A 52,227-nucleotide genomic window follows, 5' to 3' on the forward strand; every position below is an offset into this window, starting at 1 on the left:
ATCGGGGACCTGCTGCTCGCCTACCTGATGCTGGCCCTTATCGCGCTGATGACGTCGGCGCTGTCGTACGGGATCGCACTGGTGGTGAAGAGCGAGGACGCGCTGGCGCCGCTGATGAACACGATCGCCCAGCCGGTCCTGCTGCTCTCCGGCATCCTGCTGCCGCTGAGCTTCGCACCCGGCTGGTTGCAGGGGATCGCCGACTGGAACCCGTTCTCCTGGGCGGTCGACGGCGCCCGGGCACTCTTCGCCGGCGATCTCGGCAACGACGCCGTCTGGCAGGGACTGTCGGTGATGGCGGTGATCACGGCGCTCGCCGTGGTCTGGGCCGCGCGGGAGTTCGCCCGAAGCGTCCGCTAGCTCCTCATCGGGTACGGGTGGAGCCGGCGCCTCGACGCCGGTCCCACCCGTTGTGCGGAGTTGTTCTGGTGGGTCAGCGGCGGCGGGCCAGGGTGAGGCCGTCGGCGATCGGCAGCATCACCAGATCGACCCGCTCGTCCTCCAGCACCGCATCGTTGAACTCGGCGACCGCCCGGTCGGCCGCTGTCTCCGGGGCCAGGATCCGACCGCCTCGGAGCACGTTGTCCACCACGATCAGCCCACCGGTACGCATCCTCGGCACCAACTCGGCCCAGTAGCGGGGATAGCCCGGCTTGTCGGCGTCGACGAAGACGAAGTCGAGGTGCGGCTCCACCGGTAGGGACCGCAGAGTCTCGGCGGCTGGGCCGAGCCGCAACTCGGTCCGGTCGTCGACTCCGGCCCGCGCCCAGTAACGGCGGGCGACCGCCGTGTACTCCTCGGAGATGTCGAAGCAGATCAACCGGCCGTCGGCGGGCAGACCACGGGCGATCGCCAGCGAGGAGAGGCCGGTGAAGGTGCCGACCTCGACCGCCTGCCGGGCGTTCACCAGCCGGGTCAGGAAGGTGAGCAACCCGGCCTGCTCCGGAGCGATCTGCATCCCGGCGTCGGCGGGGAGCAGGGACACGGTCTCGTCGATCAGCTCCCGAGCCAGGGCGTCCGGCGGGGAGCCGTGCGCCAGGACGTACGCGTGCAGGTCATCGGTGAGCGGGATCGACTTGGGCGGCACTGCTCGACGCTATGTCAGGTTGCCGGCGGACGGTAGCGGTTCGTCAGTGTGTGTCGGCAACCGTCTTCGCTGCCCTCGTCACTGCCGTCTCGGAGCCGGCCCCGGGCGGGGACGTCCGGTCGGCCCAGAGGTCGGTGATCCGCAGGTCAAACTCGCCGAGCAGGTTGCGAAACAGTGGCAGGGAGAGCCCGATCACCGCTCCGGGATCGCCGTCCACCCCGTCGACGAACGGTCCACCCAGTCCGTCGATGGTGAACGCGCCCGCCACCTGCAACGGCTCACCCGTCGCGACGTACGCGGCGATCTCGTCGTCGCTGACCTCGGCGAAGTAGACGGTAGTGGCGCCCACCCGGGCAACCTCGCGCCCATTCGACAGGTCGATCAGGCAGTGCCCGGTGTGCAGTACGCCACTCTTGCCCCGCATTGCCTGCCAGCGGCGGGTCGCCTCTTCCGCATCGGCCGGCTTGCCGAGAATCTCCCCACCGAAGGCGAGCACCGAATCACACCCGAGGACGAGGGTACGGAGACCATTCGCGTCCTCGCCGCCGGTACCGGCGGGACGGCGTGGCTCGCCCGTGTTGGTGCCGGTCTTGGTGGCGGTGCCGGCGCCGGTGTTGGTGTTGGTGGCGCGGTCGCTGTTCGAGTGGGCGCTGAGACTGCCGGCTACCGCCCGCGCCTTCAACTGGGCGAGCGTGAGGCTCAGCGCCTCCGGAGTCGAGGGGTCCACCCGCGATTCGTCGACCCCGCTGACCAGTACCTCCGGCTCGATGCCGGCGGCCTGTAGAAGCTTGCGTCGGGCCGGGCTCGCCGAGGCGAGCACCAGGCGAAGCCGGTTTGTCGTGTGCACGACGGCCAACGCTACCCGGCCCGACGAGAGCTGGCCGCGATCGGGCCGGGGGTTCGGTGGGTTCGGTTTAGAAGCGGCGGGGTTGCTGCCGCCGCCGGACCAGGAACACCACCAGGAGGGTCACCACCAGGCCGAGTACGACGAGAGCCACCAGAACACCGATCAGAATCGTCGACCCGATGCCCGACTTGTCCTCCGGCTCGGGAGCCGCGTTGGCGGCAGGCTGGGTCTGACTGGAGCTGGGCGCGGCGCTAGCGCTCGGGTTGGCGTCCCCCTCCAGCGGAGGTACGTCGGCCGTCAACGCCTTGACCAGGTTGACTACGCCGTACCCGTACTCCTCGTCCCTACCCGGCGCACCCTTGTCGTCAGCAGTAGCAGTCAGTCGATGTACGACTTCCTCCGCCGACAGATCCGGAAACTTGCTCCGTACGAGCGCAGCCGCCCCAGCCACGATCGCGGCAGAGTCTGATGTGCCGGAGGTTTCGCTATACCTCCCACGTTTGGCGGTACTGTGGATGTCAATACCCGGGGCGGCAATAACGACTCTCTTCCCAGTAACCGAAGTGTCGGAGTAGTTGCCTTTGTGGTCAGTAGCGCCGACAGCAACGACTCCATCGATGGCAGCAGGGAATCCAACGAGGATATGTCCAGGGCGATTTCCGGCAGACGCTACAACGACGATGTCTGCCTTGAAGGCGGCCTCAATTGCTTGGCGGAGTCGAGACGATGAGGACATAACAGAGGAGATGTTGATTATGTCTACCCTCTTGGATATTGCCCACTCTACTGCCTTGGCTGTCTCGTCCGGGTCGCCACCGCTCTTGTTTTCTGAGTCTCGAATCGGAATAATCTTGGCCTTTGGGGCGATGCCCAGCGCCCCGTTGGCGCCTCTGCCATGTGCCGCGATCAAACCGGCCATAGCTGTTCCGTGCCCACCAGGATCGCCGTCTTGGCGCCCGTTGCCCGATCCTCCTGTGTAAGTGGCGGTGCCTGACAAGAGATTGTTGCGGAGATCGGGGTGCGGGTCAACGCCGGTGTCGATTACGGCGACGGTGATTCCCTCTCCTTGGCTGATTCTGTGGGCATCAGCAACCTGGAGGAACTCAAGATGCCATTGATTGTCGCGCACCTGGTCGGCGTGCGCTGCGGCCGATGGCAAGACGGCGACGGCCGTGGCGCACGAGAGCGTCACGGCCGTGCGGACAACGCGAGAGATCACCGCTCGTTCCCGATTATTGGGCCAGGGTCAATCCGGACCTTTTCGCGATTCGGCATCATGATCGGGGCTACGCCTTCGTCGGTTTCCCAGGGGTTATCGGGATCCCAATACCGGACCTCTTCTTCCTTGCTTTGGCCGGGTCGGGCGCCCGACCCCATTCCGAATGCCTTGGCTGCTCCTGTCGGGCCATTCGTAAAGCCCGGCGATCCAGTCCTGCTGGGCGAGGTCGCTCCGCCTCCACTGCCAATTACACCCCCGACAGGGTTGATGCGCCGAGCTCCCCCAGTTCCTGAAACTGGCTGGGACAGACCTGCCCCGGATGTGCCACCAATCATTCCTCCCGGAGGCATGACCCGAGGACCCGATCCACCGTTGGGTCCGAAGCCAAGCTTGTTCATGCCGGCGGGGGGTACCGATGATGGCATGGGATGGTTCAGCCCAGGAGGCCTGGCCCCAAGCGGAAGACCCGGGGGCTTCGCGCCCGGAGGTAGGGCGGGGGCTATTGGAGGAGGCGGCGGCAGACCCGGGCCAGTAGTAGGCGGTGGCGGAATGACGCTCGGAGGTGTCGGTGGGACGGCCGGAGGCGCAACCGGACCAGCACCCCCGAGGATCGGACCTATACCGGGCGCAGGTGGCGTCGGTACGGTGTGGACGGCCGATGTTGGGGGTGGAGTATAGCTTGCACCGCCTCCCGCCGGGATCGGTACAACAGGAGGGAGCACTGGAGGGCCGGAACTTCCCATGGCGCCGTTGGTGCCAGCGCCTGGGTAGTCTGCTGGATCACCCGTCTGCTTGTCACGAGCCTTGTAAACCGGCGGCTTTCGGAGCTGTACCTGGGCGGTGGCAAGTTCGCTGCTGAGCCCGTACATGATGTGGCGGGCGCGCCAGTTCAGGTCTTCCAGATCGGCTTGAGTCGTCGCCTGCTGGCCGGCGGGCGGCCGCCCGTTGTTCGCCGTAACTGCCGCGTCGTACTGCTGCTTGGCCTGCTCCTTCTTGAGGTACTCCTTGTGAATCTCCTCAAGATTTCTGCGCGACTCCCAGATCGCCTGGGTCACACCCGTGAGGGTCTGCTGGTTCGCGGCGGCCGTGTCGTAGACGCCCTGCACCGTCTCGATGAGGAAGTCGAGTCGCGCGACGTACGCCTTTGAAGCCTCGTTCTTCTCCGGCGGCCAAGCCTCGGCCAGGTTCTCGCGGTACTGCTTCAGCCGCGAGAGGTGTAGCAAGCTGAGCTCGGAGGTCTTCCGCCAGCCGCTGACGTGCTGCCAGTGCGTGTCGGTCTGCTGGTTCTCCACCAGACTCCACATCTGCCGCACATTATGTGACACCCAGTTGGTCGTACCGGCGAGCTGGCCGGTGCCCCCGCCATCAAGCATCTGGACTCCCCGTGTTCGCCGCGCCACCCTGCGGCGCTGGCGTGTTCTGTGACCCGGGTGGCGGCGGTGCCGCTGCACCGGTTTGGTTCAGTGCGTTCTCGACGTCGCGGACCCGAGCCTGCGAGAACGCATCGGAGTTGTTGTAGTTCTTACTGACGGTCTCGGCGGCGATGGCGAGGCCGCCGGTGCCGTCGCCGACGTCCCAAACCCGTGTCGAGGTGTCCTGCTGGACGTTCCGGTGCGCCTCGAAGAACGACACCAGCTCCGCGAAGCCCGCATTTGGTGCGGGCAGGTTGGGCAGCATGTCCGTCTGGACTTCCTCCATGTGCGGGACGTAGTTCTTCTGAACCTCCGCCAGGAGCTGCTTTGCGAACTCTTCCATTCGCTGGATGTCAGCTTCTATGGACCCGCCGTAGTCGCGCAGCCACGCAGGGCCGCGGTCTTCATCAGGTATCACGTCTTCTCCCCAGGTACTGCGTACTGCCCCACATCAAGGTTAGTGGGTACGGGCCCGCGTGGGCAGCCCCGTCGGGCGCCCGGAGCAGGTCAGTGAGGAAGGCCTGAGACCCGCCAGGCGTCACGGCCGATGCGGGCCGGTATGCCGGACGGGGACACCGTACCGGGACGACCTCTTCGTGCCCAGGTCGACAGCGTGCCGGGTCGGGCCGATGTGGTCGGTCGGGGCCGGAGGAAGATCGCCCCGACCAGGGCGGCCAACTCCTCCGGCGTGGGGGTGCCGCGGACCACCCGGAGCAGCGACTCTTCGTCAGCCATGGCATTCAGGGTACGTCCCCCGTCGGTTGGTGGGCGTCCCAGATAGGCGTGCCGAAGGTGTGACGCTGGTTGCCGTTGGGTACCGTCCACGGGTGTCCAGTGCGCCTCCGCAACTCATCGCTGACCGGTACCGACTTGTCGAGCCGCTCGGCCAGGGTGGGATGGGTCGGGTCTGGAAGGCGCGTGATGAGGTGCTGCACCGCGACGTCGCGATCAAGGAACTGGTCCCGCCGCCGGGGCTCACCGAGGACGAGCGCCGGGAGATGCGCGAGCGCTCGCTCCGCGAGGCGCGCGCGATCGCTCGGCTCAACCACGCGAACGTGGTTCGGGTCTTCGACGTACTCCGTACCGATGGTGATCCCTGGATCGTCATGGAGTACGTCCCGTCGCGGTCCTTGCAGGACACGCTGGCCAGCGACGGGCCGGTGTCACCGACCCGGGCCGCCGAGATCGGCCTGGGGGTGCTCGGCGCGCTGAAGTCCGCGCACCGGGCCGGGGTGATGCACCGGGACGTGAAGCCCGGCAACGTGTTGCTCGGCGACGACGGTCGGGTGGTGCTGACCGACTTCGGGCTGGCCACCGTGCCGGGGGACCCGAACGTGACCCGTACCGGACTGGTGCTGGGGTCGCCCGCGTACATCGCACCGGAGCGGGCGCGGGACGGCACGGCGGGGCCGGAGGGTGACCTCTGGTCGCTGGGCGCGACCCTCTACGCCGCCGTCGAGGGACAGTCGCCGTTCGCCCGGCCGTCCGCGATCGCGACGCTGGCGGCACTGGCCACCGAACCGCCGCCGGTGTCGCGCCGCGCCGGCCCGCTCAAGGCCGTGCTCGCCGGCCTGTTGCGCAAGGACCCGACGACGCGGATCAACGCCGAGGTGGCGGAGCGGTTGCTCCGGCGCGCGGCAGGCCGGCGCCGGAACCCCGGGATGTCACTGCTCGACGGGGTACGCCGACCAGGGCCGCACGGCCCCCGCGAACCGGGCGAGCCGCGTACCCGGATCGTGCCGTTGCCCTCGCCCCGACCGGCCCCCGCCGCGCCGCCGACCGCCGCGCCCTCTGCCGAGGCGGTGCCGCCGGCTCCCGAGACGACCAAGCTGCCGGCCGCTCCTCCGCCGGTCGCGGAGACCACGAAGCTGCCGGCTGCCGAGACGACGAAGCTGCCTGCCCCGCCAGCGGAGGAGGAGCCGGCGGCGGAGTCATCTCCGGCGGAGACACCGGAGAAACCGGCCAGCTCGGCAGGTGCCCGGCCGCCCACCGAACCGGCCGTCGTCGTCGTGCCCGGGGAGTCGGTCGACGCGCCCAAGGTGAAGTCGGATCCGGCGCCCACGGCGGTGCAGCCGAAGCCCGACGACGCGCCTACCGAGCTGGTAGCCCCGGAGGCACAACCGGTAGGCCAGGCACCCGTCCCCGCCGGCCGCGATATCGAGTACGACGAGGGCGGCCGCAACGGTGGCGGTTTGTTGGCTGCCCTACCGGCCGGCAACCGACGGATGTGGCTTTTCGGTGGGCTCGTCGTCCTGCTCCTGCTCGCCTTAGCCGTGATCGTGCCACTGGCCAACGGTGGTTCGGGGGAGGACGACAACGGCGGCACCACGGGCTCGACTTCGGCCGTTGAGCCGACCGCCGCCGGTACCAAGGCACCAACAACGCCGACTCCGGCTGCGACCGCGCCGTCGGCTCAGCCTTCGGCGACCCCGACCGGTCAACCCAATCAGCCGCAGCTACCGCCTGGCTGGCGCATGCACAGGGACCCGACGAACTTCTCCGTGCCGGTTCCGGAGGGATGGAAGATGACTCGGGAGAAGACCGGGCCAGCGGCGGATGCTGTCCGGGTGTGGTTCCGTGACCCGGATGGTCCGAGACAGCTACTCATCGACCAGACCAACCGGCCTGAGCCTGATCCGGTAGCCGACTGGAAGAGCAAGGAGAGCTACCGGCGGAACAATACGGTCAACTATCAGCGGGTCGGGCAGATTCGTGCGGTGGACTACTGGGACAAATGCGCCGACTGGGACTGGTTGGAGACTGTGGATGGAGTCCGGGTCCATGTCCGTAACCGTGGCTTCGTGACGGCCCCTGACAAGGCGTATGCGATCCGTTGGGACACCGCGGCAGACGAGTGGGACGAGAACCTCCCCAACTTCCAGATCATCGTCGACGGGTTCCAACCCGCGAAGAGCTGACAGGTATGACCTCACTTCCGGCGGGGTAGTGGTGATCTCGACGGAAGGAGGTACGACTGATGCGCTCCCGATATCACGCGACGAAGCCGAGTGTCGCACTGTGGATGCTCGTGGCGATCGGCGACCTCGCCCTGCTGGTGGCGGGCGTCGGAATGGTCGCGCTCGTCGGCGTCGTCACCGTGGCCGTCGCTACGGTCGGTGCTTGGCTGCTGCTGCGGCGAGGCATGCCGAACCGGACTGCGGTGCCAGCCCGGGTCGCCGTATCGACGACGGGCCGAGCGCGGGGCGGCTCCGCCGGTCAGCTTCGTTGAGATCGGGCTACGAGGATGGCGGCAGCCGGATCGGTCATCGACCGGACAGGGATGACAGGTCCCGCTGCCGCCAACTCGTCTCAGGGGTGCGGCCAGCGGCTGTTCAACCGTCGTGCCACCTGCGCGATGTCGTGCCGGTCATGGGCGAGCAGGTTGCTGCGGGCGTCGCGATAGCGCGGGCAGGGCCAGCGGCGCCGGCAGGCAACGCACCGCCACATGCCGAGTAGTCGCCAGAGTGGTGCCGGCCGATGTCGTTCGACGACTGCCATGGAGCGGTCGCGTTCCATTGCGGACCTCCGGCGGTTGCGGGACGCGCGGCGGCTCGCCGGCTGTCGGGGAGAGAGACGAGCCGCCGCGCGGGGAGACCGACCCCCACCAGGTTGCGGACCAGGAGAAATCGGCTCCCAAAACCTGATGCATAAGGTAGGGCAAGGCAAGGCCATATGCACCTTGATGCCTCGTGATGCTTGTGGTCCCTCGGTTCAACGTGATCAAATGTGGCTGCGGACCAGGGAGTGCATTGTGCCTACCTCGAAGACACAAAAGATCATTAACGACATCACCGTGCAGATCGAATCGGGAAAGCTGGCGCCGGGTGACCGGTTGCCGAGCACAGCAGAGCTGCGAGCCCAATACGGTGTTTCCATCACCGTGGTGCGCGGTGCGGTCAACTGGCTCAAGGCGAAGGGTCTGGTGGAGGGTCATCCCGGGCTGGGCGTCTTCGTCGTCGGGGGCGATGAGTAAGCCGGGCCCCCGCTGGCGTTGGCGACGTGAGCTAGGCTCGCTCGGATGTCAGTGGACGGCGTGACAGACCTCTGGGACAAGCTCTTCGGAGCGCAACCGGACCCACCCCCGCTACTGGTCCTGATCACCGGGCTGGTCGCGCTCACCGTCGTACTCACCCGGGTGCCCTGGCGGGTCGGGCGCAATGCCATCACCATCGCGCACGAGGGCGGGCACGCGCTCGCGGCGGTACTCACCGGACGCCGTCTCCAGGGCATCCGGCTGCATTCGGACACCTCCGGGTTGACCCTGTCGGCGGGTCGGCCGACCGGCCCCGGAATGATTTTCACCCTGCTGGCCGGCTATCTCGCACCCTCGCTGATCGGACTGGCCGGTGCCTGGGTGCTCGGCGGGAACCGGATCACCCTGCTGCTCTGGGTCGCGGTCGCGCTGCTGCTCGCCATGCTGGTGATGATCCGCAACGTCTTCGGCATCATCTCGATTGTGGTCACCACCGGGGTCGTACTCGGAGTCTCCTGGAAGGCCTCGCCGGACGTCCAGGCCGCGTTCGCGTACACCGGGGTCTGGTTCCTGCTGCTCGGCGGCGTACGGCCGGTTGGTGAACTCCAGACGCTGCGTCGGCGGGGCCAACTGCCGCAGTCGGACGCGGACCAGCTCGCCTGGCTCACCCGGGTGCCCGGCGTGGCCTGGGTCGGGGTCTTCGGCGCGGTCAACCTGGTCGCCCTGCTCGCCGGAGCCGCCCTGCTCACCGGCCCGATACTGACTTCCGCCAGCCTGCCCGGTTGACGTGCCGGAGCCGGGACGCTCCACCAGCCCGTTGCGAACATCTGGGGCAGCCCGGGATGCTCGGCACTATCGGCGCCGGAGAAAGGCGTACACGACCCGACTGCTGCCGAACTCGGCGACGTTCAGCAGCTCCCAACCGTACGGGGCGAGCGTCTCCGCGGCCATCATGGCGTACGTCACGGGCTCCTGGCCGACCCCACGCCGCGCCGCGATCGCGAGATGCCGATACGGGTACGCTCGCAGCTCGGCGAGGTTGGTAAGCACCAGCTCCGCGCTGACCGTGCGGCTCCGCGCGATCGTTTCCAGCGTCTCCCGGTTAGGCATGCCCGACACCCTAGCCAGGACGGGCGGTGCTCGGGTGGAAGGTGAAACCCGGCGCTGACCGGGGGACGGGTACCTTGTGGACATGGGTCAGGCATCTCGTACGTGCCGAAACGCGTCTCCCGGCCGAGGTCGGGGTGGGGCGCAGCTGGCTGGGCTGGCGGTGCTCGCCGGGCTCCTCACCGCTACCGCCTGCACCACCGGTCCGGCGGAGCCGACGGCGGCACCCAGCCCGCCGGCCGGCACGGAGTCCGTACCGAACACCAGCGCCACGCCCGATGGGCCCGGCCGGACGTACGACGCGGTGGGGTTGGACCTCTGTGCCCGGACCAGCCTGGCGCCGCTGGCGGATCTTTCGCTGACGGTACAGCAGAAGATCCCCAAGCAGCCCACCTCGGCCCCGGGTGCGGCCTGTCTCTTCGAGTTCCGTGCCCGTGGCGGCCATGAGGCGAGTCTGCTGGTCGAGGCGTCGACGTTGGGCTCGCCCGACGAGGCGGGGCGGCTCTATCGGGCCACCCAACGAGTGTCGGGGATGAGCCGGGACGGCGTGGTGGCCGGGATCGGTGAGGAGGCCGAGGGCTTCACCGAGCAGTCGGAGTCCGGTGCGAAGCGGTCCGAATACATGATCCACTCGCGGGCCGGCAACCTGGTGCTCAAGGTGTGGCTCGCGGTGGGGGGTACGGAGTTCACTCCGAAGGACGTCCTGGCGGCGAAGGTGAAGCAGCTGCTGACCGCGACGCTCGCCGAGGTACCCTGACCCGTCCTCGGCCGAGCGTCGCCGTCGCCGTCAGTCCTCGACGAGCGTCGCCTGCGTCAGCCGCGTACCGCCTCGGGCCACTTTCCGCCGGGGAGCTTCGAGTGGTCACCGACCTGGGTGGCCAGATCCCGGATGTTGCCGAGCGCGTCGACGAACCGCTGACCGACCGTGAGTAGGGTGTTCAGACCCGACTCGACCAGGCTGCCCACCGCGTCGCCGAGGGTCTCCACCACCAGGGGAATCGTGATGACCCCACCGGCCTCGGCAGCCGCCTCGACGATCCGCTTGGCCAGACCTGTCACGATTTTGGCCAGCTCGACCGCGAAGTCGACGTTCGCCTTGGCGATCTTGAACAGCCACTGGCTGATGAACTCGGCCTTTCCGACGGCCTCGTCGACCGCGGCCTTCTGCTGCCCGGCCTTCCGGGTGTATGCCGACGCGGCGTCGCCGCTCCACCGGACCAGGTCCTCGTCCCGTGGTTCCGTGGTGCTGAACGAGAGCTCGGAGACCGGCGTCTTCACCTGCTTGACCCACTGGAAGCTGATATTGATCAGCGAGAGCACCGGTGTCTGGTGCTCGAGCGCGTACTTGACCTTTTCGAGCACCTTGCCCAGGGCATCGCGGACGGCGTCGAGCTTGCTCTTGATCCACCACAGGGCCGCCGCGCCGAGCGCCCAGGCCCACTTGTTGACCTTGCTTACCAGGTCGTTGAAGCCGTCGACGGCTTTCTTGATTCCGTCGCGGATCTGGTTGAACGCGGTGTTGAACGGGCCGGTGTACTCGGCCGGATCACCAATCCCCGGTGGCGCCACTTCGGTTCCTCTCCCCTTACGCTGTGTAGATCTCGTTCAGATTGAGTGCGACGACCTCGTCTGCCCGGTCATACGCGTCGGCGATACGGTCGAGTGCCAAGCCGAGCTGCTCGAACTCGGTCACCGCGCCAGCGAGCACGGTCTCCATGAACGACTGGAAGCCGTTGTACGCGGCGGAGTGCCCCCCGGCGTTTGCGTCGCCGATGAAGAACGCCGACATGCTCAGGTCGAGCCCGCCTACCGCAGCCTTGATCGGCTCCATCTGGTCGGAGAGCTGCTTCCACTTCTTGCCTTCGTTGTAGACCGCCCGGGTGATGACGCTCACCTCTGACATGGCGATTCTGCCTCTCGGTCGAGCCGGATCAGTTCTCGGTGGCCTCGGCGGCGGCCCGGAACAGGGCCAAAGCCGCCAGACGCAACTGCTCGGTACTGGCGTTCCGGATGCTCTGTGGATCGCCGGTGATCGTGGTGACCCCACCGCCGTTGATCCGTGCGGTGAGGTGCCCCTCCGGGCTGGTCAGAATCTTCTCCCGGCTCTCCCGGAACTCGATGTCCGTGCTGATCTGGTCCAGACGCCGGAGCTGCTCGTCGATGTCCTCGATCGCCTGCCAGGTCTGGCTGAGCCAGTCCCGCTCGTCCACCGGACCGGGTGCCGGTGGCTCGGGCGTGGGTGTCGGCCGGCCGGCCGGCGGGTTCGGTGGTGCGAACGGATGCCGACCGATCTCCTCCTGAGCCGCGAGGGTGGCCAGCACGCTGGCGTTGACCAGCTTTCGCACCGCACTGGTGTACGCGGCGTGGAGCGCGGATGGAAAGCCCTCCGCGTCCAGCCGGTCCAGCCAGTGCCGGCTGATGTCGACGCTCTCCACCCGACCGTCGGAGTCGACGGTGACCCAGACCGAGTCCGACGGGTCGGCGCCCTCGTGGTGGGCCGGCGGTACGAAACGTTCGCCGGCCTCCGTCAGCTCTCGCCGTGCATCCGCACGCAGCCGGTCGGAATCGCCGAGTGAGTCCAGCCTCGAAAGTTCCAGGTTGTCGTCGCGGCCGTATTGTTCTCGCACAGCGCGTCCCCGTTGTTCGGTTGTCCACAGGTGACCTGGTACTCGACGTCGAGTCGGCGGACATGGACGTCGGTCAGCTGACCGGTGGCAGGTCGACGCACAGGTTAGCGTATCGGCCATCGATCTCGCGTCCGGCAAGGTCCAGCCGACCGAGGTACCGCCGCCCTGCCAGGACACGGTGCAGGTGGCTGAAGACCGTCCCTTCCGGCGGGGCCGGATCAGAGCGGGATGTTGCCGTGCTTCTTGGCCGGCAGCGTCTCCCGCTTGCTGCGGAGGGTCCGGAGCGCCCGGACGATCTGGCTCCTGGTCTCCGCCGGCCGGATCACCGCGTCGACGTACCCGCGTTCGGCCGCCACGTAGGGGTTGGCCAGGGTGTCCTCGTACTCCCGGATCTTCTCGGCCCGGACGGCGGCCGGGTCGTCGGCGGCGGCCAACTCACCCCGGTAGAGGATGTTCACCGCGCCCTGCGCCCCCATCACCGCGATCTGCGCGGTCGGCCAGGCGAAGTTGAGATCCGCGCCGAGGTGCTTGGAACCCATCACGTCGTACGCCCCGCCGTACGCCTTCCGGGTGATCACGGTGACCTTCGGGACGGTCGCCTCGGCGTACGCGTAGATCAGCTTGGCGCCCCGCCGGATGATGCCGTCCCACTCCTGGCCGGTGCCGGGCAGGAACCCGGGAACGTCCACGAAGGTGAGTACCGGGATGTTGAACGCGTCGCAGGTGCGGACGAACCGGGCGGCCTTCTCCGAGGCGGCGATGTCCAGGCAGCCGGCGAAGTGCATCGGCTGGTTCGCCACCACCCCGACCGGCCGCCCCTCGACCCGGCCGAAGCCGACCACGATGTTCTGCGCGTAGAGCGGCTGGACCTCCAGGAAATCCCCGTCGTCGACGACGTGCTCGATCACCTGGCGGATGTCGTACGGCTGGTTCGCCGAGTCCGGGATCAGGGTGTCCAGGTCCCGGTCGACCTCGGTGACCTCCAGCTCGGCCGGTGCGTCGAGGACCGGAGCCTCGTCGAGGTTGTTGCTCGGCAGGTACGACAGCAGCGCCCTGACGTAGTCGATCGCGTCGTCCTCGTCGGCGGCCAGGTAGTGCGCGTTGCCGCTGCGGGTGTTGTGGGTACGCGCCCCGCCCAGCTCCTCCATCGCGACGTCCTCGCCGGTCACCGTCTTGATCACGTCTGGACCGGTGATGAACATGTGCGAGGTCTGGTCGACCATCACGGTGAAGTCGGTGACCGCGGGGGAGTAGACGGCGCCACCCGCGCACGGCCCCATCACCAGGGAGATCTGCGGGATCACCCCGGAGGCGCGGACATTGCGGAAGAAGATCTCGCCGTAGAGGCCGAGGCTGACCACGCCCTCCTGGATCCGGGCGCCACCGGAGTCGTTGATGCCGACCACCGGGCAGCCGATCTTCATCGCCAGGTCCATCACCTTGACGATCTTCTCTCCGAAGACCTCGCCGAGCGAACCGCCGAAGACCGTGAAGTCCTGGGCGAAGACGCAGATCTGCCGGCCGTCGACGGTGCCGTACCCGGTCACCACGCCGTCCCCGTATGGTCGGGTGCGGTCCAGCCCGAAGTTGGTCGAGCGGTGCCGGGCCAGCCCGTCCAGTTCGACGAAGGAACCCGGGTCGAGGAGCAGTTCGATCCGCTCCCGGGCGGTCTTCTTGCCCCGGGCGTGCTGTTTCTCCACCGCCCGGGCCGAGCCGGCGTGCACCGCCTCGTCCACCCGTCGGTCCAGGTCCGCGAGGCGGCCGGCGGTGCTGTGGGGGTCGATGTCGGCGGTACTCGGCTGCCCAGTCACGTCCGCGATCGTAACGACGGTCGGTGCCCAGGCCACACCGCCAGGGGCGGGGGCGTGTGCCGTACCACCCCGACGGCGGTCGACGGTGGCTCCGGCACCCGCCCCGGGTGGGCGTCGGCTCCGGCTCCGGGCGGGGCGTCCGCCGCGGCTCCGGGCGGGGCGTCCGCCGCGGCTCCGGATGGGCGTCGGCTCCGGCTTTGCGGGGTCGGGCCCGTACGCTGGCCTGATGCCGGGATCGCCGTACACCGACCTGGATCGTCCGCCGCTCGACGCGCGGCGGCTCCAGCGGGCCCTGATCACGCCGGAGAGCCTCTGGACCCGGCTGGTGCTGCACCGCGAGACCGGTTCGACGAACGCCGACGCGGCCGAGGCGGCCCGGGCCGGCGAGCCGGAAGGGCTGGTCGTGGTCGCCGAGCGGCAGACCGCAGGGCGGGGGCGACGCGGACGTACCTGGGAGTCGCCGGCCCGGGCCGGGCTCGCGGTCAGCGTGCTGCTCCGGCCGGGCGTGGCCGGACCCGACCGGAACTGGCCCGCCGTGCCGCCACCCCGGTATGGCTGGCTACCGCTGCTGGCCGGCGTGGCGCTGGTGGAGGCGGTGGACCTGCTGGCCGAGCTGGACTCCGCGCTGAAGTGGCCGAACGACCTGCTGGTCTGGCCCGAGCCGGGCGACAGAGCCCCCGTGGCAGAGCCGCCCCCGGCCGGAGCGGACCGCATCGGTCAGGCGGCCGCAAACGATCGGGCGGCCAGCGATGATCACGCGGCGACCGGCGGTCGGGCGGGCAGCGACGGCCGGGTGAACGGGCGGGCGGCGGGTGGGGCGAAAGCTGCCGGGATCCTGGCCGAAGGGGTCTCCGCGGCCGGCGGGACGGACCCGGCGGTGGTGCTCGGCCTGGGCGTGAACGTCACGGTGCGCGCGGACGAGCTGCCGGTCAACCCGACCGGACTGCCCGCGACCTCGCTGCAACTGGCCGGCGCGGCGGCCACCGACCGTGACCCGCTGCTGCGGGCGCTGCTGCGCGGCATCGACCGCTGGTACGGCCGCTGGCGCGCCGCCGGCGGCGACGCGCTCACCTGCGGCCTGCACGAGGCGTACGTGCGGAACTGCGCGACCCTCGGCCGCGAGGTACGGGTGCTGCTGCCGGCCGGCGAGGAACTGGTCGGCACCGCCAGGACGGTCGACCCGGACGGACAACTGGTGCTCGGCACCGTCGACGGTGAACGGCGGGTCGCCGCCGGTGACGTCCTGCACCTGCGCTGACTGAACCTTTTTCAACCTCCCCTTGCGGTCCGTCGGAGCGCAAGGTCGGACGCGGTGCGTGAGCGCCGCGCGGTTCAGGTTGAAAAAGGTTCACTGTGATGCTGGCCTGATCGGTCCCCTCGGTAAAGAGTCGATACCGGATACCACGGTCGTGGCGCGGAACCGTTACGGTCACCGCGGACATACGGTTGTGGACGAGGAGGATGGGGTGGCTTTTCCCGAGGACGTGCTCACCAAGGACGAGCATGTCGTAGCGCACCTGCACCCGCACTGGAAGGCGTTGATCCGACCGGTCGTGGTGCTGGTCCTGGCCGTCGCCGCGGTGGTCGCCGGCTTCGTTCTGCTGCCGTCGACCGGTGCGGGCACGATTCTGGGCTACGTGATCGCGGCGGCTGCGCTGGTGCTGGCGGTCTGGCTGAGCATCTGGCCGTACCTGGTCTGGCGGACCACGCACTATCTGTTCACCAACGAGCGGGTACTGCTGCAGAAGGGGGTCCTCTCCCGTGACCGCCGGGACATCCCGTTGGGCCGGATCAACGACCACTCGATGAATCAGAAGTTCATCGAGCGCCTGCTCGGCTGCGGCACGCTGACCATCGAGTCGGCCGGTGAGCGGGGCCAGTCGGTGCTGGAGGACATCCCGGGCGTGGAGAGGGTGCAGACCATGCTCTACGAGATCGTGGAGGCCAACCACGACAAGCACTCGCTCGGTGACGACGAGATGCGCGAGATCATGGCGGACATGACCGAGGGCAAGCCGCTGCGCGAGGAGTCGAAGTAGCGCCATCCCCGAGGAGGGGGACGGGCCAGAAGGACAGCCGAAGTGACCCGCCGAAGGGTCTCTGCGTCCACCGCTCGCGGGACGGGGCGGCCGGCAGGGACCCTTTTCCGGCTGGCGGTCGGGGCCGCTTCCGGGCAGGTCAGCCCGGCGGTACCGGTTGCCGCATCAGGAACCAGCCCCGGAAGCGGGTACGCAGCACCTCGCGTTCCGGCTGGCCCTGGTCGTCCAGCCGGTCCATGCTGGCGGTCAGGGTGACGGTGCCGAAGCCGGGCCGTGCCACCGACGGCTTGCTGCCGAGTACGGTCAGCCGGATCGCCAGCCGGTCACCAGCGCGTACCGGGGCCAGCCAGCGCAGTTCCTCCAGCCCGGGTGAGGCGTCCCCGGCGGCCCGGGCCAGCACGTGGTCGACGTACGCCCGCATGAAGAGGCTGACCGTGAAGAAGCCGCTGGCGATCAGCCCACCGTGATGACTGCGTCGGGCCAGTTCCTCGTCGACGTGGTACCACTGCGGGTCGAAACGCCGGGCGAAGTCGACCATTTCCCGCCCGTCGACCACGGTGACCCCGAGGTCGAAGGAGCGGCCGGGCGTCAGATCCTCGAAGAACAGTTCGGCGGGCGCGCCGGTACCCGATCGGCTCACCGTGTCGCTCAGCGGGCTGACGAACGCCGGGGGGCGGCGTTCAACTCGGCGGCGAGTTCGGTTTCCAGCGCGGCGTCGATGGTCTCGGCGAACTGGACCTCGATCGGCTGGGCGGAGCCGACCGGTACCCCGGCAGGTCGGTCCCCGGTGGGTCGGCTCCGGGTGGGCTGGTCCCCGGCTGTCGACTCGGGCTCGACCAGCTCACCGACCGCCTCGGCGAGTTCGGCGACCGGGTCGAGCTCGGCCAGGAAGTCGCCGTCCGGCTCGCCGGCCGATCCCGGGCCGGACGTCCTGGACACCCCGCCGATCCCGGTCGGGACGGCCAGCGTGCTCGACGCCTTCCGGAAGACGAAGGTGCGATAGGACCAGAACCGGAAGACGGTGGCCAGCCCGACGCCGACCGTCTTGGCGACGTTGAGGGCCAGCAGGCCGCTGATGCCGAACCCGTACTTGGCCAGCGCCAGTACGCCCAGCTCGATGATCAGGCCGGCACCGTTGAAGAGGAAGAAGAGGGCGTACTCCCGCCGCATTGCCGATTTCGGCCGGTCCCGATAGGTCCAGTGCCGATTCATCAGATAGGACGAGATGGTGGCGACGACCGTGGCGATGACGTTCGCCTTGAGTTGCCCGTCGGCGAACACGGTGAGCGCAAGGGCGTTGAACACCGCGTAGTTGATGGCGGCGTTGACGCCCCCGACGGTGCCGAATTTCAGCACCTCGCGCAGGAACCTCTGCCAGCGCTCGGGTAACAGACGGGCGAAACGCATTCGACCACCTTAAGGGCAGATGTGGGTGCCGGGCGCGTCGACCGGACAGGGCGGGTCGCCGGTCACTGTCGGTTGTGCCCCTGGGTGATCACGTCCGGTGCGTCCGCGGCGGCCGGGCCCACGAAGACGAACCGGCGGTACGACCAGAACCGGAAGAAGGTGCCCAGCGCGGCGCCGATGAAGTTGGCCGCGATGTTGTCGGCGACCAGAGACTTGAACACGCCCGGCCAGATGCTGCCCAACCCGTAGTGGCTGATGGCCAGGCAGGCGAGGCCGATGCCCAGGCCGACGGCGTTGAAGAAGAAGTAGAGCGAGTATTCCCGGGCCATGCCGGAGCGTTCCCGGTGCCGCCAGGTCCAGAACCGGTTGCCGACGAAGGCGACGGTCGCGGCGATGACCGTGGAGAACGTCTTCGCCGTGAGGGTCTCCCAGCCGAGGCTCGCGTTGGCGTAGTTGAACAGCACGAAGTCGACCGCGAAGGCGACCCCGCCGACCGCGCCGAACTTGCCCAACTCCCGGATCAGGTGACCGAACCGGTCCAGAAGGGTGCGAAGCAAGCCACGGCGGGCGGCCGGCGGTGAGGGCTGTTCGCCGGTGGCGGTCGAGGACACGGTTTGAGCGTACCGGTTGCCGGTCGTCCTCACGGCCCGCAACCGGCGACTCGCGGCGCTGGCGCGATCGCCTCCGCGGACGGTCGGTTGCGGCCACGGCGAAAGGAGTGCCGGGAGTGACGTCAGGGTCACCTGGCGCTGTCGGCTGCTGTGAGGATGCCGTGACGCAATGCTGTTGCCCTGAAGGATTTGCGTGAAACTGCGCGTGGGAGCGAGGAAAAAATCGCCTAGCCGCAGCACGTCCGCATCTTGTGCAGTTCTTCACAACCAGTCTCGCTGCCCCGAACGCCGGCTCGGTTTACGCTGACGGAAATCCCAGGCTTTCACAAGGCGACGCGGTCGTCGGTCTGTCGGCACCGCGCACCCTGCAATCGGTCAGCGTCGACCAAAGGAGAACAGTCATGGCCGCTCCGGCGACAATCCGGGGTCTCGATCAAGCTCCGACAAGCCACCCGAAACTACTCGCCTGGGTCAAAGAGGTAGCCGAACTCACCAACCCCGACCAGGTCGTCTGGGTGGACGGCTCCGACGAGGAATGGCGGCGCCTGACCGACGAACTGGTCGACGCCGGCACCCTCGTACGCCTCGAGCCGGCCCGTAAGCCGAACTCGTTCTGGGGGCGTACCGATCCTGGCGACGTGGCTCGGGCCGAGGACCGTACCTTCATCTGCTCGGTCGACGAGGCCGACGCCGGACCCACCAACAACTGGATGGCCCCGGCGGAGATGAAGCGCATCATGACCGACCTCTATCGGGGTTCGATGCGCGGCCGCACCATGTACGTCATTCCGTTCTGTATGGGGCCGCTCGAGGCGGAACAGCCGATGTTCGGCGTCGAGATTACCGACAGCCCGTATGTCGTCGCGTCGATGCGCATCATGACCCGGATGGGCACCAAGGTGCTGGCCGGGATGGGAGACGACGCGGATTTCGTGCACGCATTGCACTCGATCGGCGCGCCGCTGGAACCGGGCCAGCCGGACGTACCGTGGCCGTGCAATGACACCAAGTACATCTCGCACTTCCCGGAAACCCGGGAGATCTGGTCCTTCGGCTCCGGCTACGGCGGTAACTCGCTGCTCGGCAAGAAGTGCTACTCGCTGCGGATCGCCAGCGTGATGGCCCGGGACGAGGGTTGGCTCGCCGAGCACATGCTCATCATGAAGCTGACCTCACCGGAGGGGTCGGTGCACTACATCGCCGGCGCCTTCCCGTCGGCCTGCGGCAAGACCAACCTGGCCATGCTGGAACCGACCATTCCCGGTTGGAAGGTCGAGACCATCGGCGACGACATCGCCTGGATGCGGTTCGGTCCGGACGGCCGGCTCTACGCGGTCAACCCCGAGTACGGCCTCTTCGGCGTCGCGCCCGGCACCGGCTGGAAGACCAACGCGAACGCGATGCGCACCATCGACCAGGGGAACTCCATCTTCACCAACGTCGGGCTGACCGACGACGGCGACGTCTGGTGGGAGGGGATGAGCGAGCCGCCGGCCCACCTGATCGACTGGAAGGGCCGGGACTGGACGCCGGAGAGCGGCGAACTCTCCTCGCACGCCAACAGCCGGTTCTGCACCCCGCTGCTGCAGTGCCCGATCGTGGCCGACGAGTTCAACGACCCGAACGGCGTACCGATCGACGCGATCCTGTTCGGCGGGCGGCGCAAGGACACCATCCCGCTGGTCACCGAGGCCCGGGACTGGGTGCACGGTGTCTACATGGGAGCCACGCTCTCCTCCGAGACCACCGCCGCCGCCTCCGGCGAGGTCGGGGTGGTCCGCCGGGACCCGATGGCCATGCTGCCGTTCATCGGCTACCACGGCGGGGACTACTTCCGGCACTGGATCGAGATGGGCAAGGGCACCGACGGTGACGAGTCGAAGCTGCCGAAGATCTACTACGTCAACTGGTTCCGCAAGAACGCCGACGGTGACTTCATCTGGCCCGGTTTCGGCGAGAACTCCCGGGTGCTCAAGTGGATCGTCGAGCGTCTGGAGGGCCGGGGCGAGGCGGTCGAGACGCCGATCGGGTTCGTACCGGCACCGGACGCGCTCGACGTCGAGGGGCTCGACATGAGTCCGGAGAACCTGCGCATCGCGACCCGGGTCGACGTCGAGGAGTGGCGTGACGAGCTGCCGATGATCACCGAGTGGTTCGAGAAGTTCGGTGACAAGCTGCCCGGTGTGCTCTGGGCCGAGCTGGACGCGCTGCGGGCCCGGCTCGACGACGAGGCGATCCGGGTAGCCGCCAACCAACGCTGAGGTGCAAGGAAGGGCCCCTGCACAAAGAAAACGATAAGCGGGGGCCCTTCCTCACAGGTGTGCGGGTGGCGCTCGGCGGGCATCATCGACGGCATGACGACGGCCGCCGCGACCGAGGTCCGGCGGCCGTCCGCCGTCCGCGTGCTGACCTGGTTGCTCGCCGCGACCGCGGCGGCCACCGTCGCGGTCGACGCGCTCAACTGGTGGTACGCCGCCGACCGCGGCTTCGGGCTGGCGATCCGCAGCGGCTGGGCGCTGCTGCGTACCCTCGGATTCCTGATCCTGATCCGGCATGTCCGGCGGGGCCGGGCCGGTGCCCGCCCACTCGGGCTGATCCTCGCGGTGACCACGGTCTTCGCGGTCGGCCGGCTGATCGTGCCCCGGGCCGGCGTACCGGCGCTGCCGGGGGTGCTCGGCTTCGCCCTGCTGGCCGTGCTCTGTGTCGCCGTCGTCTGGCTGCTCTACCGGTCACCGCCGCTGCGGGAGTACCTGGTCCGGCATCCGAGCCGGCTGGTCGTGGACCGGCGGGGCATCTCCTGGCGGGAGGTGACCCCGCGCCGGCCGCCGGTCACCGGCTGGCTGCTCACCGCCCGGGTCGCCGCGTTCACGTACGGGCCGTTGACCCTGGTGCCCTGTCTGGTGGCAGTCGGCACGATTCTCGACGGCCGGCTGCTCGCGGTGCCTACCGTGGTGCTGTGGTTCGGCATCGGCATCGGGGTCAGTTACGCGGTGCTGTTCAGCACCTTCTTCCTGCTCCGCGGCCGGACCTGGGCCGGCGGGCTGCTGGTGTTGATCAGCGTGCTGGTGGTCGTGGTCGACCTGGCGTTCTGCTGGCTGCTGCTCGGGGTCGACGGGCTGGTCCGGGACGGTGTGCCGCTGGTGGTGGCCGCGGCGCTGACCCTCTACGCGCTGGGCCGGGCGAACCGGGCCGCCGGGCAGCAGCCCTCCACCCGGGTGACCACCGCCGCCCGGTCCGGCTGAGGTGACGGCGGTGGAGACCGTCGACGTCGCGGTGGTGGGTGCCGGTCCGGCCGGAGCCAGTGCCGCGCTGGCGGCCCGCCGGGCGGGAGCCCGGGTGCTGCTGCTGGACCGGGCCGGCTTTCCCCGGGACAAGCCCTGCGGGGACGGGATCGCCGCGCACGCGCTGGACGTACTCGCCGAACTGGGGGTTCCCGACCCGGTGGCCGGTTACCGGCCGGTGCCGGAGCTGCGGCTGGTGGCGCCCGGTGGTGGGAACGTGGCGCGGCGACTGCCCCGGCCGGCGTACACGGTGCCCCGCCGGGTCTTCGACGCCCGGCTGGTGGCGGCGGCGCTGTCGGCCGGCGCGGAGCTGCGCCGGCACGCCGTGCGGCGGGTCGAGCGCTGCGGTGACCTGGTGCTGCTCGACGGTACGGTGGCCGCCCGTGCCGTGGTCGGTGCCGACGGCGCCGGTTCGGTGGTCCGGCGGGCGCTGGGCAACGGCGCCAACCCGGACGGCCACCTGGCGCTGGCCATCCGGGGGTACGCCCCGGTCCCCGCCGGCCCGGTCGAGCAGCGGATCGTCACCTCGGCCGCGCACTGGCCCGGCTACGCCTGGTCGTTTCCGATCGGCGACGGGCGGGCGAACGTCGGGTACGGGGAGGTGCTGGCCGGCCGTCCGCTGCGCCGGACCGAACTGCTGGACCGGCTGGCGGCGCTGCTTCCCGAGATCGACCCGGCCACCGTCACCGGGGTGCGGGCGCACCACCTGCCGCTCTCCACCCGCCGTCCGCCGCCGGGCCGGGGCCGGATCGTGTTGGCCGGGGACGCGTTGTCGCTGGTCAATCCGTTCACCGGCGAGGGGATCTTCTACGCGGTCCTCTCCGGGGCGCTGGCCGGGGCGGCCGCCGCCACGGTGCCGCACGCCGCCGCCGACCGGTACGCCGCCGCGCTGCGGGCCCGGCTCGGTGCCCACCTGCGGGACAGCTCGGCGGTGGCCTGGCTGGCCCGCCGGGCCCCGGTGGTGGACGGGGTGGTCCGGGCCGCCGACCGGGACGCCCGGGTCTTCCAGACCCTGGTCGAGCTGGGCCTGGGCGACGGCCGGCTGGACGTCCGGACATTGACCAGGGTCGCCGGCGCGGTCGTCGGTACGGTTGCCGGTACGGTCGCCGGCTCGGCCGGGCGGCACTTCCGTAGTCGCCTCTGATCGGTACGCTGCAGGGGATGAGTCTGCGCGACCTGATCTACTCGGTGTATGAGCGACGTCTGAGGGCGAAGCTCGCCGGTAAACCCGTGCCGAAGCACGTCGGGGTGATGTGCGACGGCAACCGCCGCTGGGCCAGGGAGATGGGCTACGTCGACCCCAACGACGGGCACCGGGTCGGCGCAGCCAAGATCAAAGATGTGCTGGGCTGGTGCGACCAGGCCGGCATCGGGCACGTCACGCTCTACCTGCTGGCCACCGACAACCTGCGGCGGCCGGCGAGCGAGCTGGATCCGCTGGTGCAGATCATCGAGGATCTGGTGGTCGAGCTGGCCGAGGAGGGCAATCCCTGGCGGCTGCGGATGGTCGGCGCGCTCGACCTACTGCCGGCGCAGACCGCCATCACGCTCAAGTCGGCGCAGGAGCGTACCCAGAACCGGGTCGGCGGGGCGCAGGTCAACATCGCGGTCGGTTACGGCGGCCGGCGGGAGATCGCCGACGCGGTCCGCTCCCTGCTCTACGAGTACGCGGCGACCGGCGGCACCATCGAGGAACTCGCCGAGGCGATCGACGTGGACCACATAGCGGAGCACCTCTACACCCGGGGGCAGCCCGATCCCGACCTGGTCATCCGGACCAGCGGCGAGCAGCGGCTCTCCGGCTTCCTGCTCTGGCAGTCCGCGCACTCCGAGTTCTACTTCTGCGAGTTGAACTGGCCGGACTTCCGGCACGTCGACTTCCTGCGCGCACTGCGTTCGTACGCCAACCGTCAACGCCGGTACGGCGCATAGCCGGCCCGAGGGTCGTGGAGCGGCCCCGGGAGTCGCGGTGCGTGCGGTGCCCGGTCAGGTCAGCCGGTGCAGGGCTTCGGTGAGGAAGTCACCGAGGGCCTCCGGAGACTCTATGTTCAGGTCGGCGGCGTGCGAGACCTCGTCGCCGGTCTCCGGGTTGGCCACCGCCACGCAGACGCCGAAGAAGTCCGGATCCGCGGCCTCCCGGGCCCGCAGCGCGGCGAATGCCTTGATATCGGAGACGTCGTCACCGAAATACCAGGCGCAGCCGGCGTCCCGGACCGCCTCGTCGATCACCATCCCCTTGTCCCGGTCGACGGGGGGCTTGAGCTCCAGCACCATCCGGCCGACCTGGACCCGCAGGCCGAGCCGGTCGGCCTGGTCCCGACCCCACTGTTCGACCTGCTCGGCCAGGTGCGGGGCGGTGCGGTAGTGCAGGGCGACGGAGAGCCGCTTGTACTCCACCAGCGTGCCCTCGGGCAGCTCGGCCCGGGCGTGGTCGGCGAGTTCGGCCATCGTGGGTACGAACGGCAGCGCCGCCCCCTCGGTGATGGTCTCGCCCGAGGCGTGCAGGTGCTCCAGCCCGTATAGGCCGTAGAGGTCCACGCCGGGGGCACCGGCGAACCGGTCGCGGAGGAACTCCACAGGTCGGGCCGAGACGATCGCCACCCGCTGCACCACCTCGGTGAGCGCGGTGATCGCGGCCAGTGCCTTCGGGGCCGGCTCGACGGTTGTCGGATCGTCCCGGACCGGGGCGAGCGTGCCGTCGAAGTCGAAGAACAGGACACAGCGCCCGGCCCGCTCGGCGGTCGCCCGCCATGCCTGCTCGGCAGTCAGTGGACGGGTCGGGGGCTCGCCCCCCGTGTTGATCGGCCGCACGGGCGTCAGCGTACCCCGGCGGGTTGCCACCGCAGACGTCGAAGCGAAAACGTCTCACTCGTCGAGGCGGCAACCTCAAACCCTGCGGTGGCGACCCGCCGGCGCTACGGGTGTCGGCCGCCGGCTGGCACGCCTACCGGCCGGCGGAGCTGCCGACGGCGACCTCCCCTTGTCGTCCTGATCGGCGCGGGCGTCCCCGTCGCCGGGGTCCACCCTCTGTCAGTCGTCGCCGCCGAGCATCGCCCGGCGGCCGTGCAGTCGAGGCCCGATCGGCACCACCGCCGGGTCCTGGTTGCGACTCAGCAGGTAGCCCTCGACGAAACCGGTGTTGTGGTCCCCGGCGTTGCGGTCGAGTTCGTTGAGTCGGGTGATCAGGAATTCGGTGAGTGCGGTGATCCGGGCGTTGAGTCGTTCGTGGAGATCGGCGATGACGGCCAGGACGATGGCGGTACCGGTGGCGGTGACGGCGAGCACGTTCACGAGGAACGGCACCGGGTCGCCGCCGTGCACCGTCCCGACCACGACGTTCGCGGTCACGCACAGGGTCAGGGACACCGCCGCGACAACGACAGCCATCCACTTCAGGGTCATGGCTGACCCTCCTTCTGTCCCGCAGGGCTGAATTCGGCCTTGTCCCGTCCCCCCGCCGACGACGAGCCCAAGCAGTACCGAGGGACGTTAGCGCGACTGATTGATTCCTGGAGCTGATTGGTTGGGACTCATGCGCGAAGTTGCGCCATCTGAGTAACTACCCGGCTTGCTTTCGACCTTTTCGGACATCTTTGGGCAGAGTCGGGCGATATGCTAGATAACGGATCGTTTCCCGAATGTGGAACTTCTCCGCGTCCGAGACGTTAGGGTCGACCAGCCGGCGCAGCAGCGCCTCGACGTCGGGATCCATCGGCGGGGCGCTCGGTGCCGGGCGGGACGGGGTGGTCCGGTCCCAGCCGAGCACTCCGAACGCGACACTCGGATCCAGCCCCAGCCCCTCGCAGAACGCGACCACCCGGGCCGCCTCGGGGTCGCTGGCCCACTCACCGCGTACCCAGCGGTTGATGGTCTGGCGGGAGACGCCGGTCCGCCGGGAGACCTCGGTGCCGGTCCAGGCTCGGGTCGTCCGGGCGTCGTCGAGTGCCTTGCGTACGAAGGCAGCGAACGCGATCTTCCGTCCGTGGGCGCGGTCCGGCACCTGGTGACGGTACGGCCAGCTTTCCCCCTCCGGGGGCACTGTGGTCAGTCTGTACTGCGTGCGTGACAACGGCTCACTTTTCCGCCGCGCGGTGTTCTTGCTTGTGTTGAGGGGCATCACGTGGCCACAATAGATGTACGTAGGTGTGGGGGTAATCAGACGAAAAGCTGATACTGTCACGCGTACGATACGCCCTACCGTTTGTCTCGTGCATGAGACGTTTCGTGCTCGCGAGGGTGACACCCTCGTGACTGGAGGAGTCCGGTGACCGAACTAGCAACCCGGGCCCAGGCATTCGGTCTGATCGCCGACGGCGTCGCGGCCGGTCTCAGTGCGCCGTGGCGGCTCTACCTGGCGCGCGGCTGCCGCTACCTCTCGCTCAACGTCGGCGACCGTGCGGAGTGGAACTCCTGGCGCACCCATCTCGGCTGCCCGGAGTTGAGCGTCCGGGTGTACGACGCCGGTGGCGAGATCCGGCGGGCCTCGGTCGCCGAGGTCGTACTGGACGGCTGCCGGATCAGCGTCGAGCTGGTCGAGGAGGTGAGCACCGAAGACCTCGACCGGCTGCTCGTCTCCGATCCCACCTCTTTCGACCCGACCTCCTCCGACCCGGAGGAGAAGTGACCGGGCCGGCGACCGGCCGGCCCGATGTGGAACAAGCTGCGGGACAGCGACGAGCGGAGCGAGGAGATTGCGTGAGCGAGAGTTGCGAGCGAACCGGTCGGCTCAAACCCCGAACCTCCGGCGTCGGGGGGCGACGCGGCGTCGGGGGGCGACGCGGGGTCGGCGAGCGATGCGAGGAGACGCGGTGAGCCCGTTCTTCGTGGTCTTCCTCCTGCTCCTGCTCGCCTCGGCCAGCTATGCGGCCGGGCGGCTGCACGGCCAGCTCAGTTACCGGCTCGGTTACCGGTTCGGGTACCGGCAGGGATATTTCGACGGGGACCGGGGGGCCTGGAACCGTCGACGTAGGGAGGCGCAGGCGGCCATCGCCTCGGTGTTGGCGGTGCCATCACCCACCACACCGCACATCGCCCACACCGTCGTAGGTCAGGGAACGACGTATACGGGCGCCTCTTTCGCGGGGACCGCGACCAACGGCGGACGGCACTCCACCGACGCCCTCGCCTTCAGGAACGCCTGACCGGCGGAGCGGTGGGGTGAGCGGTCACCCGCGAGCACGGTGCCGGTCCGGAAGGACCCGCACCGTCGGGATCACGTCAGACCGGTGACGGTGATCCCACCGGCCGGGATGCGCGCAGGGGGCATGCATCCCGGCCGGTCCGCCGCCCGAGCACCGGGTGGCAGTGGCCGGGGCACCGTTGGAGGTGACCCCGAGCGCTGTGCGCAGTGGGCTGGATGCGGTGCGAAGTCGCACAGCTGCCCGCCCTAGCCCAAGCTGGCATCTCCCGGTTAGCGTCTACGCATGGCAAGGGGTCCTCCCGAGCCAGCCGGCCGGCCCGGACTCTGCGACTGCACGCGCCACGGGGCCCGCATCCGACCCCGTGTCTCCGGGCACCGGACGAGGCGGAACGCGGGTGGACGGGTGCACGCCCGCCGGAGCAGGCCTGTGACGAATCGCCGTACCACCCCTCGGGCCGACGACCAGAACCCGGGCGCCAGCACTACCCCGGGCCGAGCCAGGAGCGGACGCCGCACCCGTACGTCCGAGCCGGCCGCCAGTGCGGAGCCCGCACCAGCCCGCCGGGCGTACGTCCTGGACACCTCGGTACTGCTCTCCGACCCCGGCGCCTTCCACCGGTTCGCCGAACACGAGGTGGTGGTGCCGCTCGTGGTGATCTCGGAACTGGAGGGGAAGCGCCACCATCCGGAGCTGGGCTGGTTCGCCCGCCAGTCGCTGCGGATGCTCGACGAGCTGCGGGTGCGGCACGGCCGGCTGGACCAACCGGTGCCGGCCAACGACGCGGGCGGGACGCTGCGGGTGGAGCTGAACCACGCCGACGACGGCGTACTGCCGCCGGGGTTCCGTACCGAGTCCAACGACACCCGGATCCTCTCGGTCGCGCTCAACCTGGCCGCCGAGGGCCGGGCCGTCACGCTGGTCAGCAAGGACATGCCGCTGCGGGTCAAGGCGGCGTCGGTGGGGCTGACCGCCGACGAGTACCGGCACGGCCAGGCCAGCGATCCGACCTGGACCGGGATGGCCGAGCTGGAGTTGGGCGAGGAGCAGGTCAACCAGCTCTACGGGGGCGCGGCGCTGGACGTGGACACGGCGGCCGGCCTGCCCACGCACACCGGCCTGGTGCTGCACTCGCCGCGCGGTTCCGCGCTGGGTCGGGTGCTGCCGGACAAGACCGTACGCCTGGTCCGGGGTGACCGGGAGGCGTTCGGGCTGCGCGGCCGCTCGGCCGAGCAGCGCGTCGCCCTCGATCTGCTGCTGGACGAGTCGATCGGCATCGTCTCGTTGGGCGGCCGGGCCGGCACCGGCAAGTCCGCGCTGGCGCTCTGCGCCGGTCTGGAGGCGGTGATGGAGCGGCGCCGGCACCGGAAGGTCATCGTCTTCCGCCCGCTGTACGCCGTCGGCGGTCAGGAACTCGGCTACCTGCCCGGCTCGGAGGCGGAGAAGATGTCGCCCTGGGCCCAGGCGGTCTTCGACACCCTCGGCGCGGTGGTGCACGAGAACGTGATGGAGGAGGTGCTGTCCCGGGGGATGTTGGAGGTCCTGCCGCTGACCCACATCCGGGGCCGGAGCCTGCACGACGCCTTCGTCATCGTCGACGAGGCCCAGTCGCTGGAACGCGGGGTGCTGCTCACCGTCCTGTCCCGGGTGGGACAGAACTCCCGGGTGGTGCTTACCCACGACGTCGCCCAGCGGGACAACCTGCGGGTCGGCCGGCACGACGGCGTGACGGCGGTGATCGAGGCGTTGAAGGGGCATCCGATCTTCGCGCACGTCACGCTGACCCGGTCCGAGCGCTCCCCGATCGCCGAGGTGGTCACGGACCTGCTGGAGGACATCCCGCTGTAGCGGACAAGTGTGCCGGTGGGCGGCCACCGGCTGTTATTTGTCCTGTTTTGTGGCGATAAGCGGCGTGACGCAGTTCACAAATTCCGCCTCTCCTTTCCCAAGCGCCTCACCTTGCGCAATCGTGTCCTCCGAGCGCCACCGGCGGCCTTCCGCCTCCGGGGGCGTCGCGACCTTGCCCCCGACGAGAGGACCACTTTGTGAGTCGGCTGTGGAGCCGGTTCGGTGTCCGGGGAATCGCCGTCGCACTGCTCCTGGGGGGCGTCGGCGGTGGCTACTACCTGGGCGAGGACCGGGAAGCGCAGCAACACACCATCGAGGCCGAGTCGGCGCTCGACGCGCAGCAGGCCGAGTGGGACCTGCTCCGCGATCGGCATGCGGCGCACCTGCGGGCCACTGCCGCGCAGCGGGCCGCCGAGGCGGAAGCCGCGCGCAAGGCGGCCGAGGTCGCCAAGGCCGCGGCGGAGCGGGCCAAGAAGGCGGAGCAGGCCGCGAGCCGCAAGCGCCAACGCGAGAAGCAGGAGAAGGAGGAGGCGGAGCAGGCCACGAAGCCGTACACCGGGCCGATCCCCGCCTCGTGCAACGAGTACAGCGGTAACCGCAAGATCGGCTGCGCCCTGCTGCTCGACGCGGGCTTCGAGATCGCCGAGATGCCCTGCCTGGACAAGCTCTGGACCAAGGAGAGCGGCTGGAACCACAAGGCCGAGAACCGGTCGTCCGGGGCGTACGGCATTCCCCAGGCGTATCCGGGCAAGAAGATGGCCTCGGCCGGCAGCGACTGGAAGACCAGCCCGGCGACCCAGATCAAGTGGGGGCTGGGCTACATCAAGGGCCGCTACGACACGCCGTGCGGCGCCTGGCGATACTTCCAGGCCAACAACACCTACTGAGCACGACCGCCAGAGCGGGGGCCGGAGACCGTCCGGGCCCCCGCTCTGTCCGTGCGGTGCGTCCCCCGCTCTGTCCGTGCGGTGGTCGGAGCGGGTGAGATCCCGGCGACACCCGACCGGCACTCGGGCCCTGTTTCGGCTCCATCGTCCGGCTCCGCTGGCGGTCGGCGCCGGAAGCTGATAGCAACGTGAGGGTGACGTTCGACCCGATGTCCCGCGGCAACGATCCGAACCGGTTCGGCACCGAGGCCTTCTACGCGGCGCTCGGCCGGGCCTTCGTCGCGATGTGCGCCGTGGTGCCGGTGCTCTTCGTGATCGAGGCGCTCGACGTCTGGCTGGGGGCCGGATTCGACACCACCGCCGGGATCATGCCCCGGAGCATCGCCGGGCTCGACGGCATCTTCTTCGGGCCGTTCCTGCACCATGGCTTCGACCACCTCTACAGCAACAGCGTGCCGCTGATCCTGCTCGGCACCTTCGTCCTGGCCACCGGGGCGCGACGGTTCCTCTACTCGACCCTCCTGATCATGTTCGTCAGCGGGCTCGGCGTGTGGATCACCGGATCGCCCCAGTCGATCGTGGTCGGGGCCAGCGGTGTGGTCTTCGGCTACCTCGGCCTGCTCCTCATGCGCGGGATCGTGGAGCGGAGCTGGTGGAACTTCGGCGTCGTGCTGCTGGTCGGGCTGCTCTACGGCTGGCAGCTGCTCGGGGTGCTGCCGACCGACGAATTGATCTCCTGGCAGGGCCACCTGTTCGGGCTGCTCGGCGGGTTGGTGGCCGCGGTGGTCTTCCGGCGACGCCGGCCCCGCGACGACGATCCGTACCGGTCGGAGTCCACGTTGACCCTGCCCTGACCCCCGCGCACTCGCCGGTGGGACGGCTATTGCTTCGGTACGTGTCGTCCGCCTACGGTCGGATAAGCACAGCTGTTGATCAGTCCGTGGTCGGAGAGCGACGGTGAGCACATGCGTGAGGTCGATGTCGCGATAATCGGGGCCGGCCCCACCGGACTCTTCGCCGCCTACTACGCCGGTTTCCGGGGACTGTCGGTGGCGGTCATCGACGTGCTACCCGAACCGGGCGGACAGGTCACCGCCATGTACCCGGAGAAGGTCATCTACGACGTCGCCGGTTTTCCGGCCATCAAGGGCCGCGACCTGGTCGCCAACCTGGTCACCCAGGCCGCGTCGTTCAACCCCGAATACCTGCTCGGGGTACGCGCGGAGAAGCTGTCGTACCTGGACGGCACACCGGTGCTCAGCCTGGCCAACGGGGACGTCCTGCGCTGCGGCGCGATCATCGTCACCGCCGGGCTGGGCAGTTTCACGCCCCGCCCGCTGCCCGCCGCCGAGAACTTCGTCGGCAGCGGCATCGTCTTCTTCGTCCCGCACCTGGCCGACCTCGCCGGGCAGGACGTGCTGATCGTCGGTGGCGGCGACTCGGCGTTCGACTGGGCGCTGGCGCTGCAGCCGCTGGCCCGGTCCGTCACCCTGGTGCACCGCCGGGAGAGGTTCCGGGCCCACGCCGCCACCGTCGACCGGGTACGCCAGCTGCCGGTACGCATCGTGGTCAACGCCGAGGTGACGGCGCTGCACGGCGAGGCCGCCGTGACCGGGGCGGACATCGCGGTCAAGGGTGGCGGGACCGAGACCGTTCCGGTCGACACCGTGGTCGCCGCGTTGGGCTTCACCGCCGACCTCGGCCCGCTGACCGAGTGGGGACTGGCGCTCGACCGGCGACACATCCTGGTCGACAGCACCATGCTGACCAACCTGCCCCGGGTTTTCTCGGCCGGTGACATCACCGAATACCCGGGCAAGGTCCGGCTGATCGCCACCGGATTCGGCGAGGCCGCGACGGCGGTGAACAACGCGGCCGTGGCGATCAACCCGGCGGCGCACCTCTTCCCCGGTCACTCCTCGGACGCGGGTTGACCCGGCCGGGCGGCTGGGCCCGGGTCGGAAGAGGGCCCCGGCTCCGCCGGTAGGCCGGCGAGGTCGGCCATCAGTCGCATCTGGTGGTCGAAGTACGCCTCGCTATCCTCGACCACGCCCTGGGCGAGCCGACCGAACACCTCGAAACTGACCAGACCGAAGAGCTGGCTCCAGGCGGCCATGCCGCGGGCGAGCTGCTCCTCGGTGAGCGCGCCGGGACGCTGCTCCAGCAGCCGGGCCAGGTCGACGCGGACCGGGGGCGGCACGGGGGTGCCGTCGGGTGGGGCGAGCCGGCCGGCGACGGCCGCGTCGATCATGACCTGGACCAGTGCGAAGGCCACCCGCTGGGCCGGGACGACGGTCTCGGACGGGGCGGCGTATCCGGGCACCGGACTGCCGTACAGCAGTGCGTACTCGGCGGGGTGGGCCAGCGACCAGGCCCGTACGGCGTGGCTCACCCCCAGCCAGCGTCCGCGCAGGTCGTCCCGGGCGGCTGCCGCGTCGCCCGCCTCGGCCGCGTCGCCGAGCGCCTGGTACGCCTCGATGATCAGCTCGGTGAGCAGCGCATCCCGGCTCGGGAAGTACCGGTAGACGGCCGAGGAGACCATGCCGAGGTCCCGGGCGACGGCCCGGAGCGAGAGGTTGCCGCCCTCGGTGGCGAGGTGCCGCCGGGCGACCGCCTTGATCTCCTCGATCATCTCGGCCCGGATCCGGGCCCGGATCGACGGTGCGGACATGCCGCCACCCTGCCACATCCGGAGGTGCCCCCGAGAGCGGCCGTTCCGTCGGGGAGCGGCCGGTGCCCGGCGGAGCATCGGCCTTCGACATGAGCAGCAGTCATGAATCAGAGCACCGCTCTTGACGTTCGCGCTCGGATGGATCAGGCTGAAAGAGCAAACAGAGAGCAGTGCTCTCGACTCGGGGGAGCTGAACGGAAGGGTGGGGTGGATGGCACTCCAGGTGATCATCGGGGCCGGTCCGGTCGGCCAGGGGGTGGCGCGGCTCCTCGCCGACCGGGGCGAGCAGGTGCGGCTGGTCAGCCGTCGGGGCAGCGGACCGGAGCATCCCGGAATCGAGCGGGTCGCCGCCGACGCGGCCGACCCTCGGCTGGTCGACGTGGCGCAGGGCGCGGCGGCGATCTACAACTGCGCCAACCCGGCCTACCACCGCTGGGCCACCGACTGGCCACCGATCGCCGCCGCGCTGCTGGCCGTGGCGGAACGCTCCGGTGCGGTGCTGGCGACCACCGGCAACCTGTACGGCTACGGCCCGGTGCACGGGCCGATCACCGAGGCCGCGCCGCTGCGTCCGAAGGGCGTGAAGGGCCAGGTCCGGGCCCGGATGTGGCAGGACGCGCTGGCCGCGCACGAGGCGGGGCGGGTCCGGGTGACCGAGGTACGCGGCTCCGACTACCTCGGTGCGGGCGCCCAGACCCTGTTCACCCTCCTCGCGGTGCCGAAGGTGCTGGCGGGGAAGCGGGCGTACCTGCCGGCCGATCTGGACGCCCCGCACAGTTGGACGTACGTCGGCGATGTGGCCCGTACCCTGGTCGCCGCTGCCGCCGACGAGCGGGCCTGGGGCCGGCCCTGGCACGTGCCCAGTCAGCCGCCGGTGTCGATCCGGGCGCTGGCGGTCCGGCTCGCGGAGCTGGCCGGTGCCCCGGCGCCACGGCTCTCCTCGATGCCGGCCGCGCTGCTCCGGCTCGGCGGGCTCTTCGATCCGACGGCGCGCGAACTGCGGGAGACGGCGTACCAGTTCCGCCGGCCCTTCGTGCTGGACTCCACGGCGGCGACCGAGGCGTTCGGCATCGAGCCGACCGGACTGGACACCGCGCTTCGGGAGACCGCCGGACCCGTCCCGGCGGCGGCCCGCTGATCCGGCGGACGTCCGGGGGTCTCGGCGAACCCGGGCTACTCCTGCTCGGCCAGGGGCCGGCCGTCGAAGTCGATCGCCGAGTACAGCGCCAGCTTCTCCAGCCGGTGGTACGAATCGATCACCCGGATCGTGCCGCTCTTGGAACGCATCACGATCGACTGGGTGTACGCGCCACCGGCCCGGTAGCGGACTCCGCGCAGCAGGTCTCCGGAGGTGATCCCGGTGGCCACGAAGAAGGCGTTGTCCCCGGTCACCAGGTCGTCGGTGCTGAGCACCCGGTCCAGGTCGTGCCCGGCGGCGAGCGCCTTCTCCCGCTCCTCGTCGTCGCGGGGCCAGAGCTTCGCCTGCATCACCCCGCCCATGCACTTCAGCGCGCAGGCGGCGGTGATGCCCTCCGGGGTGCCGCCGATCCCCATCAGTACGTCGACGCCGGACTCGCCCCGGGCGGCCGCGATGGCCCCGGCGATGTCGCCGTCGGAGATGAACTGGATGCCGGCGCCGGCCCGGCGGATCTGCTGCACCAACTCCTTGTGCCGGGGACGGTCGAGTACGCAGACGGTGACGTCGGAGACCTCGGTCCCCTTGACCTTGGCGATCCGGCGCAGATTCTCCGCGACCCCGGCGTTGATGTCGACGGCGTCCGCGTAGACCGGTCCGACCGCCAGCTTCTCCATGTAGAAGACAGCGCTCGGGTCGAACATCGCGCCGCGTTCGGCCACCGCGAGCACGGCCAGGGCGTTGGGCATGCCCTTGCTCATCAGCGTGGTGCCGTCGATCGGGTCGACCGCGACGTCGACCTCCGGCCCGGTACCGTCGCCGACCTGCTCACCGTTGAACAGCATCGGGGCGTTGTCCTTCTCACCCTCGCCGATCACCACGACGCCGCGCATCGGGATCGAGTTGATCAACTTCCGCATGGCGTCGACGGCCGCGCCGTCGCCACCCTCCTTGTCGCCCCGGCCGACCCACCGGCCGGCGGCCATCGCCGCCGCCTCGGTCACCCGGACGAGGTCGAGGGCAAGGTTGCGGTCCAGGTTCTGCGGCACCCGGATACGGGTGTTGGTCATGTCGGCTCCTCCTCGCGGCACTGCGGGGTGGCCCGGCACAGCGCGGCGCGCCGCCGCCGGCCTTGTCAGGAATCCTGACACGCTGGTCAACCTAACGCCCGTTCGGGGCCCGGTTGCCCGGATCACGGCAACCGTTCGGCCGTGGCGGATCCGGACCACCCATTCTGCCGGGTACGGCTGGCGCGGTATGCCGGATCCGGCGACCCGGTCGACCGGATGGGCGGCGGCATCCCCGTCGGCCAGAGGTGGGGCATCCCGGTCGGCCTGATGGCGGCACCCGCTGGGCTGCCTGAAGACCGGCTGCCGGCGACTGCCCGCAGGAACGGCTGCCGGCGAAGCTGTCAAGATGGTGGGGTGAACTCCGCACAGCCTGCCGGCCGCAACCCGGCCGACCAGCTCAGCCCCGCCGACCAGCTTGGCTCGGCCGACCAGCTTGGCCCGGCCGAACCCGACGCGGCAGCCGTCACCCGGCCCGGTGGCGGGCCCGAGGACGGCGGACCCGAACACGGCGGACTCGAGGACGCGGGGCCGGACGACGAGCGGGTCGTGCCGGCGGCGATCAGGTCGCAGCGGTCGACCAAGGACATCGTCATCTCGCTGCTCGTCCTGCTGGTACCGATCGCCCTGGTAATCGGCTTCGCCCGGGTCTTCCTGGGCGCGGAGCAACCGGTGGTGATCGATCCGACCCCGGTACTCCAGGAGGCCCGGGCGGCCAACGCCTTCCCGGTCAGCGAGCCGACCGATCTGACCGACGGCTGGCGTACCGTCACCGCCCAGTTCCGCCGCGAGGCTGCCGGTGCGACCCTCCGGCTCGGGTACCTCAGCCCGGACGGCGGCGGAGTGCAACTGGTGCAGAGCAGCCTGCCGGCCGAGGGGCTGTTGCCGGCCGAGCTGACCCGCGACGGACAGCCGCAGGGCACGGTCGAGGTGGGTGGACGGCTCTGGCAGCGCTACACCGCCCGCCCCGGCGAGTCGGCCCTCGTCCTGCTGGAACCCGACCGGACGGTACTGCTGGTCGGTCGGGCATCCGAGGACCAGCTGCGGCAGGTGGTCTCTTCCCTGCGGTAGTCGTCCACCGTCGGTACTCTTCGTGTTTGTGTATCCCGTTGGGTGCGTGCCCGGCGGGCAGATCCCGGGGAGGATCGACAGTGACATTCCGACGGTGGAGCGTCGCCACGACATTCCGACGGTGGAGCGTCGCCACGACATTCCGACGGTGGAGCGTCGCCACGACATTCCGACGGTGGGGCGTCGCCACGCTCGCTGCGGCGGCCCTGTTCACGCCAGCTCTGACCGCCTGCTCGGGCACCGGCACCGAGCCGGACACCCCGGGCGCCCCGGGCGCCGATTCCCCGGCGATTCCGACGGACGCCAAGGAGGCGTTGCTCGCCTCGACCAAGGAGATCACCAAGGGTAACTTCACGTTCAGCATGACCGGCGCGGATCTCGACGGTCAGGGCTTCGTGCACGCGCCGAGCAAGAGCGCCCAGATGAACATGAAGGCCGGCGGCGACGAGTTCTCGATGGACATGGAGATCATCTACATCGAGCCGGAGAGCTGGGTGAAGCTGACCGTCACCGGCGCCGAGGACGTACCAGGGCTGGAGAAGCTGAACTCCGGCAAGTACCAGCACCTGGACCAGTCCAAGATCAAAGGCACCCGGGGGCTGGGCTTCGACTTCACCGACGTCGACCCGGCCGGCAGCGAGGCGCTGACCAGGGCCATCGTCGACGTGCAGAAGACCGGCGAGGGCACGTACACCGGCACGATCGACCTGACCAGGGCCACCGACGCCGGCATGGTCGACGAGGACGCGGTCAAGCTGCTCGGCGACGAGGCGACCAAGCTGCCGTTCGATGCCAAACTCGACGCGGAGGGCCGGCTCACCTCGCTGACCATCCAGCTTCCGGCGGTCGCCGGCGGCAAGGCGCAGGAACTGACCGTCGGCTACTCCGACTACGGCGCGGCGAGTCCGGCCAAGGCGCCGCCCGCGGCCGAGGTCGTGGAGGCGTCGCCGGAGACGTACGAGCTGTTCAACAAGTAGTACGGGTGCCGGGTGGGGTGGCCCAGCCGCTCCACCCGACGCACCCCGGATGCCGTCGGCGCACCCCGAATGCCGTCGGCGCGGTCGGGTTCCGTCGGGTGGCTGTCGGGGCGCGGCAGGGTGGCGCGAGAGTCAGCCCTGGGTGGTTTCCCGGGCCTGCCGGACGGCGTCGATCCGCTGCCGGGCACCGTCGAGCCAACCCTGGCAGATCTCGGCCAGCCGCTCGCCCCGCTCCCACAGCGCCAGCGACTCCTCCAGCGAGGTGCCGCCGGCCTCCAGCCGTTCGACCACCGTGGCCAGCTCTGCCCGGGCCTGCTCGTAACTGAGTCCCTCGCCGGGGCCGCTCGCGCGATCTTGCGTGTCAGTCATGGTGGCTCCCATCTCAGCACACCGGCACCGGGCGGGTCCGCGCACACACCCGTACGACAGACGACTACGGCTCGACGACCGCGCCGAGTTCGCCCTCGGCGAGGCGTACCCGCAGCGGGTCACCGGCGGCGACCTCACCGGGTCCCCGTACGACGTGTCCGTCGGCACGCTGCACGATGGCGTACCCCCGGTGCAGGGTGGCGGCCGGGGAGAGCGCCCGGAGCCGCGCCACGGTGTGCCGGAGTTCCCCGGTCGCGGTGTCGAGCCGATGCTCGACGCAGCGGACGGCGCGGTCCCGCAGCCCGTTCACCTCGGCGGCCCGCTGGTCCAGCAGGATCTCCGGCCGGGCGAGCGAGGGACGGGACCGCCAGGCGTCGAGGCGGTGCGTCTCCCGGTCGACCAGTCCGATCATGGCCCGGTCGAGCCGGTCCCGGGCCATCCGGATCAGCCGGGTCTCCTCGCCGAGGTCCGGCACGATCCGTTTGGCGGCGTCGGTCGGGGTCGAGGCGCGCAGGTCGGCCACGTAGTCGACCAGCGGCGCGTCGGTCTCGTGGCCGATCGCGCTGACCACCGGGGTACGGCAGCCGAAGACCGCCCGGCACAGTGCCTCGTCGGAGAAGGGGAGCAGGTCCTCGACGCTGCCACCGCCCCGGGCCAGCACGATCACCTCGATGTTCGGATCGGCGTCGAGCACCCTGAGCGCGTCGACGATCTGCGGTACGGCGGTCGGGCCCTGCACCGCCACGTTGACCGTCCGGAACTGGACCGCTGGCCAGCGACGCCGGGCGTTCGTCAGCACGTCCCGCTCGGCCGCCGAGGCCCGGCCGGTGATCAGGCCGACCCGGCCGGGCAGGAAGGGCGGCCGGCGCTTGCGGGCACGGTCGAAGAGTCCCTCGGCGGCGAGCAGCTTCTTCAGCTTCTCCAGCCGGGCCAGCAGTTCGCCGAGACCGACCTGCCGGATCTCGTCGGCCCGCAGGCTCAGCGTGCCCCGGGCGGCGTAGAACTCTGGCTTGGCGTGCAGGAGTACCCGGGCACCCTCGGCCAGCTCCGGCGCTCCGACGTCCAGTACGTCCCGGTTCGTGGTGACGGTGAGGCTGAGGTCGGCCGACGGGTCGCGGAGGGTGAGGAAGACGGTTGCCGCGCCGGGGCGGCGGCTGAGCTGCGCCACCTGGCCGTCCACCCAGACCCAGCCCAGCTTGCCGATCCAGGCGCTCAGCTTCTGGCTGACCACCCGGACCGGCCACGGCTCGTCGGGCGTACTGCGCGGGATGCCGGCCTCGGTCATCCGGTCAGCCTACGGCCGGCACCGCCCGACCCGGCACCGCCGGTCCGGTGACCGCGGGCACCCGGGACAGCGGCCAGCGGGCGGAATCACGGGCGGAACGTAGACTGGCCGGGTGACCGAGGCTCAGACGACACCCCAGACCAGTAAGCGTGTCCTGCTGGCCAAGCCTCGCGGCTACTGCGCCGGCGTCGACCGTGCCGTGCAGACCGTGGAGGAGGCCCTCAAGTTGTACGGGGCGCCGATCTACGTGCGCAAGCAGATCGTGCACAACAAGCACGTCGTCTCCACCCTCGAACGACAGGGCGCCATCTTCGTGGAGGAGAACGAGGAGGTGCCGGAGGGATCGACCGTGATCTTCTCGGCGCACGGTGTGGCGCCGGAGGTCCACGAGCAGGCGAAGGCCCGCTCGCTGAAGGCGATCGACGCCACCTGCCCGCTGGTCACGAAGGTGCACCACGAGGCCCGGCGGTTCGCGGCGGACGATTACGACATTCTGCTCATCGGGCACGAGGGGCACGAAGAGGTGATCGGCACCTCGGGTGAGGCGCCCGCGCATATCCAGCTCGTGGACGGTCCGGACGGTGCCGACAAGGTGACCGTACGGGACCCGGCGAAGGTGGTCTGGCTCTCCCAGACGACGCTGTCGGTGGACGAGACGATGGAGACCGTCGCCCGGCTCAAGCGCCGGCTGCCGCTGCTCCAGTCGCCGCCGAGCGACGACATCTGCTACGCCACCCAGAACCGTCAGCACGTGGTCAAGGAGATCGCCGCCGAATGTGACGTGGTGATCGTGGTCGGTTCCCGCAACTCGTCGAACTCGGTGCGGCTGGTCGAGGTGGCGCTGGACGCGGGTGCCCGGGCCGGTTACCTGGTCGACTACGCCTCGGAGATCTCCGACGACTGGCTTGCCGGGGCCACCACGGTCGGCCTGACCTCGGGGGCGAGCGTCCCCGACGACCTGGTCATGGAGGTGCTCGACCATCTCGCCGCGCGCGGTTTCGCCGACGTGACCGAGGTGACCACCGCCGACGAGCGGCTGACCTTCTCGCTTCCGCAGGAACTCAGGCGCGACATGAAGGCGGCCGCGGCGGCCAGGGCGGCGGCGCAGCAGGCCGACGCACTCGCGGCGAGCACCGCCAAGGCCTGATCGGGGTACGGGGTGCCGGCGTTCATCAGCCCGCGACGCGGAACAGGCGGCAGCCTGCGACGCGGAACGGGTGGCGTGGCGTACGCGTCGGATCTGTCATGAGGACAATTCATATTGTCGGTGTCGTGCTCGCCACCGGGCTGGCCCTCGGCGGTTGCGCGGACACCGGCTCGACGCCGCCGAACGGTTCAGGAGGAAGTCCGGTGACCGTGTCCCCCTCGCCTGATCCGGCCTCGTCCGGTCCCTCCGGCTCTGTTCCGACACCCCCCGGCGGCCCGACGGCCGATCCGACCGCCCCGCCGCGCGGCGGGGCGGCGCCGAGCGGTACGACCACGCTGCGTGGGACGGTCCGGGCCGGTGTCGAGCTGAACTGTGTGCTGCTGGACGACTATCTGCTGGTCGGTGGCCCTCGGGATGTGCTCACCCCCGGAGCCCGGGTGACGGTCGTCGGCGAGGTACGCGCCAATCTGATGACCACCTGCCAGCAGGGCACCCCGTTCCAGGTGCACAGCGCCACCCGGGACTGACCGCGACACCGGATCACCGGATCCTCGGGATGGGTGAGCGGATTCTGGGACAGGACCGTCAGCGGCGGCGCGGGACCCAGTAGAGGATCTGGCCCGCGAGCAGCGCGGGATGGACGTCGGGCCGCTCGCGCAGGGCGCGGGCGAGCTGGGCGCCGAGGTACACCATCAGGCCGACCCGGTCGCCCCGGAAGGCGGTCACGAGCGCCAGTCGCGCCTGCTGGCACGGCCAGGGCGCCCCACAGGCCCGACAGCGGTACGACGGGTGTGCCGGGACGTGCCGGCGCCAACGTTCCTGCGACCCGATCACGCCTACCCCCGGCCTACCCGCTCGCCGTGCCGGGCGCGGTACTCCCCGGCCCGGGTCAGGCTCCCCGCCCGACCGTTAAGCAGTCGAGGGTGCGTCCCGACCCGGGTGTCCCAGGCGGGCCGGCGGTTGCGCATCCGGTCCCGGGCCGGCGGGGGTGCGTCCACGATCGGCGAGACGAAGGCCTTCGCCCGGACCGCCGCCCGATATTCCGCTCTGGACAGTGGCGGCGGTGGCGGTGGCTGGTAGGGCATCGGCACGAGTTCGACGGAGTCCGGGCAGCGCCACCGCCACCCGCATCGGCAGTACCGCCAGAGCCGGCGCCAGTCCCGGCGGTGGTACGGCTTTGGCCCGCGACCGAGTCTCATCAGTGTCTCCCGTCGGTGGAAGGTGGCCGGGGGCGGCGCCTGGCTCCGACCTGGTACCGCCCCCGTAGGCGCCACCGCCCGGCATCGGAGGGCTGTTGCACGGGGAACCGGACGGTGTTGCCTGAATTCCACCTTGGACTTTGGTCGGCAATAGGCGGAAGATAATGAGTCGGCAGCAATGGTGACGTACCCAATGGAGTGCCGGGAAGGGCGGGGAATGTCGATTCACAACGCCGGACTGGGAAGAATGCTCAAGTTCGCGCGATCCAGATCAACAATGACGCAGGATCAACTTGCCGAGCGGCTCAACGTGTCGACCTCATTGATCGCGAAGTTCGAAACCAATCGACTGATCCCGAAGCCCGACACGGCGCGGGGTCTCGATGCGGTGTTCGACTCCGGGGATCTGTTCCAGGAGTCGGCGGCCGAGGCGCGGGCCTTCTCCGGCGGGACGGTGTGGATCCGGCCGTGGCTGGAGTACGAGCAACAGGCCACGATGGTCCGAAGCTTCGAACCGACGGTGGTCCCCGGGCTGCTTCAGACCGAGGATTACGCGCGGGCCATTCTCCGGTACGCCGGAACCCGCGTGCCGGACCTGGACGGCACGGTGGCGAGCCGGATCGCCCGGGCCGAGATCCTGCACCGGGTCGACAACCCGTGCCGGCTCTTCGCGGTGATCGACGAGGCGGTGCTGCGCCGGCCGGTGGGCACCCCGAAGGTGATGGCCGACCAACTGCACGCGATCGTGCAGGCCTGCGCCCTGCCGAACGTCAGCGTCACCGTGGTGCCGGCATTGGTCGGCGCCTACCCCGGTCTCAACGGACCGCTCGCACTCGCCACTGTCGACGGTCGCGACGTCGCGTTCCTGGACGATCCGCTGGGCGGTCGGGTGGTCGAGGACCCGGACCGGGTGGCCGCGCTCGGCGAGGTCTGGGAGGCCATCCGCGAGTACGCTCTACCCGGACAACCGTCCCTCGAACTGATTATGGAAGCGGCGGAATCATGGAGCTGATGGCTGTGCCGCGCTGGCGGACGTCTTCCCGCAGCAACGGGCAGGGCGGCAACTGTGTCGAGGTGGCCGACAATCTTTCCGGTCGGGTGTTGGTCCGGGACAGCAAGGACCGGCAGGGGCCGACTCTCACCTTCGGGCCGGCAGCCTGGCGCGCCTTCGTCGACACGACGGCGCGCGGACCTGCCTCGACAGCCGGCTGATCGGCGCGGACCGTTTTCGGCGGCCGGCTGATCGGCGCGCGGACCGGGCCCGGCGCCCGACCGGCCGCCGGGTCCGAACCGGACGGTCAGCGCGGGGTCGAGCGGGGAATCCCGAGCGGTGCCGTCGGCGGATCGACCAACTCGGGCGCCTGCGGCTGGCGCGGCGCCGTCTCCACCTGCGGCGGCGCCGGCAGGGCGTCGCCGGCCACGCCCAGCTCGGCGAGCTTGCGCGCGCTGACCAGCACCCGCGCCTCCAGCGAACCCACCGCCCGGTTGTACGCGGTCACCGCCCCGCCCAGCGCCCCGCCGAGCTTGCCGACGTGTTCGCCGAGGGTGCCGAGCCGGCCATACAGCTCGCGGGCCAGCGCGTGCACCGCCACCGCGTTGCGGGCCAGCGCCTCCTGCCGCCACGAGTACGCGACCGTACGCAGCAGCGCCACCAGGGTCGCCGGGGTGGCCAGTACCACGTTGCGGGCGAAGGCGTGCTCCAGCAGCGTCGGGTCGCGTTGCAGCGCCACGTCGAGGAACGGGTCGGCCGGCACGAAGAGCACCACGAACTCCGGGGACTGGTCGAACGCCGTCCAGTAGGACTTGGCGGCGAGCGCGTCGACGTGCGCCCGCAGGTGCCGGGCGTGCGCGTCCAGGTGCCGGTCCCGGCCCTGCTCGTCCCGGGCCTCCATCGCGGTCAGGTACGCGTCGAACGGCGCCTTGGCGTCTACCACCACCGAGCGGCCGCCGTGCAGCCGGACCACCAGGTCGGGGCGTACCGTCTGGTGCTCGGTCGCCGCCGTCACCTGCTCGGAGAAGTCGCAGTGCTCCAGCATCCCGGCGGCCTCCACCACCCGGCGGAGCTGGTGCTCGCCCCAGCGGCCGCGCACCTGCGGGGCGCGCAGTGCCGCCACGAGCTGCTTGGTCTCGGTACGCAGCTCCCCGGAGACCGAGGTCATCGCGCGAACCTGCTCGCGCAGCTCGGCGTACGCGTCGACCCGGTCGTGCTCCAGCTCGGCGACCCGCTGCTCGTAGCGGCGCAGCGTCTCGTGCAGCGGCGCCACCGCCCGGGCCACCGCCTCCTGCGACTGGGCGGTCGCCTCGTAGGAGAGCGCCCGCATCGACTGCTCCAGCCGGCCCTCGCCCTCCCGGGTCGCCCGCAGCGTCGCGTCCAGCCGGGCGATCTCGGCGGTCGACCGCGCGGTCGCGGCGAGCCAGCCGATCACCCCGCCCGCGACGAGGCAGACGATCACCACGGCCACGGTCGAGAGGTCCACCTCACAGAGCATGCCAGGCGCCGGGCCGCGTGGCGCGGGTACTCGCCGGTGGTGGGTACCGTGGGGTGATGGGTGAGGGGATCTGGTTCCTCCTGTTGGTACTGCTGCTCGTCGGCGGGCTCCTCTGGTGGCGCCGGGAGAGCGCCGCCCGGCAGGCCCGGGAACTCGCCGACGCGCGGGCCGAGGCCGGTCGCTGGTACGAGCGGCTCGGCGGGCAGTTGATGAACCTGCACGGCACCGAACCGGCGGTCCGACAGGCGCTGGCCGACGCCGGGGAGCGGTACAACGCCGCCGGCAGCCAGCTCGAACAGGCGCGCAGCGCCCGACAGTACGAGCTGGTCCGGGAGACCGCCCTGGAGGGGCTGGCGTACGTCCGGGCGGCCCGGGTGGCGCTCGGCATCGATCCGGGGCCGGAGCTGCCGCCGCTGGCCGCCGCCCGGGGTGTCGGCGCGATCACCGTGCCCAGGGAGGTGCAGGTCCAGGGCGAGACGTTCCGGGCCGGGCCGCATCCGGGGGCGGCGACACCGTACTACTACCCGGGCGGGCGGATGCGGGGCCGGCCGGTGCCGGCCGGCTGGTACTCGACCCCGTGGTGGAAGACCGGCCTGGCGGCCGGCGCCGGGGTGCTCGGCGGCATGCTGATCGCCGACGCGCTCTTCTCGCCGGCCTTCGCCGACCCCGGGTACGGCCACGACGCCGGCTCTGCGGAGGGGTTCGCGGACGGCGCGGACTACGGCGACCCGGGCGGCGGCGGAGACTTCGGTGGCGGCGGGGACTTCGGTGGCGGCGATTTCGGCGGCGGTTTCGGTGGGGGAGACTTCGGTGGCGGAGATTTCTAACGGGGGAGATTTCTAGCGGTACGCTCCGGTTGTCCCGGCGGTCGTTCCGGCCGTCGGGCTAGCTGCCCGGCGAATGGTAGGGCTGACGGGATGGTCCTCGCCAGCGTCGGTTGGCAGAGTCGTCGACTGTGAGCGTCGACGTGGAAACCGTGGAGACCGTGGGGAGGCGCCGGCTGGTGATTGCCGGACGCTGGCTGACCAGCCTGGCCGTGGCGGGACTCGGGGTCGTGGCCGTGACCGTGACCGCGCAGTCGATCGACCGGTTCCACTGGTGGGCCGGCTTCGTGCTGGTACCCGGGGCCCTGATCGCCGCCTCCGGCGGGCCGCTGCTGACCCGTGGCGGCGGGCGCGCGTTCGTCGGATACCTGCTCGCCTGCGTCGGTGGACTGGTCTTCGCGGTCGGCACGATGTTGATGCTCGGGGTGATGGGACGCGGCTGGCCGGTCATGATCACCCTGCCGGCGCTGGCCATCGTCGGTACCTACCTGTGGCGGTCGCCGGACCCGCTGCCCCGGGCCTTCCATCGCACCGTCGCGCTGCTGGGGCTGAACGCCGCCGCGCTCGGGGTGACCTTCCTGCTGCTGGTCAACGACGTAGTGGACTTCGGCTCGGCCGGCTGGTGGGGCGCCTTCATGATGGTCGGCAGTGTGATCATCCTTGCCAACGGGCTGGAACTGCTCCGGCACCGGATCAGGTACCGGGCCCAGGCCGTCACCCTGGCCGTCGGCCCGGCGGTGATCGCCTTCCTGCTGGGGCTGCGCTTCCTGCGCGACTGGCCGTTCCAGTTCTGAGCGCGCGGCCCACAGCCCGCTCAGTTCAGGCGCGGCGGGCCGGGCAACTGTACACCCGTCGACCGAGGCTACTGCTCACATCTGGTCACCCGGGCGTACGATGCCCGCCTCGTATGCGAAGACCACTACCTGGACCCGGTCCCGCAGGCCGAGCTTGCCGAGGATCCGGCCGACATGGGTCTTCACGGTCGCCTCGGAGACGGTGAGCAGCCCGGCGATCTCGGCGTTGGACCGGCCCCGGGCCACCTCCGCAAGTACTTCCCGTTCCCGGTCGGTCAACCGGTGCAGCCGCTCGTCGACCGGGGACCGGCCGGTCGACGGGTCCGGCAGGTGCGAGGCGAAGGCGTCGATCAGCCGCCGGGTCACGTTCGGCGCCACCACCGCGTCGCCGGCCGCCACCGCGCGGATCCCGGTGAGCAAGTCCGGCGGGGGTACGTCCTTGAGCAGGAACCCGCTCGCCCCGGCCCGCAGCGCGGCGAAGACGTACTCGTCGAGGTTGAACGTGGTGAGCACGAGGATCCGGGCCGCTTCGCCGGACCCGACGATCCGCCGGGTCGCCTCGATGCCGTCCAGGATCGGCATCCGGACGTCCATCAGCACCACGTCCGGGCGGAGCGTACGGGTCATCGAGACGCCCTGCGCACCGTCACCGGCCTCGCCGACCACCACCAGGTCGGGCTGGCTCTCCAGCACCATCCGGAAGCCCAGCCGGAGCAGCGGCTGGTCGTCGACGAGCAGGACCCTGATGGTCACGCCAACTCCCCATCCCGACCGGTCACCCCGGGACCACTCTCGACCACCCTCGACCACGCCGTCACGCCGTCTCCTCGTCGTCGAGCCGCACCCGGGCCCGTACCCGCCAGCCGGGGCCGTCGGGGCGGGGCCCGGCCTCGACCTTGCCGCCGTACGCGGCGGCTCGCTCGATCATCCCAGCCAGCCCGTGCCCACCGGGCGACGCCGGTGCGGCGGTACGGCCGGCACCGTCGTCGAGGATCTCCAGGTGGAGGCCGTCCGGCCGGAGGTAGAGCCGGATCCGCACCTCGGCGGCCGGGCCGGCATGCTTGAGGGTGTTGGTGAGCGCCTCCTGGACGATCCGGTAGACGGCGAGCCCGGCGCCCGGACCGCTGATCAGCGGTGTGTCCTGCACGGTCAGCCGGACCCGTAGCCCGGCGGTGCGGACCTGTGCCACCAGCGTGTCCAGGTCGTCGAGGCCCGGCTGTGGTGCCCGGCCGACCGCCTCGTCGCGGAGCAGGCCGAGCAGCCGGCGCATCTCGCCGAGCGCCTGCCGCCCGGTCGCCGACACCTGGGCCATGGTCTCGGCAGCCCGCTCCGGCGCGGTGCCGGCGGCGTAGCTGGCGCCGTCGGCCAGCGCCACCATCACGGCGAGGTTGTGCGCCACGATGTCGTGCAGGTCCCGGGCGATCCGGGCCCGTTCGGCGGCGACGGCGAGTCGGGCCCGCTGGTCGCGTTCCCGCTCCAGCCGGCGGGCCCGCTCCGCCAACTCGGCCAGGTACGCCTGTCGGAAGCGCACCGTCACCCCGAGCAGCACGGTCGCGGCGAGGCCGAAGGTGATGAAGCCGAACGAGGTCCAGTTCGGTTCGCCCGGCAGGAGGAGGATGATCGCCGGCCCTTCGGTCGCCGCGACGATCGGCCAGACGTGGCGCTGTGGGCGGTACCGGGCGACGGTGTAGATCGCCACCGCGACGACAAGCTCCGGGTGGATCCCGTCGACCCGGATGCCTACGAAGAGCGTCGATACGATCGCCAGGCCGTACACCGCCCAGCAGGTCAGGACCGGGGCCCGTCGGCGCCAGACCAGCGGGGCGTGCACGGCGACGAACCACAGCCAGACGGCGACGCCGGTGCCGGCCAGCGCCACCGGGCCGCTGGCCAGCCCGATCAGTACGACCAGACCCGCGTCGACCCACCGGGGATTCCGCCGGAGCAGGCTGCGTGCCCGGCGCGCGACCGCCGGAATCACCGGTCCGTCAGCCGACGCGGTGTCGGGCGCTGGGGTCGTCCCTCCAGCCGGCGCGGTGTCGGGCACCGGAGCTATCCGTCCCGGCGGCGCAGCACGGCGACCCCGCCGAGCAGCAGCAGACCGGCCCAGCCGACCAGCACCGCGGCGGCGGGGCCGGGGGACAGGGTGTCGAACGGGCCGCCGGCACCGTCCAGGGCGTACATCGCCTGGCCGGCGAGGGTCGGTACGTATTTCAGCACCGCCTCCTCCCGCTCGCCGGGCAGCACCGGCCCGAGCAGTGCCGGTACGACCATCAGCAGCACCACCAGCGCGGTGATCGCCCCGGCGGTGTGCCGCAGCATCGCACCGATGCCGAGCCCGAGCAGCCCTATCAGGGCCGCAGATCCGGCCGCTCCGACGATCGCACCCGGCACCCCGGAATCGCCGAGACCGGCACCGTCCGGTCCGAGCGCTGCCTGGCAGACCAGGAACGCGGCGAGGCAGCCGACCGTCAGCACCGGTACGGTCACCCCGGTCAGGGCGACCGCCTTGGCGGCGAGCACCGGCCAGCGCCGGGGTACGGCGCTCAGGGTGGCCCGGATCGTGCCACTGCCGTATTCGCCGGTGATCTGGAGTACCCCGAGAATGCCGATCACCAGCATCAGGAAGTCCATCGGCAGGAACGCCGTCCCGACCGCGTCCGCCGTGGTCGGGGCCGGGTCGCCGGACTGCACCGAGCGGCGTACGCCGTAGCCGATCGCGCCGGCCAGTCCCACCGCGAGCAGCAGTACCGTACCCAGGGTCAGCCAGGTGGAGCGGAGTGAGTGGAGCTTCGTCCACTCCGACCGGACCACCCGGGCGAACGTGATCCTCACCGGTACTCCACCGCCTCCCGGGTCAACTCCATGTACGCCTCCTCCAGCGACGCCCGTCGCGGCGTCAACTCGTGTATGGCGAGCCCGCCTGCCAGAGCCAGATCCCCGATCCGTTCGACGCCCAGCCCGGCGGCATGGAACACGCCCGGCCCGACCGGGCTCAGCGCGGCACCATGCGCGGTGAGCAGGTCCCCCAGCTCGGTGGCGTGCGGCGAACGCACCAGCACGCTGCCGACGGCGACCCGGGCGATCAGTTCCGCAACCGTGGTGTCGGCGAGCAGCCGCCCCCGGCCGATGACCACCAGGTGTTCGGCGGTCACCGCCATCTCGCTCATCAGGTGGCTGGAGACCAGCACGGTACGTCCCTCGGCGGCCAGCCCCTTGAGCAGGTTGCGTAACCAGAGCACCCCGTCCGGGTCGAGCCCGTTGACCGGCTCGTCCAGGATCACCACCGCCGGGTCACCGAGCAGTGCGGCGGCGATCCCGAGCCGCTGGCCCATCCCGAGGGAGAAGCCGCCGGCCCGGCGGTCGGCCACGGCGGTCAGCCCGACGGTTTCCAGCACCTCGTCGACGCGTCGCCGGCCGATCCCGTGTGTCTGGGCCAGCGCCAGCAGGTGGCTGCGGGCACTCCGCCCGCGATGCGCCGCCGCGTCGAGGAGTGTACCGACCTGGCAAAGCGGCGCCGGGTGGTCGCGGTAGGGGCGGCCGGCCACCGTCACCGTGCCGGCGGTCGGCCGATCCAGCCCCACGATCATTCGCATGGTGGTGGACTTGCCGGCCCCGTTCGGCCCGAGGAACCCGGTGACCTGGCCGGGTGTGACCGAGAAGGACAGTTCGTCGACGGCGAGGGTGCCGCCGTAGCGCTTGGTCAGCGCCTGTACCTCAATCATGGCTCCGACGCTAGGCGCGGCCGGACCGTCCGCCGACCGCCGGAAGGCTGGTCGTCGACGTCCCGGCCGTACGCCTGAGGTCGTACGCCGTGCCGCTAGCGGCGGAGCCGCCAGGTGAGGCCGTGGCCGTACGGGTAGCGGAGCGTCGTCGGGTCGGCCGGGTCCGGGACGCTGACCGGGAGCTTGCCGCGCGGCGCGACCTCGCCGACGAGTACCCGGGTCAGCGCATCCATCGACGCCTTCGTGTAGCCGAACGTGACCAGCTGGGTCGGTACGTCGTCGAAGTGCCCGACGTCGTACGCGTCCCGCACCGCGACGACCACCACCGGCCGGCCGGTGGCGGCGAGCGCGTGCACCAGCTTCTGCTGCCGGGCGTTCGGGTCGGTGACCGTGGTGTCGAAGGACTTCTGGGTCAGCACGACCGTCAGGTCGTTGGCCTGGGCCGCCGCCACCGCCTCGGCGATCTTCGCGTCGTTGGGCAGCCCGGTCGGCAGTGTGGTGGTCCGGTTGCCCCGGGCGGCCAGCCCGGCGGCGAGGGTGCCGACGTTGTCGAATGCGCCGGAGTTCCAGCCGGTGACCAGCACCGACCGGTCGGCCCTCGGCAGCGGCAGCAGCCTCGCGTCGTTGCGTACCACGGTCACGGTCCGGTCGGTGATCTTCCGCAGTTCGGCCTGATGGGCGGGCTGCCCGACCACCCGCTCGGCGGCGGCCGGATCGACCGACGGCACTCCGTCGAGTACGCCCCGGCGCTGCTTGAGGGTGAGGATCCGGCGTACCGACTGGTCGATCCGGGCCTCGGTGAGTTCGCCGGAGGCGACGGCGGCCAGTACCGAGTTCACGGCCAGGTCGAGGCTCGGGGGCATCAGCAGCAGGTCGGCGCCGGCCTTGAGGGCGAGTACCGGGACGCGGTCGTCGCCGTACTTCTGCCGTACTCCGGCCATGCCGAGCGAGTCGGTCACCACCACGCCGCGGAACCCGAGCTGGCCCCGGAGCAGCCCGGTGAGGATCGGCGCGGATAGCGTGGCCGGATCGCCGGAGTCGTCCAGCGACGGTACGACGATGTGCGCCGTCATGATCGTGTCGACTCCGGCCGCGACGGCGGCCCGGAACGGCGGTGCGTCCAGCCGTTGCCACTCGGCCCGGCTGTGGTGGATCACCGGCAGGTCGGTGTGGCTGTCGTCCCGGGTGTCGCCGTGCCCGGGGAAGTGCTTTGCGGCCACGCTGACCCCGGCACCGGACTGGAAGCCGACCACCTGGGCGGCGGTCATCCCGGCCACCAGCAGCGGGTCGGAGCCGAAGGAGCGTACCCCGATCACCGGGTTGGCCGGGTTGACGTTGACGTCGGCCGTCGGCGCCCAGGCCTGACCGATGCCGACCGCCCGCAGTTCCCGCCCGGTGATCCTGGCCGCGGTGTACGCGTCGACCAGGCTGCGTCCGGCGCCGAGCGCCATGTTCCCGGGGAAGAGGGTGGCCGGCGCCGGCAGCCGCTGCACGATGCCGTGCTCCTGGTCGGTGGAGATGAGCAGCGGAATCCTGGAGCCGCTGGCGGCGGCGCTCGCCTGGAGCCCGTTGGAGAGCGTGGCGATCTGCCGGGGCGAGTCGAGGTTGTGTGACCAGGTGAAGTAGATGACCCCGCCGAGGTGGTACTTCGCCACCACCTCGGCACCGGTGTCCACTCCGTACGCCTGCCGGTTGGCGGCGGCGTCGGCCGCGCTCGGCGCGGTGGCGGAGCCGCCGTAGACGTAGGTGGCAAAGAGCTGGCCGACCTTCTCCGGCAGGCTCATCCGGCCGATCAGCCGGTCCACCGGGGATCGCCCGGCAGTCTGGCCGGGGGATGCGGCAGTCTGGCCGGGGGATGCGGCAGTCTGGCCGGGGGATGCGGCCTGGGCGGGCGGGCTGGCGCCGCCGGCGGCGAGCAGCGCGATCGTGACGGTTGACGCCAGTAGCCGGCTCCGCATCACACCTCCAGGTGATACATCCGACTCTATAAATTAGTTGGCTCGGCGGCAGCGGGCAAGAACCTTCCCTGTTATTGCCAAGAGCGAAGGAAACCTTCATTCTGGTCGTGCCTGACGAGATCGGTCGATGACTGACACGGAGGTGTGGCGATGCGCCGTCGGAGGATCAGCACGACCGTGCTCGGTGCCGGATTCGGCACTGCCGTCCTGGTCACGGCCCTGGCCGTACCGCACCCGGCGACCGCCGGCCCGAAGGTCGGTCAGTTGCTGACCGGCCCGGAGGCGGGTCAGGCGCTGACGGAACCGGAGGTGGGTCAGGCGCTGACGGGCGGGCGGGGCGGGGGATGGCACGGTGCGGGATGGCGGGACGGACCGCCGACCGTCGACCCCGCCGACGTCCGGTTCGAGCGGCGTACGCTGCGGACCGGTCGGCCGCAGGAAGTCGGCCTGCTGCCCGAGTACGTCGACCGGCTGCGCACCGACGCCGAGGCGTACCTGTCGCCGACCCCGGACCACCCCAACTTCCCGACGTACGCCGGGGCGGTGCTGCTGGCCGCCAAGGACGGGGTGGTGGTCCGGCACGAGGCGGTCGGCACGGCGGTGAAGTACAGCGAGGTCGGGGCCGCACCCGGGCGGGTCGGTGTCGAACTGCCGGCCGACCAGCAGATCCCGATGCGCAAGGACACCATCTTCGACCTCGCCTCGATTTCCAAGCTCTTCACCACCGTGGTGGTTCTGCGTCAGGTCGAACGCGGCACCGTCGAGCTGGACGCGCCGGTGGTGCGCTACCTGCCGGAGTTCGCCGCCGGAGGCAAGGAGGCGGTGACCGTACGGATGCTGCTCACCCACACCGGTGGGCTGCCCGCGTTCGCCCCACTGTGGAGCCGGTACCCGACCCCGGAGGCACGGGAGGCGGCCGCGCTGGCCACCCCCTTCGCCGCCGGTGCCAGCCCCGGCAACCAGTACGTCTACTCAGACCTCGGGCTGATCGCGCTCGGCGTACTCGTGGAGAGGGTGACCGGGAGCCCGCTGGAGGAACTCGTCGCCACCGAGGTGACCGGGCCGCTGCGGATGGTCGACACCGGCTACAACCCGGCACCGGCGGTACGGCCCCGGATCGCGGCCACCGAATACCAGCCGTACGCGGACCGTGGCATGGTCTGGGGCGAGGTGCACGACGAGAACGCCTGGGCACTCGGCGGGGTGGCCGGGCACGCCGGACTCTTCTCCACCGCCAACGACCTGGCCATCTTCTGCCAGATGCTGCTGAACGGCGGCGAGTACCGGGGCGCCCGGATCCTCCGTGAGTCGACCGTGCGGGACATGCTGGCGAACTACAACGCACACCTGGAGAGCGGCTATCCGGAGAGTGACCGGGGGCTCGGGGTCGAGCTGCACAAGCACTGGTACATGTCCGGGCTCGCCTCACCGGTCACGTTCGGGCACACCGGGTTCACCGGTACGTCGATCGTGGTCGACCCGCTGTCACACACCTTCCTGATCCTGCTGACCAACCGGGTACACCCGGATCGGAACTGGGGCAGCAACAACGTGGCCCGGCGGGCCCTGGCCCGCGACCTGGCGTACGCGAGCCCGGTCCGGTCGCCGCTGGGCGGCACCGCCTGGCGCGCGGACGACCGCGACGGCGGCAGCGTCACCCTCACCGCGCCGCTGCGCCGCGCCGCCGGCCGTGCGTCGGTGGCCAGCTTCCGACTCTGGTACGACACCGAGCCGCGCTACGACGTGCTGCACTTCCAGACCTCGGCCGACGGTGGCGAGACCTGGGCACCGGTCGACGTGACCCTGGTCGGCCCGGCCGGGCGGTGGACCGCCGAGGGCTCGGTCACCGGCTACGGCGGCCGGCGCTGGTGGCAGGCGTTCGCGGAACTACCCGCCCGCACCACCGACCTGCGCTGGAGCTACACCACCGACGGCAGCGCACAGGGCCGTGGCGTGTACGTCGACGGCCTGCTCGTGGTCGGCACCAACGGCCTGCTCTTCTCCGGCGAGGGCACCGACGCCACCCGCTTCACCGCCACCGGCTGGACCCCGTCCCCCACCTGACGCGCTTCGCACGCGATGGGCCCTCAAGATTCTTGTTGTGCTGCGGTTAGCCACGCGCCACAGCACAACAAGAATCTTGCGCGCGGTTGTCCACAAGCGTGTGGGCCGGGGTTGTGGGGCGGGGGGTGGGGTGCGGAGACTCGCGGGGTGGGTGGGGT

General features: G+C 70.6%; 57 protein-coding genes and 2 pseudogenes (1 of these 59 running past the window's edge). 29 read left to right on the plus strand and 30 right to left on the minus strand.

All coding sequences use genetic code 11. From position 1 onward, the window contains the following. On the plus strand, positions 1 to 360 hold the final stretch of the coding sequence (locus ABNF97_RS07155; RefSeq protein WP_130464972.1) for an ABC transporter permease. It extends 396 nt beyond the left edge of the window; the window shows 360 of its 756 coding nt (coding positions 397-756); its start codon lies off the left edge, out of view; its stop codon occupies positions 358 to 360. Between the two features lie 73 nt (positions 361 to 433). Here ABNF97_RS07155 and ABNF97_RS07160 read toward each other — a convergent pair whose 3' ends face one another. The 6 genes from ABNF97_RS07160 to ABNF97_RS07185 all read right to left on the minus strand — a co-directional run bounded on the left by ABNF97_RS07160 (position 434) and on the right by ABNF97_RS07185 (position 5,300). Then, positions 434 to 1,087 (minus strand): class I SAM-dependent methyltransferase, encoded by a 654-nt coding sequence (locus ABNF97_RS07160; RefSeq protein WP_130464971.1) that lies wholly within the window; start codon positions 1,085 to 1,087, stop codon positions 434 to 436. Positions 1,088 to 1,130: 43 nt separating this feature from the next. Beyond that, a complete protein-coding gene (locus tag ABNF97_RS07165) occupies positions 1,131 to 1,934 on the minus strand; it encodes a Maf family protein (protein WP_349338024.1) in 804 nt (267 codons plus the stop codon). Between the two features lie 67 nt (positions 1,935 to 2,001). Then, positions 2,002 to 3,063: a type VII secretion-associated serine protease mycosin gene (gene mycP, locus ABNF97_RS07170; RefSeq protein ID WP_349338025.1), complete on the minus strand. Its 1,062-nt coding sequence runs from the start codon at positions 3,061 to 3,063 to the stop codon at positions 2,002 to 2,004. Between the two features lie 86 nt (positions 3,064 to 3,149). Next, positions 3,150 to 4,457 (minus strand): hypothetical protein, encoded by a 1,308-nt coding sequence (locus ABNF97_RS07175; RefSeq protein ID WP_349338026.1) that lies wholly within the window; start codon positions 4,455 to 4,457, stop codon positions 3,150 to 3,152. A gap of 61 nt (positions 4,458 to 4,518) precedes the next feature. Beyond that, positions 4,519 to 4,983: a hypothetical protein gene (locus ABNF97_RS07180; protein ID WP_349338027.1), complete on the minus strand. Its 465-nt coding sequence runs from the start codon at positions 4,981 to 4,983 to the stop codon at positions 4,519 to 4,521. Positions 4,984 to 5,072: 89 nt separating this feature from the next. Next, positions 5,073 to 5,300: an acyl-CoA carboxylase epsilon subunit gene (locus ABNF97_RS07185; RefSeq protein WP_130464966.1), complete on the minus strand. Its 228-nt coding sequence runs from the start codon at positions 5,298 to 5,300 to the stop codon at positions 5,073 to 5,075. 92 nt (positions 5,301 to 5,392) lie between these two features. Here ABNF97_RS07185 and ABNF97_RS07190 point away from each other — a divergent pair, with 92 nt between their 5' ends. Beyond that, complete coding sequence (locus ABNF97_RS07190) at positions 5,393 to 7,483, plus strand: serine/threonine-protein kinase (RefSeq protein ID WP_349338028.1); 2,091 nt, start codon at positions 5,393 to 5,395, stop codon at positions 7,481 to 7,483. 59 nt (positions 7,484 to 7,542) lie between these two features. Continuing rightward, a complete protein-coding gene (locus tag ABNF97_RS07195; RefSeq protein ID WP_130464964.1) occupies positions 7,543 to 7,794 on the plus strand; it encodes a hypothetical protein in 252 nt (83 codons plus the stop codon). Positions 7,795 to 7,874: 80 nt separating this feature from the next. Here the strand turns inward: ABNF97_RS07195 and ABNF97_RS07200 are convergent, their stop codons facing one another. Then, positions 7,875 to 8,063 (minus strand): hypothetical protein, encoded by a 189-nt coding sequence (locus ABNF97_RS07200; RefSeq protein WP_130464963.1) that lies wholly within the window; start codon positions 8,061 to 8,063, stop codon positions 7,875 to 7,877. 253 nt (positions 8,064 to 8,316) lie between these two features. Here ABNF97_RS07200 and ABNF97_RS07205 point away from each other — a divergent pair, with 253 nt between their 5' ends. Together ABNF97_RS07205 and ABNF97_RS07210 are read left to right on the plus strand one after the other, a co-directional pair. Next, positions 8,317 to 8,538 carry a winged helix-turn-helix domain-containing protein gene (locus tag ABNF97_RS07205; protein ID WP_349338029.1) on the plus strand — a complete coding sequence of 74 codons (222 nt, stop codon included), beginning with the start codon at positions 8,317 to 8,319 and terminating at the stop codon, positions 8,536 to 8,538. A gap of 45 nt (positions 8,539 to 8,583) precedes the next feature. After that, positions 8,584 to 9,324, plus strand: a complete 741-nt coding sequence (locus tag ABNF97_RS07210; RefSeq protein ID WP_130464961.1) for a M50 family metallopeptidase — start codon at positions 8,584 to 8,586, stop codon at positions 9,322 to 9,324. Positions 9,325 to 9,390: 66 nt separating this feature from the next. Here the strand turns inward: ABNF97_RS07210 and ABNF97_RS07215 are convergent, their stop codons facing one another. After that, the gene (locus ABNF97_RS07215) at positions 9,391 to 9,648 is read right to left on the minus strand and encodes a transcriptional regulator (RefSeq protein WP_130464960.1); all 258 of its coding nucleotides are present in this window, start codon (positions 9,646 to 9,648) and stop codon (positions 9,391 to 9,393) included. An 82-nt stretch (positions 9,649 to 9,730) separates the two neighbouring features. Here ABNF97_RS07215 and ABNF97_RS07220 point away from each other — a divergent pair, with 82 nt between their 5' ends. Further along, entirely contained in the window at positions 9,731 to 10,402 is a 672-nt protein-coding gene (locus tag ABNF97_RS07220; RefSeq protein ID WP_349338030.1) for a hypothetical protein, read from the plus strand. Positions 10,403 to 10,458: 56 nt separating this feature from the next. On the opposite strand, the gene ABNF97_RS07225 is transcribed toward ABNF97_RS07220, so the two are convergent. From ABNF97_RS07225 to ABNF97_RS07240, 4 genes are all read right to left on the minus strand, one after another. Next, positions 10,459 to 11,214: a hypothetical protein gene (locus ABNF97_RS07225; RefSeq protein ID WP_130464959.1), complete on the minus strand. Its 756-nt coding sequence runs from the start codon at positions 11,212 to 11,214 to the stop codon at positions 10,459 to 10,461. A gap of 16 nt (positions 11,215 to 11,230) precedes the next feature. Beyond that, the gene (locus ABNF97_RS07230) at positions 11,231 to 11,548 is read right to left on the minus strand and encodes a hypothetical protein (RefSeq protein ID WP_130464958.1); all 318 of its coding nucleotides are present in this window, start codon (positions 11,546 to 11,548) and stop codon (positions 11,231 to 11,233) included. Positions 11,549 to 11,576: 28 nt separating this feature from the next. After that, on the minus strand, positions 11,577 to 12,272 hold the full coding sequence (locus ABNF97_RS07235) for a hypothetical protein (RefSeq protein ID WP_130464957.1): 696 nt from the start codon (positions 12,270 to 12,272) through the stop codon (positions 11,577 to 11,579). A gap of 218 nt (positions 12,273 to 12,490) precedes the next feature. Continuing rightward, complete coding sequence (locus ABNF97_RS07240) at positions 12,491 to 14,083, minus strand: acyl-CoA carboxylase subunit beta (RefSeq protein WP_349338031.1); 1,593 nt, start codon at positions 14,081 to 14,083, stop codon at positions 12,491 to 12,493. Between the two features lie 226 nt (positions 14,084 to 14,309). On the opposite strand from ABNF97_RS07240, the pseudogene ABNF97_RS34130 reads away from it, so the two are divergent. The 3 genes and pseudogenes from ABNF97_RS34130 to ABNF97_RS07255 form a co-directional block, all read left to right on the plus strand. Beyond that, positions 14,310 to 15,230: pseudogene (locus ABNF97_RS34130) on the plus strand (biotin--[acetyl-CoA-carboxylase] ligase); the annotation flags it as partial. After that, positions 15,204 to 15,341 (plus strand): annotated as a pseudogene (locus ABNF97_RS34135) (biotin protein ligase-related protein); the annotation flags it as partial. The pseudogenes ABNF97_RS34130 and ABNF97_RS34135, both read left to right, overlap by 27 nt. 208 nt (positions 15,342 to 15,549) lie before the next feature. Beyond that, positions 15,550 to 16,122: a PH domain-containing protein gene (locus tag ABNF97_RS07255; RefSeq protein ID WP_130464955.1), complete on the plus strand. Its 573-nt coding sequence runs from the start codon at positions 15,550 to 15,552 to the stop codon at positions 16,120 to 16,122. 139 nt (positions 16,123 to 16,261) lie between these two features. Here ABNF97_RS07255 and ABNF97_RS07260 read toward each other — a convergent pair whose 3' ends face one another. From ABNF97_RS07260 to ABNF97_RS07270, 3 genes are all read right to left on the minus strand, one after another. Further along, positions 16,262 to 16,762 carry a MaoC/PaaZ C-terminal domain-containing protein gene (locus ABNF97_RS07260; protein WP_349338032.1) on the minus strand — a complete coding sequence of 167 codons (501 nt, stop codon included), beginning with the start codon at positions 16,760 to 16,762 and terminating at the stop codon, positions 16,262 to 16,264. A gap of 8 nt (positions 16,763 to 16,770) precedes the next feature. Further along, entirely contained in the window at positions 16,771 to 17,529 is a 759-nt protein-coding gene (locus ABNF97_RS07265) for a GtrA family protein (protein WP_349338033.1), read from the minus strand. 62 nt (positions 17,530 to 17,591) lie between these two features. Then, positions 17,592 to 18,140, minus strand: a complete 549-nt coding sequence (locus tag ABNF97_RS07270; RefSeq protein WP_130464953.1) for a GtrA family protein — start codon at positions 18,138 to 18,140, stop codon at positions 17,592 to 17,594. Between the two features lie 401 nt (positions 18,141 to 18,541). Here ABNF97_RS07270 and ABNF97_RS07275 point away from each other — a divergent pair, with 401 nt between their 5' ends. From ABNF97_RS07275 to ABNF97_RS07290, 4 genes are all read left to right on the plus strand, one after another. Next, positions 18,542 to 20,401 carry a phosphoenolpyruvate carboxykinase (GTP) gene (locus tag ABNF97_RS07275; protein WP_349338034.1) on the plus strand — a complete coding sequence of 620 codons (1,860 nt, stop codon included), beginning with the start codon at positions 18,542 to 18,544 and terminating at the stop codon, positions 20,399 to 20,401. Between the two features lie 93 nt (positions 20,402 to 20,494). After that, the gene (locus ABNF97_RS07280; RefSeq protein ID WP_130464951.1) at positions 20,495 to 21,382 is read left to right on the plus strand and encodes a hypothetical protein; all 888 of its coding nucleotides are present in this window, start codon (positions 20,495 to 20,497) and stop codon (positions 21,380 to 21,382) included. A 10-nt stretch (positions 21,383 to 21,392) separates the two neighbouring features. Beyond that, positions 21,393 to 22,565, plus strand: a complete 1,173-nt coding sequence (locus tag ABNF97_RS07285) for a geranylgeranyl reductase family protein (RefSeq protein WP_130464950.1) — start codon at positions 21,393 to 21,395, stop codon at positions 22,563 to 22,565. A 17-nt stretch (positions 22,566 to 22,582) separates the two neighbouring features. After that, positions 22,583 to 23,353 (plus strand): isoprenyl transferase, encoded by a 771-nt coding sequence (locus ABNF97_RS07290; RefSeq protein ID WP_130464949.1) that lies wholly within the window; start codon positions 22,583 to 22,585, stop codon positions 23,351 to 23,353. Positions 23,354 to 23,407: 54 nt separating this feature from the next. Here ABNF97_RS07290 and otsB read toward each other — a convergent pair whose 3' ends face one another. The 3 genes from otsB to ABNF97_RS07305 all read right to left on the minus strand — a co-directional run bounded on the left by otsB (position 23,408) and on the right by ABNF97_RS07305 (position 25,421). Then, complete coding sequence (gene otsB, locus ABNF97_RS07295; RefSeq protein WP_130464948.1) at positions 23,408 to 24,232, minus strand: trehalose-phosphatase; 825 nt, start codon at positions 24,230 to 24,232, stop codon at positions 23,408 to 23,410. A gap of 219 nt (positions 24,233 to 24,451) precedes the next feature. Next, entirely contained in the window at positions 24,452 to 24,823 is a 372-nt protein-coding gene (locus ABNF97_RS07300) for a hypothetical protein (RefSeq protein WP_130464947.1), read from the minus strand. A gap of 157 nt (positions 24,824 to 24,980) precedes the next feature. Next, on the minus strand, positions 24,981 to 25,421 hold the full coding sequence (locus ABNF97_RS07305; protein ID WP_130464946.1) for a helix-turn-helix domain-containing protein: 441 nt from the start codon (positions 25,419 to 25,421) through the stop codon (positions 24,981 to 24,983). A gap of 264 nt (positions 25,422 to 25,685) precedes the next feature. On the opposite strand from ABNF97_RS07305, the gene ABNF97_RS07310 reads away from it, so the two are divergent. The 6 genes from ABNF97_RS07310 to ABNF97_RS07335 all read left to right on the plus strand — a co-directional run bounded on the left by ABNF97_RS07310 (position 25,686) and on the right by ABNF97_RS07335 (position 31,228). Then, positions 25,686 to 26,045, plus strand: coding sequence for a hypothetical protein (locus ABNF97_RS07310; protein ID WP_130464945.1), 360 nt, complete (start codon positions 25,686 to 25,688; stop codon positions 26,043 to 26,045). 184 nt (positions 26,046 to 26,229) lie between these two features. Beyond that, on the plus strand, positions 26,230 to 26,562 hold the full coding sequence (locus ABNF97_RS07315) for a hypothetical protein (protein ID WP_130464944.1): 333 nt from the start codon (positions 26,230 to 26,232) through the stop codon (positions 26,560 to 26,562). Positions 26,563 to 26,988: 426 nt separating this feature from the next. Next, entirely contained in the window at positions 26,989 to 28,407 is a 1,419-nt protein-coding gene (gene phoH2, locus ABNF97_RS07320) for an RNA 5'-3' helicase PhoH2 (protein WP_130464943.1), read from the plus strand. Positions 28,408 to 28,604: 197 nt separating this feature from the next. Next, complete coding sequence (locus ABNF97_RS07325) at positions 28,605 to 29,294, plus strand: aggregation-promoting factor C-terminal-like domain-containing protein (protein WP_130464942.1); 690 nt, start codon at positions 28,605 to 28,607, stop codon at positions 29,292 to 29,294. Positions 29,295 to 29,503: 209 nt separating this feature from the next. After that, entirely contained in the window at positions 29,504 to 30,148 is a 645-nt protein-coding gene (locus ABNF97_RS07330; protein ID WP_130466310.1) for a rhomboid family intramembrane serine protease, read from the plus strand. Positions 30,149 to 30,259: 111 nt separating this feature from the next. Then, positions 30,260 to 31,228: an FAD-dependent oxidoreductase gene (locus ABNF97_RS07335; protein ID WP_130464941.1), complete on the plus strand. Its 969-nt coding sequence runs from the start codon at positions 30,260 to 30,262 to the stop codon at positions 31,226 to 31,228. Here the strand turns inward: ABNF97_RS07335 and ABNF97_RS07340 are convergent. Next, the gene (locus ABNF97_RS07340) at positions 31,207 to 31,965 is read right to left on the minus strand and encodes a WHG domain-containing protein (RefSeq protein ID WP_130464940.1); all 759 of its coding nucleotides are present in this window, start codon (positions 31,963 to 31,965) and stop codon (positions 31,207 to 31,209) included. The genes ABNF97_RS07335 and ABNF97_RS07340 overlap by 22 nt on opposite strands. 211 nt (positions 31,966 to 32,176) lie before the next feature. Here ABNF97_RS07340 and ABNF97_RS07345 point away from each other — a divergent pair, with 211 nt between their 5' ends. Next, on the plus strand, positions 32,177 to 33,103 hold the full coding sequence (locus tag ABNF97_RS07345) for an NAD-dependent epimerase/dehydratase family protein (protein ID WP_349338035.1): 927 nt from the start codon (positions 32,177 to 32,179) through the stop codon (positions 33,101 to 33,103). Positions 33,104 to 33,138: 35 nt separating this feature from the next. Here the strand turns inward: ABNF97_RS07345 and glpX are convergent, their stop codons facing one another. Continuing rightward, on the minus strand, positions 33,139 to 34,170 hold the full coding sequence (gene glpX, locus ABNF97_RS07350; RefSeq protein WP_130464938.1) for a class II fructose-bisphosphatase: 1,032 nt from the start codon (positions 34,168 to 34,170) through the stop codon (positions 33,139 to 33,141). A 354-nt stretch (positions 34,171 to 34,524) separates the two neighbouring features. Here glpX and ABNF97_RS07355 point away from each other — a divergent pair, with 354 nt between their 5' ends. Both ABNF97_RS07355 and ABNF97_RS07360 read left to right on the plus strand, forming a co-directional pair. Further along, on the plus strand, positions 34,525 to 35,238 hold the full coding sequence (locus ABNF97_RS07355; RefSeq protein WP_349338036.1) for a DUF4245 domain-containing protein: 714 nt from the start codon (positions 34,525 to 34,527) through the stop codon (positions 35,236 to 35,238). A gap of 80 nt (positions 35,239 to 35,318) precedes the next feature. Continuing rightward, the gene (locus ABNF97_RS07360; protein WP_349338037.1) at positions 35,319 to 36,215 is read left to right on the plus strand and encodes a hypothetical protein; all 897 of its coding nucleotides are present in this window, start codon (positions 35,319 to 35,321) and stop codon (positions 36,213 to 36,215) included. A 132-nt stretch (positions 36,216 to 36,347) separates the two neighbouring features. Here ABNF97_RS07360 and ABNF97_RS07365 read toward each other — a convergent pair whose 3' ends face one another. Continuing rightward, complete coding sequence (locus ABNF97_RS07365; protein WP_349338038.1) at positions 36,348 to 36,584, minus strand: exodeoxyribonuclease VII small subunit; 237 nt, start codon at positions 36,582 to 36,584, stop codon at positions 36,348 to 36,350. Between the two features lie 64 nt (positions 36,585 to 36,648). Next, positions 36,649 to 37,869, minus strand: a complete 1,221-nt coding sequence (gene xseA, locus ABNF97_RS07370; protein ID WP_130464935.1) for an exodeoxyribonuclease VII large subunit — start codon at positions 37,867 to 37,869, stop codon at positions 36,649 to 36,651. Between the two features lie 112 nt (positions 37,870 to 37,981). Between xseA and ABNF97_RS07375 the strand changes: the two genes are divergently transcribed. Together ABNF97_RS07375 and ABNF97_RS07380 are read left to right on the plus strand one after the other, a co-directional pair. Continuing rightward, entirely contained in the window at positions 37,982 to 39,016 is a 1,035-nt protein-coding gene (locus ABNF97_RS07375; protein WP_349338039.1) for a 4-hydroxy-3-methylbut-2-enyl diphosphate reductase, read from the plus strand. 98 nt (positions 39,017 to 39,114) lie between these two features. After that, positions 39,115 to 39,543 (plus strand): superantigen-like protein SSL4, encoded by a 429-nt coding sequence (locus ABNF97_RS07380; protein ID WP_349338040.1) that lies wholly within the window; start codon positions 39,115 to 39,117, stop codon positions 39,541 to 39,543. 58 nt (positions 39,544 to 39,601) lie between these two features. Here the strand turns inward: ABNF97_RS07380 and ABNF97_RS07385 are convergent, their stop codons facing one another. Both ABNF97_RS07385 and ABNF97_RS07390 read right to left on the minus strand, forming a co-directional pair. Continuing rightward, positions 39,602 to 39,742, minus strand: a complete 141-nt coding sequence (locus tag ABNF97_RS07385; RefSeq protein ID WP_349338041.1) for a hypothetical protein — start codon at positions 39,740 to 39,742, stop codon at positions 39,602 to 39,604. A gap of 110 nt (positions 39,743 to 39,852) precedes the next feature. After that, positions 39,853 to 40,215, minus strand: coding sequence for a hypothetical protein (locus ABNF97_RS07390; RefSeq protein ID WP_130464932.1), 363 nt, complete (start codon positions 40,213 to 40,215; stop codon positions 39,853 to 39,855). 247 nt (positions 40,216 to 40,462) lie between these two features. On the opposite strand from ABNF97_RS07390, the gene ABNF97_RS07395 reads away from it, so the two are divergent. Together ABNF97_RS07395 and ABNF97_RS07400 are read left to right on the plus strand one after the other, a co-directional pair. Further along, a complete protein-coding gene (locus tag ABNF97_RS07395) occupies positions 40,463 to 41,227 on the plus strand; it encodes a helix-turn-helix domain-containing protein (RefSeq protein ID WP_349338042.1) in 765 nt (254 codons plus the stop codon). Further along, a complete protein-coding gene (locus ABNF97_RS07400; RefSeq protein WP_502930459.1) occupies positions 41,227 to 41,427 on the plus strand; it encodes a DUF397 domain-containing protein in 201 nt (66 codons plus the stop codon). The genes ABNF97_RS07395 and ABNF97_RS07400 overlap by 1 nt, the downstream gene beginning before the upstream one ends. Before the next feature lie 86 nt (positions 41,428 to 41,513). On the opposite strand, the gene ABNF97_RS07405 is transcribed toward ABNF97_RS07400, so the two are convergent. Then, entirely contained in the window at positions 41,514 to 42,692 is a 1,179-nt protein-coding gene (locus ABNF97_RS07405) for a DNA recombination protein RmuC (RefSeq protein WP_502930460.1), read from the minus strand. Between the two features lie 68 nt (positions 42,693 to 42,760). Between ABNF97_RS07405 and ABNF97_RS07410 the strand changes: the two genes are divergently transcribed. After that, positions 42,761 to 43,531 carry a BAR domain-containing protein gene (locus ABNF97_RS07410; RefSeq protein WP_349338045.1) on the plus strand — a complete coding sequence of 257 codons (771 nt, stop codon included), beginning with the start codon at positions 42,761 to 42,763 and terminating at the stop codon, positions 43,529 to 43,531. A gap of 128 nt (positions 43,532 to 43,659) precedes the next feature. After that, positions 43,660 to 44,322 carry a hypothetical protein gene (locus tag ABNF97_RS07415; protein WP_349338046.1) on the plus strand — a complete coding sequence of 221 codons (663 nt, stop codon included), beginning with the start codon at positions 43,660 to 43,662 and terminating at the stop codon, positions 44,320 to 44,322. Positions 44,323 to 44,397: 75 nt separating this feature from the next. On the opposite strand, the gene ABNF97_RS07420 is transcribed toward ABNF97_RS07415, so the two are convergent. The 5 genes from ABNF97_RS07420 to ABNF97_RS07440 all read right to left on the minus strand — a co-directional run bounded on the left by ABNF97_RS07420 (position 44,398) and on the right by ABNF97_RS07440 (position 50,005). Beyond that, positions 44,398 to 45,075: a response regulator gene (locus ABNF97_RS07420; RefSeq protein ID WP_130464927.1), complete on the minus strand. Its 678-nt coding sequence runs from the start codon at positions 45,073 to 45,075 to the stop codon at positions 44,398 to 44,400. Positions 45,076 to 45,136: 61 nt separating this feature from the next. Beyond that, on the minus strand, positions 45,137 to 46,303 hold the full coding sequence (locus tag ABNF97_RS07425; protein WP_165436868.1) for a histidine kinase: 1,167 nt from the start codon (positions 46,301 to 46,303) through the stop codon (positions 45,137 to 45,139). A 71-nt stretch (positions 46,304 to 46,374) separates the two neighbouring features. After that, positions 46,375 to 47,157, minus strand: a complete 783-nt coding sequence (locus ABNF97_RS07430; RefSeq protein WP_165436867.1) for an ABC transporter permease subunit — start codon at positions 47,155 to 47,157, stop codon at positions 46,375 to 46,377. Continuing rightward, entirely contained in the window at positions 47,154 to 48,047 is an 894-nt protein-coding gene (locus tag ABNF97_RS07435) for an ATP-binding cassette domain-containing protein (RefSeq protein WP_130464925.1), read from the minus strand. Before ABNF97_RS07435 ends, ABNF97_RS07430 begins: the two co-directional genes overlap by 4 nt. A gap of 95 nt (positions 48,048 to 48,142) precedes the next feature. Then, the gene (locus ABNF97_RS07440; protein WP_130464924.1) at positions 48,143 to 50,005 is read right to left on the minus strand and encodes a glycoside hydrolase family 3 N-terminal domain-containing protein; all 1,863 of its coding nucleotides are present in this window, start codon (positions 50,003 to 50,005) and stop codon (positions 48,143 to 48,145) included. A gap of 150 nt (positions 50,006 to 50,155) precedes the next feature. Between ABNF97_RS07440 and ABNF97_RS07445 the strand changes: the two genes are divergently transcribed. After that, complete coding sequence (locus ABNF97_RS07445) at positions 50,156 to 52,069, plus strand: serine hydrolase domain-containing protein (protein ID WP_349338047.1); 1,914 nt, start codon at positions 50,156 to 50,158, stop codon at positions 52,067 to 52,069. The last annotated feature ends 158 nt before the right edge of the window (positions 52,070 to 52,227 follow it).

Origin of the sequence: Plantactinospora sp. B6F1 (assembly GCF_040120695.1) — a bacterium.
Taxonomy (GTDB): Bacteria; Actinomycetota; Actinomycetes; order Mycobacteriales; family Micromonosporaceae; genus Plantactinospora.

Coding starts and splice junctions, on each gene's coding strand:
- ABNF97_RS07175 (WP_349338026.1), bottom strand. CDS start 4,457: ATGTGGAGTCTGGTGGAGAACCAGCAGACCGACACGCACTGGCAGCAC.
- ABNF97_RS07185 (WP_130464966.1), bottom strand. CDS start 5,300: ATGGCTGACGAAGAGTCGCTGCTCCGGGTGGTCCGCGGCACCCCCACG.
- ABNF97_RS07195 (WP_130464964.1), top strand. CDS start 7,543: ATGCGCTCCCGATATCACGCGACGAAGCCGAGTGTCGCACTGTGGATG.
- ABNF97_RS07200 (WP_130464963.1), bottom strand. CDS start 8,063: ATGGCAGTCGTCGAACGACATCGGCCGGCACCACTCTGGCGACTACTC.
- ABNF97_RS07210 (WP_130464961.1), top strand. CDS start 8,584: ATGTCAGTGGACGGCGTGACAGACCTCTGGGACAAGCTCTTCGGAGCG.
- ABNF97_RS07215 (WP_130464960.1), bottom strand. CDS start 9,648: ATGCCTAACCGGGAGACGCTGGAAACGATCGCGCGGAGCCGCACGGTC.
- ABNF97_RS07220 (WP_349338030.1), top strand. CDS start 9,731: ATGGGTCAGGCATCTCGTACGTGCCGAAACGCGTCTCCCGGCCGAGGT.
- ABNF97_RS07230 (WP_130464958.1), bottom strand. CDS start 11,548: ATGTCAGAGGTGAGCGTCATCACCCGGGCGGTCTACAACGAAGGCAAG.
- ABNF97_RS07265 (WP_349338033.1), bottom strand. CDS start 17,529: ATGCGTTTCGCCCGTCTGTTACCCGAGCGCTGGCAGAGGTTCCTGCGC.
- ABNF97_RS07275 (WP_349338034.1), top strand. CDS start 18,542: ATGGCCGCTCCGGCGACAATCCGGGGTCTCGATCAAGCTCCGACAAGC.
- ABNF97_RS07280 (WP_130464951.1), top strand. CDS start 20,495: ATGACGACGGCCGCCGCGACCGAGGTCCGGCGGCCGTCCGCCGTCCGC.
- ABNF97_RS07290 (WP_130464949.1), top strand. CDS start 22,583: ATGAGTCTGCGCGACCTGATCTACTCGGTGTATGAGCGACGTCTGAGG.
- ABNF97_RS07300 (WP_130464947.1), bottom strand. CDS start 24,823: ATGACCCTGAAGTGGATGGCTGTCGTTGTCGCGGCGGTGTCCCTGACC.
- ABNF97_RS07330 (WP_130466310.1), top strand. CDS start 29,504: ATGTCCCGCGGCAACGATCCGAACCGGTTCGGCACCGAGGCCTTCTAC.
- ABNF97_RS07335 (WP_130464941.1), top strand. CDS start 30,260: ATGCGTGAGGTCGATGTCGCGATAATCGGGGCCGGCCCCACCGGACTC.
- ABNF97_RS07340 (WP_130464940.1), bottom strand. CDS start 31,965: ATGTCCGCACCGTCGATCCGGGCCCGGATCCGGGCCGAGATGATCGAG.
- ABNF97_RS07345 (WP_349338035.1), top strand. CDS start 32,177: ATGGCACTCCAGGTGATCATCGGGGCCGGTCCGGTCGGCCAGGGGGTG.
- glpX (WP_130464938.1), bottom strand. CDS start 34,170: ATGACCAACACCCGTATCCGGGTGCCGCAGAACCTGGACCGCAACCTT.
- ABNF97_RS07365 (WP_349338038.1), bottom strand. CDS start 36,584: ATGACTGACACGCAAGATCGCGCGAGCGGCCCCGGCGAGGGACTCAGT.
- xseA (WP_130464935.1), bottom strand. CDS start 37,869: ATGACCGAGGCCGGCATCCCGCGCAGTACGCCCGACGAGCCGTGGCCG.
- ABNF97_RS07380 (WP_349338040.1), top strand. CDS start 39,115: ATGAGGACAATTCATATTGTCGGTGTCGTGCTCGCCACCGGGCTGGCC.
- ABNF97_RS07390 (WP_130464932.1), bottom strand. CDS start 40,215: ATGAGACTCGGTCGCGGGCCAAAGCCGTACCACCGCCGGGACTGGCGC.
- ABNF97_RS07395 (WP_349338042.1), top strand. CDS start 40,463: ATGCTCAAGTTCGCGCGATCCAGATCAACAATGACGCAGGATCAACTT.
- ABNF97_RS07400 (WP_502930459.1), top strand. CDS start 41,227: ATGGCTGTGCCGCGCTGGCGGACGTCTTCCCGCAGCAACGGGCAGGGC.
- ABNF97_RS07410 (WP_349338045.1), top strand. CDS start 42,761: ATGGGTGAGGGGATCTGGTTCCTCCTGTTGGTACTGCTGCTCGTCGGC.
- ABNF97_RS07435 (WP_130464925.1), bottom strand. CDS start 48,047: ATGATTGAGGTACAGGCGCTGACCAAGCGCTACGGCGGCACCCTCGCC.
- ABNF97_RS07440 (WP_130464924.1), bottom strand. CDS start 50,005: ATGCGGAGCCGGCTACTGGCGTCAACCGTCACGATCGCGCTGCTCGCC.
- ABNF97_RS07445 (WP_349338047.1), top strand. CDS start 50,156: ATGCGCCGTCGGAGGATCAGCACGACCGTGCTCGGTGCCGGATTCGGC.